The sequence below is a fragment of the Thermococcus aggregans genome (genome assembly GCF_024022995.1).
In the GTDB taxonomy this organism is placed as follows: Archaea; Methanobacteriota_B; Thermococci; order Thermococcales; family Thermococcaceae; genus Thermococcus_A; species Thermococcus_A aggregans.
The window spans coordinates 53471-109489 of the sequence record NZ_CP099582.1 but is presented as its reverse complement, the minus strand read 5'-3'; the positions used below and the strand labels follow the sequence as shown (position 1 = coordinate 109489).

Sequence of the window (56019 nt, the reverse complement as noted above, 5' to 3'; positions counted from 1 at the left end):
CACGGGTTCACCGGCTCTATTGGAGAATCCGTGCCAAAACCTATTGTGATTCCCTCTTCAAGCATGCTCTTGAAGGGATAAACCCACTTTGCCCTCCTTTTTCCAACCCTCTTCACTGCCCACCAATCGCTTATTACAAACCTTGGCTGAACCGAAGCAACAACTCCAAGCCTTTTCATCCTTTTTATTTGGTCTTCCCTTAGAATTGATGCATGTTCTATGCGGTTTCTTTCAGCACTAAACTCTTCGTAAATGTCTAGGATCATGTCAGTGGTTTTATCGCCTATTGCGTGGACTGCCATCTGAAGACCTAGTTGGTGTGCCTCCCGAACTATCTCTCTCAACTCTTCTTTGCTTATGTTGGGGTGCCCGGTAGTAGGAGAGTCTTCATATGGTTCGGAAAGCCATGCTGTCCGAGCCCCAAGGCTCCCATCGGCGAGAACTTTTATCCCCATGACCTTTACTTTCTTACTCCCAACTCCTCTGGTAAGGCTGAGATCTTTTAGCCCTTCGAGAAGGGAGGGATCTAGGTATACGAACACTCTAATAGGCAGCTTGCCTTCCTTGTCCAGCTCTAAAAGTGCTCTGAGGCTTTTCTTGTTTACGCTCACGAATCCCACACTTGTAACTCCCTGTGAAAGGACGAACTTTGCTCCTTCTTCGATAAAGTGCTTGTAATCTTCAACCGTTAGGGCTTCGTTTATGGCCTCTCTTACCTTTTCCAGGGCATTTTCTTTTACTATCCCTGTTTCGGGGTCTGCATCTTCTCCTTCTTCTAAGCCTACAATTTCTATAGCCTTCGTGTTCAAAAGGGCTACGTGGAAACAAGTCCTATACAAGAGCACCGGTTTATCGTTAACAACCTCGTCTAAATCTTTTTTTGTGGGATACCTTCCAAGCTCCTCCTGATCCCATCCAAAGCCCAGAATCCAGCTTGTATTCGTTTTGCCGACGTACTCCTTAAGCTTTTCCTTTAGCTCTTTTATGCTTTTTGTTCCCTTTAGATTGAGCATTTTCAAAGACTGCCCGAGAGAACTTAGGTGAAGATGGGAATCTATGAATCCCGGCATAACGATTTTTCCCTTTAAGTCTACAACTTCTCCTCCAAGTTCCTCTGCGATTTTGCGAGCCTTTTCACTATCTCCAGTGTAAATAACTTTTTCATTGCCTACCACTATTGCTTCTGCGGTTTTCAACGGTTTAAAAGATAGGTATATTTTCCCATTCACAAAAGCCCTGATCAATTTGCCTCCCTTTCTATGGTCTGTCGTTTAGCTTTTATAATTTTCTTTCCAGCAAAAAGTCCTTAAGTGGAGAGGTGTAAGATGTGATAGCCGATGAAGAACGGTTTCGGAACTGAGGGGTGATGTCACCAGCTATCGCTGAGGCTCATATTTATAAATTCGTCCGGCAATCATAACCCCGGTGAGGACGAATGTTCGGAAAACTTAAGGAGAAATTAAGCTCATTTGTTGATAAAGTTGTCCAAACTGAAATAAGTGAAAAAGACGTCGAGAATGCACTCTGGGATCTTGAGCTAGAGCTTTTGGAGGCAGATGTGGCATTAGAGGTTGTGGAGGAACTTAAAGAAAAAATAAAACAGAAGCTCGTTGGGCAAAAGGTTAAAATAGGTACGAACAAAAGGGAGATTGTCGAAAAGGCCGTTAGAGATGCCGTTCTCGAAGTTTTAACGCCTGAAAAACGCATAGATCTCCTTGAGATGATAAAATCAAAAAAAGAAAAGCCGTTTGTGATAGTTTTTGTAGGGTTCAATGGAAGCGGAAAGACAACAACAATAGCGAAACTTGCCAACTGGCTTAAGAAAAATGGTTTAAGCGTTGTTATAGCTGCGAGTGATACCTTTAGAGCGGGGGCAATAGAGCAGATTGAGGAGCATGCTAAGAGGGTTGGTGTTAAGGTCATCAAACATGGCTACAAATCAGACCCGGCTGCAGTGGCTTACGATGCCATAGAGCATGCAAAAGCAAGAGGCATTGACGTGGTTTTGGTTGACACTGCTGGAAGAAACGAACTGAACAGAAACCTCATGGACGAAATGAAGAAAATAGTCAGGGTTACAAAGCCAGATTTGGTCATATTCGTAGGGGATGCACTTGCTGGGAATGCGATAATAGAACAGGCGAGGCAGTTCAATGAAGCTGTCAAAATCGATGGCGTTATCTTAACGAAACTCGATGCAGATGCAAGGGGCGGTGCGGCATTGAGCATAGCACATGCCATTGGCGCTCCGATACTTTTTGTTGGGGTTGGCCAGGGGTATGAGGATTTAATGCCGTTTGATGAAAAGTGGATGCTGGAGAAGATTTTTGGTGAATGAAGATGATTTCGTTCTTTAAAACATTCCTTTATGTGTTTGGAACTTTATTCGCAGTAATGAACCCTATTGGTGCCGTCCCAGTGTTTCTCTCTATTGTCCAGCAATGCAAATCTCGTGAAGGAATTATAAGCTTGGCAAAGAGAACATCAGTGGCTGTCCTCATTACCTTGACAACTTTTGCACTCGTAGGAGAGTGGATATTCAAGTTCTTTGGTTCCACAATAGATGCTTTTGCAATCGCAGGAGGGATTTTGCTCTTCAGGATGGCTATGGAAATGCTAAGCGGTAACCTATCAACCGTGAAGATAAGCCACGAAGAGGAAGAAGAGGCCGTAACTTTGAGTGAGATTGCCATAATCCCCTTAGCAATCCCTCTAATCTCCGGTCTCGGTTCTATAACGGCGGTAATGATACCTATGGCGAAAAACGTCGATTATTCGGGAAAAGCGGCCGTAATTCTTGCAATTTTTGTGGCAAGTTTTTCAGTTTACCTAGTGCTTAGGTCTGCAGAAAAGGTGCAGCAAAGGTTGGGTAGAGTGGGAATAAGGCTTATCACACGAATGATGGGTCTTATATTGGCTTCAATGGCTGTTCAGCTTGTTATCAATGGGGTTAAAGGAGCTTTCGGACTTTAATCGCAACCTTTTTAAATTTTTTAGGTAACCCTAATTGTGGGTGAGAAATTGATAGTAGCTGAGAATTTGACGATTTATTACAACAACTACAAGGCGGTTGAAGACGTTACCTTTAAGCTAGATAGCGGAGAGACCCTCCTTTTGCTGGGGCCTAATGGTGCGGGAAAGACAACTCTTCTCAAAACTATTGCGGGACTTCATAAATCTTACAAGGGCAAGCTTCTTGTTTTTGGAAAGCCTCCTACTGAGGTTAGAGATTTAATTTCCTATGTTCCTCAAAGTTATTCATTAAATGAACGCGTGCCTTTGAAAGCAATTGAAGTAGTCGCAATGGGGGCTCTCTATAAAAGGGGTCTTATTCACTTTAATATTCCAAAGCCAATATTGAAGGAAGCCGAAGAAGCTTTGGAATTCGTGGGTCTTGGAGATTTAAAAAACAAAAGGTTTGTAGAGCTCAGCGGTGGACAGAAGCAGAGAGTGTTGCTGGCGAGAGCTCTCGTTTCAAAACCTCGGCTTCTTCTTTTGGATGAGCCTTTGTCTGCTTTGGATCCAAGTGCTAGAGTGGAGGTTGTTTCAGTTCTTGCAAAAATAAAGCGTGAGATGGGGTTAACGATGATAATAACAACTCACGACCCGAATCCATTAACGGAAATCGGAGACAAGATAATGCTCATTAATAAGAGACTTGTAGCCTTTGGAACTCCTGAGGAAGTTTTAAGAGATGAGATAATTACCCAAGTTTACGGGCCTTTATCCAAAGCGATTAAGGTTGGAGAAAGGATGTACTGCTTTACGGGAGACGTTCACGTCCATAGGAGGGATAGAACTTGATCCCAGAGTACCTTCTTAGAGCCCTTTTGAGTGGGATTATGGTTAGTGTCCTGCTGGGTATGTTAAGTCCTCTCATAACTATGAAGGGCCTAGCCTTTCTTACCCACGCCACTTTTCACTCTCTGCTCTTTGGAGCTATCTTGGGGATGATACTTGGGCTGATTTTTGGGAACTTATCCTTGATTACGTGGATGGCTTTGATAGTTACTATCTTTGTCGTTATCTTGATAGCCCTCCTTGAAAATAGGGGATTCAGCAGTGATACTGCCATAGGGGTCATAGCGAGCTTTATAGCGGGCTCCACAGTGTTGGCATTTGGAGTCCTGTACAAGGTTATGGCGAGTAGACCTTACTTTGCTCTCTCTCAGAGCATAGTATCTTATTTAACCGGAGAGCTTTTTCTAATAACTCTTAACGACCTGATGTTTTTGGTTTTAGGGGGAGCTTTAATATTCTTCCTTATGCTTGCATTTTACCGCGACTTCCTTTACGTCATCTTTGACGCAGAGGGTCTTGAGAGCTATTCGGGCAATGCAAAGTTTTATCTTGCCCTCCTTTACGTCATTGTCGGAGCCAGCGGTGCTTTGATAGTTAGAACCGTTGGGCTGATAACCCTGCAAGTTGTGGCCGTTTTGCCCGGAACAATAGCCATGATGCTCAGCAACGACTTGAGAAAAATTCTTGGGATAAGCTTGGGCTTAACTCTCTCGGTGCAGGTACTTTCGATAGTGCTGGCTTATCTAACAGCCATCCCGCCAAGTGGAATAACCACTATAATGCTGGGAGCTGTCTATGGCATCTTAGTCTTAAGGAGGTAGTGACATGAAGCTGGGAGGAATAGATGAGGCCGGCAGAGGGCCTGTTATAGGGCCTCTTGTAATTGCAGCAGTTGTTGTCGATGAATCCCGCGTAGCAGAGCTCGAAGTCTTAGGCGTTAGGGATTCAAAAAAATTAACTCCAAAAAGAAGGGAAGAACTTTTTGAGGATATCATAGAGATAGTTGACGATTATGTCATCCTTCAGCTTTCCCCAGAGGAGATAGACAGCAGGGAAGGGACTATGAATGAATTCGAAATTGAAAACTTTGTCAAAGCGTTAAACTCCCTTAGAGTCAAACCTGATGTGCTCTACATAGATGCCGCGGATGTCAAGGAGAAACGCTTTGGGGATATAATAGGGGAAAAGCTTTCCTTCTCTCCAAAGATAATCGCCGAACATAAGGCAGACTCAAAGTATATTCCAGTAGCCGCTGCGTCAATACTTGCCAAGGTTACCCGCGATAGGGCGATAAAAGAGCTTAAGGAAGTTTACGGCGAAATAGGTTCGGGATATCCAAGTGATCCTATCACGAGAAAGTTTTTGGAAGAGTACTACAAAGTCCACGGAGAGTTTCCCCCAATAGTTAGAAGAAGCTGGAAAACCCTCAAAAAGATAGAAGAAAAGTTGAAGGTTACGAAAAAACAGAAAAGTCAGCCCACTATTTTGGACTTCTTAAAGAAGCCTTAATTCTCTTGGCAGTTTCTTTTATCCATCCTAAGATACCCTTTATCCATTCCCAGTACATTTTAATAGACCTTTCGAAGTATTCCCATTTTATTATGTCGTATGCCATTACTCCAAGAGTTACCGCGCCCGGAGGAACTAACGGAGTCGCGTAAAAGCTGAATTGGGTTTTTCCACCTAGGATCCACTGGAGGGCGTAAAAAGCTATTGTGCTCCAGAATATTCCAAACGGCACTAGGAGCTTTCTTCTTTTCAGTGCAGCGTAAGGGATCGCGAATATAAACACAACCATCGAGAGCATCAAAATTGGATCTGTGGCTGCAAAGATGTCGGGATTGTAGTGGAATGGGAAAGGCTTGAGACTTATGAACCATTCCCAGAAAGGCGAGTTCGCAGGATGGTCTCCTTTGTAGCTGAGATGCCATCCGAAGCTTCCGATAAACTCAGAGAGCCATGGGAAAAACCCTATTGCCTTTATTATCATAATCTGCGGGAGCAAAAATCCAATTGATGGTAAAAGGAATGCCGAGAGCAGTAGCTCTTTTATTCTCATCTTATCCTTCAGGCTTTTTATAAGCAGAACAGGATAGGGGAATGCACCGTTTAGTTTTGTAGCCGCTGCGAGGCCAATAGAAAGGCCGCTTGAGTAGTATTTCTCTGAAATCAGAAGATACATAAAAACCGCCGTAAAGAACGCCACATGTATATCGAGCATTGCAGCGAGTGAAGTGGCATATAAGAGGGGATCAAAAGCCGAGAAAATCAACGCTATAAACGCCGCAAGATAGCTCTTTGAGATTTTATAGGCAGCCAAGAACACAAGAACGTTTATTATGGCGTGCTCTATCAATCCAGGCAGGCGCCAGAAGATGGGTTTGTCCTCTATCAGCATTCCCAGCATTATTATGTCTTTCCCCAAAAATGGATGTTCCGTGTTTAGGTAGTTTTGAATGTTCTCTTTGTCGGGATAGCGGAACCCTTTTACAATCTCAACGCCCTCTATGCTTTTGACTTCCTCTATAAACTTCTCGATGTTTTCCCTTGGAATTTCATAGTAAACTCCGTCAAAATTGGAATAGGGTTTGTAGTAGGTGTAGTTGTATTTTCTCGCTATCCTTTCGATTTTAAACTTGGCTTCATCAAAATCTAACGGCCGAGTTTTGCTTAAAGGAATAAACTCGAGCTTTATGCCCAGTTTTGAGAGAATCGCCGGCGTTTGCGGGTTGACGTCTCTTGTATAGGGCTTTGTGAACTCAAGCCCAAAAGCAGAAACCTTTACATACCCTTTAATCGTGGTTCCGCTTGAAATTATGTTTACCCCCTCCGAGTTTGTTGTATCGTTTACGTAGTGAAGCTCAACTCCGAGCCTGTGGAGAACGTTCCTCGCCGCTGGAACGTACCATACTTCATCTCCAATGTAGTCATAGAGCTCTGCACTCGAAGCCTTCTCATACGAATACCAAAAGGTTCCGATTATTATCGCAGCTACTGCAACAAAGTAGAGCTTTTTTCTAAGGTTCATGCCATCCCCCACTAAATTTCCCCTGACATCTTTAAATTATTTCCCATAAATCTTTAAAAACTGAATGAAAATGGAACAACGGTGAGAGGATGGAGGAGTTTATTGAGCAAACTGTTGAGATGATAAGGCGAGGTTTGGATGAGAGAAAGATAAGGGCGAGACTCCCGAAGGAAAATGCGGATGAAATAATTGAGATAGCCAGAGCTAGGATTAGGGCAAAGGACAAGTTCTCGAGAACTGACCTATGGATGGACTTAGAAGGACTTAGGTATGCCACGCATGAGATTGTTGCCGAGTACAGGGCGAAGAGGGTTAAACCAAAGAGCATAGCAGATGTAAGCTGTGGAGTTGGAATTCAGCTCATATTCTTCGCAAAATATGCGGAAAAAGCTTATGCTATAGATATTGATGAGAGAAAGCTGTTCTATGCCATGAAAAATGCGGAGAAATATGGAGTTAAGGACAAGATAACCTTTATCCACGGAGACAGCTTGAGCAAAGAAGTTGTTGAGCAGGTTGATGCTGATGTAATATTCTCCGATCCGGCAAGGCCTCCAGAAATGCCTGAAAGAAGGCTCGAAGATCTCCTACCGAGCCCGCTTGAAGTTTATGAAGCTTACAAGCATAGGACAGATTCCTTTATCTTTGATCTTCCTCCCCAGATAAGGAGAGAAAGAGTCCCATGGAAAGGGGAGTTTGAGTACATAGATCTCTATGGAGTACTGAACAGGCTAACCTTTTACTTTGAGCCATTGGCCAAAGCAGAGCGTTCTGCAGTTATGCTCCCCAAGGGAGTTAGGCTTGAAAGCAACCCGAGTCTTGAGAACATAGTTGAATGGAGTGAAGATGTAAGGGAGTATCTATATGAAATCCCGCAGAGCGTGGACTATGCAGACCTAATAAACGAGCTCTTCCATGCTGTGAAAGGCAACTTATGGATGCTCCTCCGAGAAAAGCGTAGGACTATTGCAACGAGTGATGAGGAAGTTAAGAGTGAGTACTTCAAGAGGCGCTACATTGTGAGGAAGGTGCTTAGTTTCCACCCAGTTAAGATAAACGACTTCCTAAAGAAGGAAGGATACGGCAGGGTTACTCTAAAAATTTCAATCCCGGACAAAGATTACTGGAAGTTTAGGAAGAGAATTGAACAAGGTCTGAGCGGAGAAAAAAGAGCCTATCTCTTCAAGTTTAAAGACAAAGCAATAATAGCGGAACCTCTTGATTAGTCGTCCTGAATCTCAACTATTTTTATCCTTTGAATTCTTTTTGAGCCAATGCGGAGGGCTTTAAAATAGTTTATGTGTTCATCGGGTAGAAACCTGTCTAATTTGGTTGATTTAAGTCTCTTTTTCTTGGAAGCCTTACCTTTATTTTCGTCCTTTAATTTGATTGACCCATTTATGAATTCATCCAGTTTTTTATCCATCGGCCCACCCAAAATATTAAGGTTGCATTGGATATATAAGATTTTTTGGAAACTTCTTTTGTGTGGTTACCTTTTTCTCTGGTGCTTGCATACTGTTGCGGACTTTAAAAACCAAAAAAATCGTTTTGAACAACATCTCAAAAGAAACAGGTGAAATGGGGTGAGGATGCAACAATTGCGATAACAGTTTTATGGAAATCCTTATTAATTAGCTAGACCATTACGATTTACAGTACAAAGAGGGGGCACCACAATGTGCGGTATAATAGGATACATTGGAGACAAAAAAGCCGCTAAAATCCTTGTAGAAGGTCTTAAAAGATTAGAATACAGAGGGTATGATTCAGTTGGGATTGTAACGGAAGAAGGCGAGCTTTTCATAAAAAAAGGCGCCGGAAAGATTGATGAACTTAAAGAGAAGCTCAAACTTTACGAAATGCCCGGCAACAGAGGTATCGGTCATACGAGGTGGGCGACCCATGGAATTCCTAACGATATCAATGCTCATCCTCATACCGACTGCACGGGAAAAATAGCGGTTGTTCATAATGGAATAATTGAGAATTACCTCGAGCTTAGAAGTGAGCTTGAGAAAAAGGGGCATAAATTCAAGAGCGACACAGATACAGAGGTAATAGCCCATCTACTTGAAGAGTTTTTGAAGGACTCGCCAACTTTTGAGGATGCCCTTCGCAAGGCGTTGCTGAAGCTTAGGGGGTCATTTGCCCTTGGAATAATGTATACCGAAGATAAGGAGCATCTGTACTTTGTCAGAAACGAGAGCCCCCTAGTTCTTGGAGTTGGAGAAGGAGAGATGTTTGCTGCTTCAGATATTCCAGCTTTCTTGCCCTACACAAATAAGGTCGTGTTTTTGGATGACGGAGAATATGCGATGGTTAGTAAAAACTCATTTACAGTGAAAGACCTTAAGACCGGAGCTGAAAAGAAAAAAGAAGTCCAAGAGATTAATTGGACTCTCGAAATGGCCGAAAAACAAGGTTATCCCCACTTTATGCTTAAAGAGATCCACGAACAGCCGAAGGCGGTAAAGGAAGCAATTTATGGTAATTTGAAAACAATAGAGCAGGTAGCAAGAGAAATAGCAAAGTACGAAAAGATATTTGTTGTGGCTATGGGGACTTCATACTATGCTGGAATCGTTGCGAAATACCTCTTGCAGAGACTGGCAAACAAAACTGTGCTTGTTGAGGAGGCGAGTGAGTTTAGGTATGAGTTTGAGGACATAGTCGATAAGGACTCTCTCGTGATTGCCATAACACAAAGCGGAGAGACAGCTGACACGCTAGCGGCAATAAAATTAGCTAAAAGAAAGGGTGCAAAAGTTCTCAGCGTTGTCAACGTTGTTGGAAGCATGGCCACTAGGCTGAGTAATCTCGTAATTTACACCCACGCCGGCCCAGAGATAGGTGTAGCGGCAACCAAGACGTACACAACTCAGCTCACAGTTCTAACAATGCTTGCAATAGCGTTGGCTAAAATACTCCACACTGCTGATGAAGACTACCTTAAGAAGCTCGAAAGAGAACTTTTGGAACTTCCGAAATATATTGAGGCAGTTCTTGGATATGAGAATAAGATAAAATCCCTCGCCGAAGAGCTGGTAGATAAGAGAGACTTCTTCTACATAGGCAGGGGAATCAACGTGGCAACAGCTCTGGAGGGAGCTTTGAAACTTAAGGAAATAAGCTACATTCATGCAGAGGGCCTTTCAGCTGGGGAACTTAAGCATGGTCCTCTAGCGCTTATTGAGGAAGGAGTTCCTGTTGTTGCCATTGCTCCCAGTGGAAAGACATTTGACAAGATGATATCCAACATACAAGAGGTTAATGCAAGAAAAGGCCTTGTAATAAGCTTGGGCGATAACAAAGAGCTTGAAAAAGTCAGCAAAATCTTTTTGAAGATGCCGAAAATAGATGAACTTTTGAGTCCTATCGTGTATATAGTACCGCTTCAATTACTTGCTTATCACTTGGCTGTGTTGAGGGGTAACGACCCTGATAAACCTAGAAATCTTGCAAAGTCAGTTACCGTTGAATGAGGTGATTGGATATGGTTGGAACAAAGGTTAAAGAAAAAACTAAAGGCGAAAAATCTTCCTCTTTAGATTTTTCGAAGATCAAGCTTTACGTTTTTCCCGTGCTTGTGGTGATTATTGCCTTTATCGGCTACAAGATTAGAGCTGTAACGGGAGAGACAAAATACTTCATAGATCCCGATACGTTCTATCATTTTGAGATATACAAGCTTGCAATAAAGGAATGGCTTCCCAAGTATTATCCCTTAGCTGATGCCCCGTTTGGTGCTCTCATTGGGGAGCCTCTAGGTTTATACATAATTCCAGCATTGCTTTACAAGTTCCTCTCTCTGTTTGGGCTGGAAATGATACAGGTATTCAAGATGTGGCCACCGCTTGTTGGGTTTTTCAGCATAATCGGGGTCTACTTCCTAGGGAAAAAACTCCATTCAGAATGGGCAGGACTTTGGGCAGCTTTAGCAATGATGTTCTCAATAGCACACTGGACAAGAACCTTTTCAGGAAACGCCAGAGGTGATGGGCCGTTTTTGATGTTCTTTATCTATGCCGTTCTGTTCATGCTGTATTACCTCGAATCCACAGATGTCAAAAGGAAATCTGTATTCGGAGCCCTCTTCGTAGCCTCCGGAGTTACGATGCTTTCGGTATGGAATGGTTCCCCATTTGGTCTCATGGTGCTCTTGGGGTTTGCGAGCGTGTATGTAATTGTGGCGTTTGTCTTTGGGAAGATTGATGAGGTAAAGAGGTTTGTTAAGGAATTTTACCCTGCGTATTTGGCGATACTGCTCCTCGGCTATGCATTGACTCCGAGCGGAATCGTGAAGGTTGGGGGACATATAAAGTTCGCCTTTGAGGCTTTCCTCGGCTTGATGCTACTCACGGCAATAATGCTTTATGGCGGCAAATATCTCAACTACTCTGACAAAACCCACAGATTCGCGGTTGTTGCAGTTGTAGTGCTCTTAGGCTTTACTGGGGCTTACCTTTATGTGGGTCCAAAGCTATTCTCACTCATGAGCGGTGCCTATCAATCAACTCAGGTTTACGAGACTGTTCAGGAGCTTGCAAAGACGAAATGGGACGATGTTCAAAGGTACTATTCAATAAAAGGAACCGACGGAACACTATTCCTCCTCTCCCTTATTGGAATTGCAATAGTTGTATTTAGGTTTTTAAGGGCTTTAACGCAGAACAATGTGGACGAGAAGAGCTTGTTCATTTTGGTCTTCTACGGACTCTCAATATACCTTATGTGGACAGCAGTAAGGTTCCTATTCCTCGCTTCAGGAGCGGTTTTGCTAACTTTTGGAATTCTTATTGGAGAGCTGTTTAAGATAGTGGAAAACATGCAGGAGAAGGCATCGACAAAAGCCCTCTATGCTCTATTGTTAATCATCTTGTTTGTCCCAATTCCTGTAGTGGGAGCAAACACTACCTACAATTCAGCGAAAGTTAGCGGAGAGGCAGTAAGTCCAAGCTGGGAAGAAACCCTCAAGTGGCTTAGGGAGAACACGAACGAATACGATACCGCTACTTCTTGGTGGGATTACGGCTATTGGATTGAAAGCTCTCTCCTTGGAAATAGGAGGGCAAGTGCGGATGGAGGTCACGCGAGGGATAGAGACTACATAATAGCACGCTTTTTGGCAAACGATGGTACAAAGAGTGAAGTTGATTTCGAAAGCTGGCAGCTCAACTATTTTATTGCATGGATTCAAGACTGGGCTAAGTTTAACGCTATAAGCTATCTTGGTGGAGTAATAACAAGGGAGGAAAGAGACAACAGGGGCATGATACTACCATTTACGCAAAAAATCGGAGAAAACGCTTTCTACAGCCCCTACGGGCTTCAACTCCATATAGTGGAGCAAGAAGGCCAGAAAAAGGCAGTAATAACAGTGGGCAACCAGCAAGGAGAACCCGTACAGACGGTAATTATACAAACCGGGGAAGTTATTGAAGGAAAAGGAGACTTTCCGTATGTGGTTTATGTATTCCCGAACTATGCGATGGCTGTTTATTATAAAGTGGCAACAAGCAACTTCCTAAAGCTCGCATTTGGTGTTCCCGTAAGCATTGAAGCAGACTTTACACAAAAGCTACTCTCCAACTTTAGGCTCGTAAAGAACACTGGAGATTTGGCAACTTATGAATTCGTCCCATTTGGGGTTTATAAAATCGAGATTTATGAAAACAACACCTGGAAATCAGTTTCAAAGCTTACTCCCGGAGAGTACAGGGCCAAGCTTTACATATCTGCATTTGGAAGAGACGTTAAAAACGCTACTATAAAGCTCAGGGCTTACGATGGGAATAACCTCGTAAGTGAACAAATCATAGCCCAAAACGTTAACATCAACTATCTAAACGAGACCCCAATAGAGGTTACACTCAAAGTACCAAACGCCACAAAATACCAGCTCGTTCTTATCCAGAAAGGTCCCGTTGGAGCTCTTACAGAAGCTCCCAAGGTAAACGGTAAGATTGTTAGCCCAATAAGAGTGTTGAATGATGGACAAAGCGGAGAACTTGAATTGAAAGCTGGGTTCAGAAAGGACTACTCTAAGCTAGACCTTTACCTTAGGGCCACAGTTATATACCTGGTAAGGACTCAGGGGGAGAGTAGGGATGACCCCAAGGCTGCGTTTGAACCCCATATGGATATAATCCACTATGAAAAAATTGCAAGTGGGCTAAGCACCTCCAATAGGGAAGTTTACTTCAAAGGACAGGCAAGTCTTCCAAAAGTTGTGCAGCCTTATATAGAGAAACTCAAGAGCGAATACGGAGATAAAGTAGAGATAAGGGGAATAAGAGTCGAGCCAGTGTTTATAGCAGATAAGGAATACATAATATATGAGGGGTGACTTCCCCACTTTTCTTCTTTTTGCTTTTCTTAAGAAGGAAAGATTTAAAAAGCAAGTATCCTTCCCTAACTTGATGACTCGATGAACGATGAAGTTTGGAGGGATGTAAAATGGCGAAGCCAAGTTACGTAAAGTTTGAGGTTCCAAAGGAGCTTGCGGAAAAAGCACTCGAGGCAGTTGAGATTGCAAGAGATACCGGAAAAATTAGGAAAGGTACAAACGAGACAACAAAAGCCGTTGAGAGAGGACAAGCAAAGCTTGTAATAATTGCAGAGGATGTTGACCCAGAAGAGATCGTTGCCCACTTACCAGCTCTCTGTGAGGAGAAGGAAATACCATACATCTATGTTCCAAGCAAGAAGGAACTTGGAGCTGCTGCTGGTATTGAAGTCGCAGCCGCAAGCGTTGCTATAATCGAGCCTGGAAAGGCTCGCGAACTCGTTGAAGAAATTGCAATGAAAGTAAGGGAGCTCGCTAAGTGAGCTCCCCTTTCCTTACTATCATTTGAAATAAGCGAGCTTTCATTATTATAATTTGGTTAGAGGTGTGAGAGATGTCAGATGAGGGATATCCCGCAGAGGTCATTGAGATTGTAGGAAGAACTGGAGTTACCGGTGAGGTTACTCAAGTAAAGGTTCGCGTTCTTGAAGGAATGGACAAGGGTAGAGTTATTAGAAGAAACGTCAAGGGTCCAGTCAGGGTTGGTGACATAGTCATCCTTAGAGAGACAGAAAGAGAAGCAAGAGAAATTAAGGCAAGAAGGTGATGTAAATGGCAAGATGGAACGTATGTTCATACTGTGGAAAGGAATTCGAGCCGGGAACTGGAAAGATGTATGTCAGAAACGATGGAAGAGTATACTTCTTCTGCTCCAGGAAGTGCGAAAGGTACTTCTTCATGGGTAGGAACCCGAGAAAACTCAAATGGACAAAGGCTTTTGAAGAGGCAAGGCTCCAGAGAGCCAAGAAGTGACTCTTTTTATTTTTTATAAAAACTCATTTTAAAAAGCAATTTCTGGTTATGACTGGTTATGGAATGTAAATAAAAAAGAGAAGAAGAGGCATTTCATTCTGCAAAGGTTATTATCTTAAGATCTATAGGTCTTCTAACAACATTGCTTTTTCTTGCGCCTATTAAGTATTTGACTCCCTTCTCGCTTACTATATCGATAAGTCTCTGGGTTATAATCCCGTTAAACACTATTGCGTGCACGTTTTCTTTGTCGTTTAGGGAGGTAAGCAAGTCTCTTACTGGTATTTCTGCAATCACGTTTTTGTTCTCATCCAAGAGAATTGCTGTGGAGTCCTTTTTCACTTTCTCAATCCATCCCTTGAATTCTTCTAGTTCGGGAGCTTTGGGCGGTTGTATTGGCTTTACAAACTTTTCTTCCCTCGCTGGGGGCTTTACTTCAACTTTTGTCTCTCTTACGGTTTCTTTTTGAGGTTCAACGGCCTTTTCTGTTTGTCTTGGTTCTGCGGGTTGTTGCTGGCTGGCTCTTTGTTGTTCTCTCTCCTTAACAATTTCGTAAAAGCTCTTTCCTTTGGCAAAGAGCTCATTTATAACTTGCTCTGCTGGAACTTTGCTTCTTAGTGCCTTTATGATTTCTTTCTTCGTTAATTCTTCAACTTCTTTTCCTTCTGGGGCTCTAGCCACGTAATCAATATCTGCCACCTGGAGAAGTTCCTTTAATATTAGCTCTCCTCCCCTATCTCCATCTGTGAAAGCTGTAACGATTCTCTCTTTGCTGAGTTTTATTATTGTCTCTGGCACGGATGTTCCCTCAACGGCTATGGCGTTCTTGATTCCATGCTTTAAGAGATTAAGCACGTCCGCTCTGCCCTCAACCACAATTATTGAATCTGAGAATGGCACATGCGGACCAGCTGGAAGCTTCTCTGGACCATATTCAATGAGCTCCTTGGCTCTTACTTCCTTCTTGACCTCCTCAGTAATTTCCTGTGTTTCTGGAATTTCCTCTTCCATAAGGGTTTCAAGTATTTCCTTTGCTCTCTCTATGATGTATTTCCTCTTCGTTGCCCTGACGTCCTCGATTCTTATTACTCTAATTCTGGCTTCTGAAGGTCCTATTCTATCTATTGTTTCTAAGGCAGCTGCTAATATTGCAGTCTCAACTCTGTCTAAGCTGGACGGAATTGTTATTGTTCCGTAACTTTTTCCAGCCCTTGTGTGAACTTCAACTTTGATTCTTCCTATTCTCCCAGTTTTTTGAAGTTCTCTTAAATCCAAATCATCTCCAAGCAAACCTTCAGTCTGTCCAAAAATAGCACCTACAACATCAGGCCTTTCCACAATACCGTTGGCCTCGAATTCTGCGTGAATTACATATTTTGTTGTTCCAAAATCATCCTTTGCAGCCATGCTATCACCTTCTACTCCTTTCTTTTTTAACATTCTTTGCTTCTCAAGCAAAATTTGATGGATTGTGGCCTTTTTTCTTTTCAATCCTTACCCCTCCTTTCGGGGGTCAGAAACGGAGATCCCTAACACGAAGGTAAAGGGAGTACAGATCCTCAATGCCCTTAATGTCCTTTTTTGCTATCTTCTTGAGCTCTCTTCGCGTCTCTGTATCTACTCTGCACTTATACCCTTCCAAATATTGGACTAGCTTTCTTGCAAGTTCTTCACCTTTTCTGTCGAAATCTGTTAATATCATGACATCATGATAGTGAGAGGCTATTAGGGCAATCTCCGCCAATGGTAAGCGGGAGAGCTTGATTATCTCCGTTCTGACCCCCAATTTCCGTAAAGCTACCTCGTCTCGCATTCCTTCCACGAGGATAACACCTTCAAACTCTCGCAACCTATTTATAATTTGCTCAAATCTTTTATAATTTTCGGCGTACATGTTGCCGTCATGATGGTGAGAGTTCGACAGCATTATAAAGTTTTGGGAAGTGAAGACTAGGTAAAGCGTGCACTTTGTTTAAACACACTAAGCTATAATAAAGTTATACATAAATTCATGTTACGTGTTCTGTTGTGTATTCTTAACTACTCTAATAGTAACAAAATTGCATATTTATGCAGTCAAAATAAAATTACAATTAGAAAAAGTGCAACTAAACCCAATAAGAAAAAATTTATATAGATTGTTGGCTATTTTACAAATATAAGAGGTGATTAAAATGGTGAAAGAAAGAATGGTAGAACTTTTGCAGGAACATTTTGAACTGAATTTATATGAGGCTAGGGCATACGTTGCACTAGTTGGCTTCGGAGTTCTTACACCAGCAGAGCTTGCAAGCGTTTCAGAAGTGCCAGCTCCAAGAACCTACGACGTTTTGAGGAGTTTGGAAAAGAAAGGTTTTGCACTAAGCCAGCCAGGAAAAGCTAACAAGTACAGACCAGTACATCCTAAAAACGTTCTTGAGAAGTTTATTGAGGACTGGCAAGAGAGAGTCAAAGAAGAACTTGAAGCCAAGAAAAAAGCTAAGGAAGAGCTCCTAGAACTAATGACCCCACTAATAGAAACTGAAGTTCCTAAATATGGTGTCGAGAGAGTATGGGTAGTCAGGGGTATCAGGAACTCGACTCTCAAGACTCAAGAGATGTTTGAAGAAGTTGAAAAAGAAATACTGCTGGCGGACAATGGTTACATTGCGGCAAACCTTGACGAGGAGATAACAAAGGCCATCGATAGGGGAGTTAAAGCAAAAATAATAGTGTCCAAACAGATGCTTCCAAGGATTGAGACATCAAAACTAATGGACTACTACAAAGAAGGAAAGCTCGAACTTAAGGTGCTTGACAAGATAGAACTCCCCATGCTAATATGTGACGAGGAAGTGTTCTTTGCTTTGGAAGATTTGGCAGCAAGGTACTTCAATTACGAAACCCAAGTATGGATAAAAGACTTCAGAGTAGTTGAGCTCTTTAAAGGAAAATTCAATGAATATTGGGAAAAAGCAGAGAAAGTTTAGATATACTTGAACTCTTCCTCCTCTTTGCTTTTCTCTTTCAACTTCCAAAAGATTTTTCCGTCTCTCTCGAAGCTTTCAACCTTTCCCTGTTCCCGAAGTCTGAGTAAGAATCTTCTGGTCTCAGCTAAACTCATGCCAGTCTCTTTTGCGATTTCTTCAGTTGTCATTTCTTTTGTCAAAACATTTAAAATTTTCAGGTGCTTCATCTTATCTCCTCCATCTTCTTATATTTCTCCAACAATTCTACTATCATTTTCATAACTTCTAAGTGCTTTTTTAATTCATCTATGTCGTCGGGAAGGTTATTTGCCAATACCTTCAGCTTTTCCAGTAAACTTTCTTCAATACTCTTTAATTCTGTACTTTCTTCTTTTTTTCTGTGCTCGCAAATTGGACAAAAAACCCTTCCGTTTAGTTCAAAGAGAGGGGATCCGCATTTTGGACAATGTTTATCAAGCATTTTTGCCCCAGATAAGAGAAGTGGGGTTATTATTTCCCTAATTTCTCTGTCGCTTAGTGCCATTTTACTCACCCATGAGTGCTGTGTAAACCTCAATTAAAGCTTTTTTTCCAAGTTTTGATCTTTTTATCCTGTCTGAAATCTCCGCTATATCGCATGCTATTATTTTGAAGTTTTTCTTGATCTCCTCTATAAGCCCCAACAACTCTTCTAGGCTAAGTTCGCCATGTTGGAATCTGGCGATTTTGTACTCTGGCTTTAAAACGTCCATGTCAACTGTTAGGTAAATTTCTTCTCCAAGATATCTCCGCATGGTAGCGATTATTTCCTCTATCGGAGATGTTTTTAGGCTTTTATACGCTTTCCACTTTCCTCTTGATCTCTTGCTCCTCGGAAGTGCGGGAAAAATTTTAACCCTTCTTGTCCATAAACTAGTCCCTTCAGTTGTTGGTATCATCAACACAGGTCCAACTACTGCTGCACGGTTTACTGCTTTCTCCTCCAGAGCATAAGCGAGCCAAGAACCATGGTCAAGGTAATCATGCATTAAATCAGTATGGGCGTCAATGCTTATTATAGAGGGAGGCTTTATCCTTTTGATTATTCCATATGTTGCCAGATGTTCCCCGATAATATAGCATTTGTCTAGTGGCACTCTATCTGCGAGCAGCTCCACGTTATTTGATTCAACTATCATAAAATCATCTATTAGTTTGTTCCTTTTTAGTAACTCTATAGTATACATAACTCCCTCTTTATTGGGTTTCTCTCCGAAAGGAATAAATGTAACCATTTCTTCTCCCCAAGGCTATTTTCGAGTCGTCCCTTTTAAATTTATAGCTAATTGCCATCTAGTCGTAGAAGAGTTAAAGTTAAAAGCACCCAATTTGATGTTAACTTGAATATCACCGAGGAGGTAAGTCAAGATGATCTTGCAGGTGGCGCTTGATTTAACTGATATTGAGCAGGCGATTTCCATAGCAGAGAAAGCTGCTCGTGGTGGAGCTCATTGGCTTGAAGTAGGGACTCCTTTAATAAAGAAAGAAGGTATGAGGGCAGTAGAACTCATGAAGAGAAGATTCCCAGACAGGAAAATTGTGGCAGATTTAAAAACTATGGACACAGGTGCTCTTGAAGTTGAAATGGCAGCAAGGCATGGTGCTGATGTAGTCTCAATCCTTGGAGTTGCTGATGACAAAACAATAAAAGATGCCGTAGCAGTTGCGAGAAAGTACGGAATAAAAGTAATGGTCGATTTAATTGGCGTTAAAGACAAAGTGAAGAGGGCCAAAGAACTTGAAAAAATGGGTGTGCACTACATCTTAGTCCACACAGGTATAGATGAGCAAGCTCAAGGGAAGAACCCCTTGGAGGATTTAGAAAAAGTTGTAAAAGCTGTAAAAGTCCCAGTTGCTGTAGCGGGAGGCTTAAATTTAGAGACAATCCCAAAGGTTATTGAAGCGGGGGCTACCATTGTAATCGTTGGTAGTGCAATAACAAAGGCAAAGGATCCTGAAGAAGTTACCAGAAAAATACTTGATCTGTTCTGGGGTGAATACATGGTCACAATAAGGAAAGCAATTAGGGATATTACCGAACACATAAACATGGTCGCTGACTCTTTAAAGCTTGAGCAAGTCAGGGGAATGATAGACTCAATGATAAGTGCAAACAAGATATTCATCTACGGTGCTGGAAGGAGCGGTTTGGTTGGAAAAGCCTTTGCAATGCGCCTAATGCACCTTGACTTTAACGTCTACGTCGTTGGTGAGACAATTACTCCCGCTTTTGAGGAGGGTGACCTCTTAATTGCAATCAGTGGAAGCGGTGAAACAAGAACGATAGTAGATGCTGCTGAAATCGCAAAGAAGCAGGGTGGAAAAGTTGTTGCTATAACCTCCTATAAGGACTCAACCCTCGGAAAACTTGCCGACGTTGTGGTAGAAATTCCGGGAAGAACAAAAGCCGACATTCCAACGGATTACATAGCAAGGCAAATGCTCACTGAATACAAGTGGATTGCTCCAATGGGTACACTCTTTGAAGACTCAACAATGCTGTTTTTGGATGGCGTCATAGCACTGCTAATGGCAACGTTCCAAAAGACCGAGAAGGATATGAGGAAAAAGCATGCAACCTTAGAGTGATTTACATGTCCTCTTTTCCTTACATTTTTATTGGAATTGGGAACAACGGGGGCAAGGTAGTTCAAAACATTGGTATAGAAGGAGCTTCAAAGGTGGTAATAAACCCAACTTATTATTTGCTTGGAAAGTCTTCTTTTCGTCAGAATCTCAAGGATTTATTCTATAACATTCCGGAAGATACCATTTTGTGGTTTATACTTGAAAATAAGCCCGTAAATATTGAAATAATGCAGGTTATTCTCGAATACCTGCCGGAAAAACCTCTTAAATTAGCGTATATTCTCACCCCTCAAAAGGAGCTTGTTCACGAAGAAAAACCCCTGTGGGCAGAGAACTTTGATACAATCTTTTATGACTCGCTGTGGGAGTTTTTAGATGAATACACTTCTTCTTCCCTTGACTCGGCATTCCAAATGGCCGCTAGGAGCATAGGGTTAATGTTTACAAGACTCCACTACTACTTGGAAAACCAAATGCTGGTTAACGTTGATTACGCTGATTTCTTCACTATGATAAAAGGAAGCAACATAGGTATACTCCGCCTTTTGAGGAAAATTGATTTCGACTGGCACTGGGGAATATGGGACAAAGGCTTGGTAAACATCTTAGTAGGTGAAAAAGTTCCTCTGAGCTATGCCCACAAAATACTCGAAACGTTTCAAAAGCTCTTGAAAGAAAAGGATATAATATGGGGAATAAAAATGGAGGAGGGGTTAGAGAATAATGTGGAAATCCTTTCGTTGTTAATCAAGAGGTGGTAAAATGGAAGCCATCTTTTTTGACATAGATGAAACACTTTTAAGTGAAATGCCGCTTGTGATGCTTTTTCTTCCACAGGTTTATGAGATGCTTTCAAAAAAGTTGGGAATTTCCAGAGGAGACGCTCGATTAAAATTCCTTAGAGAGCTTTCTGAGAGAAGGAACACTTACGAATGGCATGACTGGAACTTCTTTTTTGAGAGCTTTGGACTGAATTTTAAATATGAGGAACTCTTGAGGGCATATCCCCACAAGATTCGTGTTTTCCCTGACGTGAAGCCGACTCTGGAATGGTTAAAAGAGGAAGGGTACAAGCTCGGTGTAATAACCAGCGGTCCAGAATACCAGAAGTTAAAGCTGAGAATAACGAAGCTTGATAAGTACTTTGATGTGGTTGTAACTAGAGACGACGTAAAGACCGTAAAGCCCGATCCTAAAATATTTTTATATGCCTGTGAGAAACTAAATGTTGATCCACAGGACGCCATGATGATTGGGGATAATCTTTATCAAGATGTTTATGGGGCAAAAAATGTTGGAATGCTTGCAGTATGGATAAATAGGGATGAATCGGAAGATTATAACTTTGCAGATTTTGAAATTAGGGGCCTTTATCAGTTAAGAAAAATCCTGGGGGGTTTAAGATGAGGGAGGTATTCAATAAAGAGGGGATCTTCATCAAATATGAAGAAAAAACTGTAGAGCTTGAAAGCGGTGATAAGTTGACCCACAGGCAAGAAATTCCAACCGAGCTATGGTGGCTTCTCAAGGAGACAATAAAAGGTAAGAAAGTTAGGATAATAGCATACGAAATCGAGGAATGAAGTATGATAGCACATCTAATAAACACCGATCTCTATGGAAGGAACGTCATTAGGCTTTATCTTGAATACCGCAAACGCAACTTTGACTTTCTAAAAAATGCTACCTCTTTGTTTTTGGAAAACATTGACAGAGTTTTAATTGTTTCCTGCTTTCCAATTCCTCCCATGCAGATACCTGAAACAGATGGCCCTCCTGGGGCCTTGGCACTTTACAGAACCGTTGAAAAATTAGGAGGAAAAGCTGAGATATTAACGTGTAAAAAGATTCAAGAAGCTCTTAAAGACTTCAAAATTGACTTTGCTCACGCCTCTTTGGTAGAAAACTATTCCCTTTTGGTAAGCGTCGAAACACCTGGCAGAGCCAAGGACGGGAAGTATTACTCCATGAGCGCCCTAGAAATAGAAGTACCTCCATTTGATGAGCTGTTTTTGAAAGCTAGAGAACTTGGAATTCCCACAATTGGAATTGGGGACGGTGGGAATGAAATAGGTATGGGAAATATATGGGACTTGGTTTGTAAGCACATAAAATTTGGCGAAAAGATAGGTAGCGTTGTTGAGGTTGATGCTTTAATCCTCTCTGCAGTGTCTAACTGGGGTGCTTATGGACTAATTGCTCAGGTATCTGTTGAACTTGGGGAGAACATGATAAAGGATTGGATTGAGGAAGAAGAGAAAGTTTTGAAAGCCCTGGTTTCTTCGGGAGTTATAGATGGAATTACCAAGAGACCAGAGCTTAGCGTTGATGGCATCCCTCTTGAAGTCCATAAAAGCTTTTTAACCATGCTTAATTCAATCGTTGAAAATAAAATCGGGTGAAGTGGCATGAACATCGAGGAATACATACAAGACAAAGAGAGTATAAACCTGATTAAAAAGGCTGAAGAGCTGGCTAAAAACTTCTTTGAACGGGAAGGAACACATGGATTTTCCCACGTAAAAAGAGTTTTCAACCTCTGTTTACATATTGGAAAGGCAGAAGGAGCAGATTTGGAAGTTTTGGCTTTGGCAGCGTTGCTTCATGATATTGCTAGACCTCTAGAAGATAAGGGGATTGTTGAGGATCATGCAAAGGAGAGCGCAAAGATTGCTCGCAGGTTTTTGATGTCGCTCAAGTATCCCAAAGTCGACGAAGTAGTTCATGCAATCGAAGCTCACCGCTTCTCAAGGCCACCAGAACCCCAGACGCTCGAGGCGAAGATCCTCAGTGATGCAGATAAGCTTGATGCAATAGGGGCAATAGGTGTCGCGAGAGTTTTCATGTATTCGGGAGAGCACGGAAGAGATATAGACGCTTCTATAAAGCACTTTGAAGAGAAAATATTAAAGCTCAAGGATTTAATGTACACAAAAACTGCGAAGGAATTAGCTGAAGGAAGGCACAAATTTGTTGAAGAGTTTATCGAGAGACTCCTCAAGGAGATTGAAGGAACGCTCTAAGGAGCCGATATTTGCCTTAATTTTCTTACGATTTTGGCTCTTTTGTAAGGGGATAAGGTTTTTAAATAATATCTGCAAAAGAGTGTTAGCTCATGTTCATTTTTTGCAAATAACTAGGAGGTGGGCTAATGAAAGCGCCAATCTGTGAGGTATGTCTAAAAACGGAGGATATTTTGTGCCCGGCAGATGAAAAGAAGCTCCAAGAGGGAGTGATTTCTGAGCTTGATGTTAAAATATCAAGAATGCTCTATAAACTCTTGGGTGACGCTGACATTGAGTTTAAGAAAGCCGTTGAGGCAGGAGACCTAGTTGTGATAATGGTCGGGGAGGGAAACGTTCCCCTCGTTATCGGGAAGGGAGGCAAAAACATTAAGCTCCTCATGAGAGAACTCGGAAAGAGAGTTAGAGTTATTGAAGGCAGAGAAATCAAAAGTACCGAGGATCTCAAGAAACTCGCAACGGATCTTCTATACCCTGCGGGGGTCTTTGGAGTTAACATTGTATACTCCCCACAGGGGCAGTATTACAAAGTGCTCGTGATGAGAAGAGACAAGCAGAAGCTTCCCGAGAGACAAGAGATTCTGGAAGACATCCTTTCAAAGATAGCTGGTACTGATGTCAAGATATCTTTCATCTGACTTCTAATTTTATTGGAGGTTTAGGTATGTATAGAACCCATTATTCGAGCCAAATAACTGAAGAGTTAAATGGGAAAAAAGTGAAAGTTGCAGGATGGGTTCATGAAGTCAAAGATCTCGGTGGAATAAAGTTCGTTTGGCTGAGGGATAGGGAAGGTATAGTGCAGATTACAGCTCCAAAAAAGAAAGTAAGTGAAGAAATTTTCCGCATTATTCCAACGCTCAACAACGAAGACGTAATCGCAGTTGAAGGTGTCGTTAACTTTACACCAAAGGCCAAGCTTGGGTTCGAAATTATTCCAGAAAAAATTGAAATCCTAGCAAAAGCTGAATCTCCTCTTCCATTAGACCCTACAGGGAAGGTTAAGGCTGAGCTTGACACAAGGCTCGACAATAGGTTTATGGATTTAAGAAGACCCGAGGTCTTGGCAATATTCAAAATACGCTCAAATGTTTTTAGGGCAGTAAGGGATTTCTTTTACCAAGAAGGTTTTATCGAAATCCACACACCCAAGATAATAGCCACAGCAACTGAAGGAGGCACAGAGCTTTTCCCAATAAAGTATTTTGAAAGAGATGCCTTTTTGGCGCAATCTCCACAGCTTTACAAGCAAATTATGATGGCCTCTGGACTGGACAGAGTGTTTGAAATAGCCCCAATCTTTAGAGCGGAGGAACATAACACAACAAGACACTTAAATGAAGCTTGGAGCATTGATGCTGAAATGGCCTTTATAGAGAGCGAGGAAGAAGTTATGCAGCTCCTTGAGAGGCTCGTTGCTTATACGATTAACTACATTAGAGAGCACAACGAAAAGGAACTCGAGATTTTAAACTTCGAGCTTGAGGAACCAAAACTGCCTTTTAGGAGGATAACATACACTCAAGCCCTTGAGATACTCAAAGATCTTGGAAAGGAAATCCCATGGGGAGAAGACATCGATACTGAAGGAGAAAAGCTCCTTGGTCAGTACGTAAAAGAGACCTACGATGAAGATCTGTACTTTATCTACCAGTACCCAAGTGAGGCAAAACCATTCTACATAATGAAATACGATGACAAGCCTGAAATCTCGAGGGCATTTGACTTGGAGTATAGGGGAGTAGAGATAACCTCCGGAGGACAGAGGGAGCACCGTTATGAGAAACTAAAGGCGCAAATTGCAGAAAAGGGCTTGAATGTAGAGAGCTTTGAGTTCTATCTTAAGGCATTCCGCTATGGCATGCCGCCTCATGGAGGCTTTGGTCTCGGGGCAGAGAGACTGCTCAAGCAGATGCTCAACTTGAACAATATCAGGGAAGTTATCCTATTCCCAAGGGATAGGAGACGGTTAGAACCATAAGAGCTTTATACCATTTTATCTTTTTATGGTTTTAGAAAACAAATTTGTTGGAGGAGGAAACGATGAGAAAAGTTGCGGTCCTCATTATTGGATTATTAATTCTGTCTGTTGTGCCACTTGTTAAATCAGCAGTACCCTCAACTGCCCAAGTAACTCTAATAGAGCTTGGTCTTGGGGATTCAGTTATTTTTGGGAACTACGAAATCAAGTTTGCGGATGTTAATCCTTCTTGGACTAAGGTAAACGTTCACATCTATGAAAAAGGTGAAAGTGAACCAAGTGCCACTCCCGTGCTTGGAGTTGGAGACAGTTATCCATTTCCTACTGAAGACAATCCAATGTTTTATGTCAAAGTTGCTTGGATAAAATCGGATGAAAAAACGATGTACCTCAGACTTGAATCCCCATTGAAAAAACTGGAGAGCGTAACCCTAAGTGAAGGACAAACTTACCAATTGCCTTCTTGGTTGCCAGAAATCAAGATAAAGGTAGTGGAAGCGTATGACGACAGTGCCAAATTCCAGATAACCCTTCCTTATGAAACAATTACCCAGACTATTACGGAAGGCAAGGGCTACGGCATCCCATACAAGCTTACCGAGATTTCAGGAAAAACAATCTCGTACTATCCTTATGTCTACCTAAACCTCAAGAGTTCTACAAAAAATGATGAGGTTAGCTTTGATATATGGATTCCAGAATATGCGGCAACTTCACTTCAAGTAAAGAGAGCGCAAGTTAGTGAAGAGCAATCTCAGCAAGTCGGCGCTGAGCCTACAGAACTTATCTATAACGATATCCTTTATGTTGGGGAAATACTAACATTCAGCATCAATCAAACTACTTACAAGCTAAGGCTTAACTCTGTTGGATATTACTCGAGTTTCAGCGTCTTTGACAAGGACAACAAGCCAATAAAGACGTTTACCGTAAAAGAGGGCTCGGGGTATCAGTTATCTCAGGTACCTATCAGAGTAGAAATTCCCCCGAACAGTGTCGATTTAAGTTACAATCGTACGAAGGTTAGATTGTATGCCCCACAAGGTTCCGAAGTTCAGCCAATCATTAGGGAAGCAGACATAAAAGTTGAACTAAGCGTCAGCTCGACTGAGCTTCTCCTCGGTGGAGACGAGCTTATAGTCTTTGTCAACGTTGAAAACCAAGGGAAGGGTAAGGCATTTGATGTTAATGTTGCCGCTCCCATACCAGATGGCTTTGAGTTGAGAAGTGGCATTGGAACTTGGAACCTAAAAATGCTTGATGCTTTTACAAAAATGCCCGTTCTAGTTTACACGCTGAAACCAACCCAAGTAGGAAGCTATAAGCTCGATACAGTGAACGTCCAGTATTACAACGAAGCTGGAGAAAAGAAAATTATAAAATCAAATACAATCAATCAGATCATCGTTTATGGTCTACCAAAGCTTTCTTTAGTTGGAGAAGCTTTCAATGGAACCTGGAGCACATATGTCCATACTCAGGAGAAGACCGTGAAGCTTAAGTTCACAGTCTCTGCTGAAGGCAAAGACGCTGAATATGAATTCATAAAAAATGCTACAATTAAACTGCTCCTTCCAGATAGCCTTGACGGTGAGACAGAACTATTTGTAGGGGATGTGAAGGCAGGAGAAACCAAAACATTAGAAAGCGAGTATGCGATTCTAAAGCCAGATAATGCCATAATAAGTGCAATGCTGGTTTACCAAGACCCACTTGGCAACTGGCATGAAGAGAATTTTGGAAACCTTGTGATTGTTAACTCCCTCCCGCCAGCAGTGGAAATTAAGGAAGTCAAAGTCTACCCATCCCCAGAGGAGCTCCCAGAATATGTAAATTCGACTCTGGCAAAAGTGGACAACAAAACAAGGGAACTGCTTGCAGAGAAGCTCAAGGATATAAGCTCCTATTACCTACCTCCGGAAAAAGGCATTAACTGGTGGCCAATTTTAACTGTCTTATTCCTCATAGCTTCAGCAGTCCTAGCTTACAGCTATATGGATCTCAAATCAAAGTACGAAAAAGTCCTTAAAGAGCTTGGAAAGAGGAAGAGAAGACCTGGAGGACTGCCTAAGAAAGAGGAATCATTGAAGCTCGAAGAAAAAGCTACTGAGGAATCACGACCTTAACCTCTTTTTCTTAAACCTTTAACTTTTATATACCTTTTTTGTTTGTTATTTGTGGGATGAAGGATGTTCAAGTATAAGCAGGTCATGGTAGTTAGGACTGATCTAAAGCTCAGTAAAGGAAAACTGGCAGTTCAGGTAGCCCATGGAGCAGTTACAGCGGCTTTCAAAGCTTACAAAGAGAAACCAGAATGGTTTAAGGCATGGTTTAATGAGGGACAGAAGAAAGTTGTAGTGAAAGTGGAATGCGAAGAAAAACTTTTTGAGCTAAAGGCTCAGGCAGAAAAGCTAGGTCTTCCAACAGCATTGATAAGAGACGCGGGTTTAACGGAAATTCCACCTGGAACAATAACGTGTCTTGCAATTGGTCCCGCACCGGAAGAGATTGTTGATAAGGTTACTGGAAATTTAAAGCTCCTGTGAGTGGTAAAAATGGACTATAAGGAATTTTTTGCTCAGTTCAAGTATTTGAGCTCACTCCCAGGGATAGGTGGGAGGATTAAAACTTACCCAGAGGACTTTATAGTGAAGGAAAAAATTCCGAAGAGCGTCTTTAAAGGGGACAGCTGCTTAATATATCTCCTCAAGAAACGAAACTGGGAAACAATGGCGGCTATAAAAGAGATAGCAAAGAGAGTCGGCATAGATTACAAATCCATTGGATTTGCAGGCACTAAAGATAGGCATGCAGTTACTTACCAGTATATCAGCATCTGCACGGAAAATCTGGAAGAAATAAAAAGCCGGCTTGATTCATTGAATATCCAAGACATATCATTGAAGTTCGTGGGATATGGGAGAAGACTAAAACTTGGTATGCTTCTTGGAAATTACTTTCGGATAGTTGTGAGGGACGTTGATCCCGAGACTGCTCTGCAGCGTACTAAAGAAATCTTGGCCGAATTGAAACTCAAGGGAGGTTTTCCAAATTATTTTGGCTACCAGCGTTTTGGAGAAAAAAGGGTCATTAACCACGAGGTAGGAAAGCTCCTCTTGAAGGGGAAGTTCGAAGAAGCGGCGTTTAAGTTTTTGGGAGAGTACACTGGTGAAATGATGGGAGATGAAGCGAGGAAAAACTTTTTGGAAAGTGGGGACGTGGAAAAAGCTCTAGAAGAGTTCCCCAACTTTTTAAGATACGAGAGAGCTATGCTATACAAATACAAGGAAACAAGGAGCTGGAAAAAAGCCTTTGCAGTCCTTCCAAGGCCGATAGTGAGGATATTCATACACTCCTATCAGTCTTATCTTTTCAACAAAGTGCTCTCAAGGAGAATTGAAGAAGGCCTGCCTCTCAATGAAGCCCTTCCGGGGGATATTGTATGTCAAGTAAAGAATGGGCTTCCCATAAGAAGCAAGACATTCAAAGTTACTGAAAGAACTCTTAGGTTTGTGAACGAAAAGATTAAAGCTGGTGAAGCTATGGTTACGGGCCCAATTTTCGGATTTGCATCACGGCTTGCCGACGGGGAAATGGGCAGAATTGAGAGGGAAGTGCTGGAAGAAGAAGGGATAACGCTTGAAGATTTTAAAATGAAGCACCTAAAAATCCTGGCAGAGCCTGGTGGGAGGAGAGAACTGCTAATAAAGCCCAAGAAGTTCAAATACAGGGCATTTGATGAGGGGCTTATCTTCCGATTTTTCTTGCCCAAGGGCGTTTATGCCACAAGCCTTTTGAGGGAAATCATGAAAGACCATTAGGGTGAGAAAGATGAAGATTAAGGCGATATCTGTAGATATCGACGGCACGATAACGTATCCCGATAGAAAACTTCATGAAAAAGCCCTTGAAGCAATTAGGAAAGCAGAAGAAGTTGGACTTCCCGTTATGCTGGTTACCGGAAACAGCGCATGCTTTGCTTACACTGCGAGCATCTTAATAGGGACGAGTGGGCCGTTTATAGCTGAAGATGGAGGTGTTATAGGGGATAAGCAGAACAACAGAATTTTCCTTGGAGATATGGGAGATTCTATGATCTTGTGGAGCGAACTTAAAAAACGCTATCCCCAAGCAGAGATGAGCGACACAATGAAATTCGGCGAGAGAAGAGCAGGACTTGTGCTAAAAAGAACCGTGCCCGTTGAGGCCGTTAGGGAGATTATAAGAGAACTCGGTTTAAATCTTGTTGCGGTTGATAGCGGATACGCAATACACGTAAAGCAGCCTCACGTAAACAAGGGAGAAGGATTGAAGAAGGCGTGCGAAATTTTGGGCATAACCCCAAAGGAAGTCGCTCACATTGGAGATGGCGAAAACGATCTTGACGCTTTTGAAGTCGTGGGATACAAGATTGCGGTAGCTCAAGCTCCAGAGATTCTTAAAAAGAAAGCGGATTATGTGACGAGCAAGCCTTATGGTGAAGGTGCTGCGGAGGGAATTATGCACCTTTTAGAAAAATTTGGGTATATCTAATCGAAATACTGCCTTGCAAGCAGCTCTCTAAACTCCTCCGCCGTTTTTCTCACGTTGTCTGCAAATATGATGGCCCTTGAAACGTTGACGACAACGTCCTTCCCTTTCAATTCTCTGAGAATTTCTGGATTTCCTCCTTGAGCCCCAATGCCGGGAATTAGCCATGAAAGGTCTCCGCTCCTTTTGGAGATTTCGCTTACGTATTCTTCTCTTGTTGCCCCCACCACTATGCCTACCTTGCTCGGGTATCTCTTTTCCAGCTCTCTTGCGAGCTCAAGAACCTTTGGATAGACGTGAAGTTCAACGTCTCCAATGGATTTGTTGCTCGTTAGAAGCAGAATAAACGCATGTCCTTTCTCTAAAAACGGGATTATTGAGTCCCTCCCCATGTAGGGATTAACGGTCACCGAGTCCACTCCAAGCCTATCGAAATACGCCTCAGCATAAGCCCTTGCGGTGTTCCCTATGTCACCTCTTTTGGCATCGAGTATTATCGGCAAATCCGTTTCGTTTTTTATGAGTTCTATCGTCTCTTCGAGCTCCTTGTATCCTTTCCAGCCGAGCTTCTCGTAGAACGCGATGTTTATTTTATACCCGCAAACCAAGTCAGCCGTTTCTTTTACAATGTGCTCATTGAATTCCAGCACGCTGTCGAATCCCTTTATTCTTTCAACGTCGCTGTCAAGACCGACTACCAATATTGAAGCGTTCTTATCCCTCGCTTTCCTGTATTTTTTGATAAACATCGGAACCCACCTCGGTGAGCTATTCCGACTATATCCTCAAACCTCTCAATTCCCTTTTGCCTGAGGAAGCGTTCAATGCCCTCTAAAATTTCGAGCGGAGACTGGGGATTTATCATGAGGGCAGTGCCTATTCCAATAAGCGATGCACCTGCCATCGCATACTCTAAAGCATCTTTCCAGTTCATAACTCCCCCAATTCCTATAATAGGGACATCTAAAGCTTCGGCCACTTTAAAGACCCTTGCGAGTGTAATGGGCTTTATAGCTGGACCACTCAAGCCGCCGGTTTTGAGTTTGAGAACGGGCAATCCGGTTTCGATGTTTATTCGCATAGCCTCTATCGTGTTCCCAATGCTCAGACCATCGGCTCCCGCCTCTACAGCTTTCTTTGCTATTCCCACTATACCGGTAACATCCGGTGCAAGTTTGGCAATTATTGGCTTGTCTGTTGATTCCCTTACGGCTTTTATCGCTTCTTGGGTGAGCTTCTCATCTTTGGCCCACATCTTCTTTCCTTTTACATTGGGGCACGAAAGATCGAGCTCGATTGCCTTTATTTCTTTTATTTTGTCCATCTCTTCTCCCAGAACCTTCCATTCCTCTACGCTGAATCCCGCGATGCTTCCAATCTTGATTGTCTTGATCTCTTTAAGCCTTGGGGCAATACTGTTAATAAATTCCCCAATGCCGGGATTTTGGAGGCCTATGGAGTTTATTATCCCTCCGTGTGTATCAACGAGCCTCGGAGGAGCATTCCCTTCTCTGGGATTTAACGTGACGGTTTTCAGGGTTATTGCGCCCACCTTTGAGAGATCTAAATACTGCAGAAGCTCAAAACCGAATCCCGCCGGTCCAGAGGCGAGGATTAGCGGATTCTCAAACTTTATTCCAAACCTCTCGACGCTTAAATCCACTCCCATAGTACCTCCTCCTTCCTAAAGAGTGGGCCGTCTTTACAAACCGTTTTAATGCCCTCCTTTGTCTTTACGGCGCAGCTTTTGCAAGCTCCTATTCCACACCCCATTATGGCCTCAAGGGAGACGTATGAACCTGAGGGAAGGTTTTTCAACATTGGAACTGGACCGCACGCTAGAATCCCGAACTCTTCTGAATAGACTTCCATTAGCACATCTACAACGGTCTTTCCACTTTCTTCCTCTATTACAAGGTTTTGCTGATCCTCATCTTCGAAAAGCTCCCTTATATATTTCTCCCTAAACCCGTAGAGCTTTTTGTAAACGAGCCTTGGATAAAGCTCTGAAAAGAAGTTCAAAGGTGCTATTCCGCTTCCCCCTCCAATAAGGATGTATTTTTTATCTTTGCTGATTTTTTCAATGTAGGGCACTCCATAGGGTCCCCTTACATAGAACACTCCTCCTATGGGGCTGGAGAATATTTTTCCAGTTAGCCTCCCAACGCGCTTTATAAAAAGGGTGAGCTCTCTGTTTTTGTAGGAATAGATGGAGAATGGTTTTGCGAGAATTGGCTCGTCAGAGGCTTTTAGCATTACGAACTGTCCTGCATCGGGTTTCTCCAGCTCTTCTTGAAGCTTAAACTTAAAGAAACCGTAATCCCTTGCTATTTTCTTTTCTACAAGCTCCGCTTCAATCAACTTAATCCCCCCGGTATAGTATTTTGCCCTCTTTGAGAGTCATCTCAACTACTCCAGGGAGTCTTTTCCCGAGGAAAGGAGTGTTCTTGCCCTTTGAGAACAGGCTTTTCTCCGTAACCCTCCACTCTTTGTCCGGGTCTAGGATAACTATATCCGCCTTGTATCCCGGTTTTATGTCCCCTTTTAATGGAAGGTTAAGCAGCTTTGCCGGATTGCAGGTGACCTTTTCCAGAAGAACCTCAAAAGGAATCTCGTGCCTCTTCGATATCAAAATCAAAGAGGAAAGCAGGGTCTCAATGCCGCTTATCCCAAAGGGGGCTTTTTCAATGTCCACGCTCTTTTCCTCAAGGGAGTATGGCGCATGGTCGCTGGCTATTACCTCTATCGTGCCATCGAGGAGCCCTTTTATGAGCTCTTCCTGGTCTTCTTCCCTCGGCAGGGGAGGGTTGACTTTTTTAAATGGAGAGCGGTCTTTCAGGTCTTCGTCCTTAAAAATGAGATGGTGATGGGTAACTTCAGCCGACACCGGAATTCCTCTCTTCTTCCCTTCCCTAACTATCTCCACGGAGGCCTTTGTTGAGAGGTGCTGGATGTGGATGTGAGCGGCAGTGTACCTTGCCACCTCCACATCCCTTGCAACGGCTATTGATTCAGCCACATCTGGAATCCCGCTTATGCCGTAAAGCCTTGAGAAGTTCCCTTCCCTCATGCTTCCTCCGGATAGCTCTTCTATCTCCGCGTGGTCTAAAATCGGCTTGTTTACACTTTTTGCCAGCTTTGCGGCCTCCAAAAATATTTTGAAGCTTTGAGGTGTTGTTCCATCGTCACTAAATCCCACAACGTACTCTGCAAGCTTTTTGAAATTCGTGAGCTCTTTCCCCTTTCTGCCCTTTGTAATGGCTCCAGCTATGAGAACGTCAACGAGCCCTATCTCCTCTGCCCTCTTTTTCACGTACTTTATCGTCTCGAGGTTATCCAACGCTGGATTCGTGTTTGGCATGAGGACGACGGTTGTGACGCCCCCATGAGCGGCAGCCTTTGAACCGGTTTCTATTGTCTCCCTATGCTCGTATCCCGGTTCCCTGAAATGAGCGTGCATATCTATTAAACCTGGAATAACAAGCTTATCCTCTGCATCGATATCGACGCTTCCCTTCGGCTTTTCCCGCCCGACGCTCTTGATTAGCCCGTCCTTGATTACTATGTAGCCATTCCCCTTGAAGCTCTTTGAGAGTATTTCCCCTTTAATGATCATTTTGACCATCACAGCAGGTGTTTTAGCACGATGTCCTCTTCCATCGTCCTCTCACAGTAGTGGCACCTTAGCTTGAGCGGCTTCTTTGAGATCACCTTGAACCTCGGCTTTACTTCTTCGTAGTGAGTTATGCAGTTTGGATTCGCGCATTCTATGATTCCAACTATTTCCTCGGGTATCTCGACCTTTCTTTTCTCTTTGACTTCCCAGTTCTCTATTATGTTTACCGTAGCCGTTGGAGCGATAAGGGCTATCTTGTTGACTTCTTCCTCATCAAGCAGCTTCCCTTCGACTTTTATGATGTCCTTTCTTCCAAGCTTTCCGCTTCTTACGTTTATGGCTACAAGTATCGTGCTGTCTTCAGGCAAATTGAGGATTTCAAGGACTTTCAAGCCTCTGCCAGCTGGTATGTGGTCTATTACCGTTCCTTTGTTAATTGCTGAGACCTTTAGTTCCTTCATTCTACCACCTCCAAGAGGATGCCAAGAAGCGCCATTCTGACCGGGATTCCGCTCCATACCTGCCTAAAGTACGCAGAATACTTTGTGTTATCAACTTCATACGCTATTTCATCAACCCTCGGCAAGGGATGCATGACTTTTAGCGTATCTTTTGCATTCTCTAGGATTTTTAAATCCACCCTGTACGAGCCCTTGATTTTGTTGTACTCTGCGGGATCCGGGAACCTCTCCTTTTGGATTCTTGTCACGTAAAGCACGTCTATCTCGGGAATTACCTCTTCCAGCTTGCTCGTTTCCACGACTTCGACTTTGCTTGAGACTTCCTCAACTATGTGCCTTGGCATCTCCAAGCCTTTGGGAGCCACAAAGTAAAGCTTCACGTTGTAGTAAGAGAGTGCCTTCGCAAGGCTGTGCACGGTTCTTCCGTACTTGAGGTCTCCAAGAAGGGCAATGTTGAGACCGTCTATTCTCCCGAATTCTTTTTTGATCGTGTAGAGGTCAAGCAAAGTCTGCGTGGGATGCTGGTTTGCCCCGTCCCCAGCGTTTATTACGGGAACCCTGGCAACTTCAGCGGCCAATCTTGCCGCGCCTTCCCTTGGGTGCCTTATCACTATCACATCGGCGTAGTTTTCCACCGTTCTTATCGTGTCCATGAGGCTCTCTCCCTTTTTGATGCTCGTGCTCGATGCCTCGGCAAACCCTATGACTGACCCGCCTAGTCTGTGCATTGCGCTTTCAAAGCTCAATCTCGTTCTTGTTGACGGCTCAAAGAAAAGGGTTGCCAGAACTTTTCCTTTTGCGTATTCAAGGGTTCCTTTTTCTTTAAGTTCCGCTTCAAGCTTTTCTGCAACCCTCAAAACATAGTCGATATCTTCTTTTCCAAAATCGTTTATGCTAATCACGTCTTGGAACCGCATAAAGCCCGACCAAAGTAACTCGGCAAAGGTTTATAAATTTTTTGTTAACATATTCGAGCATGGATGGGGGGATTTACATGGAAATGTCAAAGAAAAAAGCTAAACTCATCGAGATGATATTCAAAGAGAAAGCCATAGAGTTCGGCCACTTCATTCTAAGCTCCGGGAAAGAGAGTAACTACTACATAAACATTAAAAAGCTGATAACCAAGCCCGAAGCTTTGAAGCTAATTGCCTCCCTTATGAGCTCAAAGGCTAAGGAGCTAGGCATTGAGTACGATAAAATAGCCGGGCCGGAGTTGGGCGCAGTGCCTATAGCCGTTTCTCTGGCTTTGGAGACGGGCAAGCCTATCCTGATCGTGCGTAAAAAGAAAAAAAGCTACGGTACTGGAAGGCAGATTGAAGGGGTTGTGGAAGCAGGAGATAGGGTTCTTTTAGTGGAAGACGTCACAACGACTGGAAATAGCGTTTTAAGGGCCGCAAAAGCTTTGGAGGAAGAGGACGCAAAGGTCGTTGCCATCATGGTGGTCGTTGACAGGGAAGAAGGTGCAAAAGAGGCACTCTCAAGGGAAGGCTATACATTAATTTCCCTTGTGACCGTTGGAGAACTGTTTGAATATAAGGAAAGGCAGAGAATCAGAAGTAATCCTCAATAGTTTTTGCTTTTACCATTATTGTAGCCTTGTTCTCTCCAAAGGATATTTCAACAAGCCCCTCGGATTCTAAATTTTTCAAGGTGCGCAAAAGTTGTGGCATAGGGGTTTCAAGTTCTTCACTCAATTTCTGCAGAGAAGTAGCTTTTTTCTTAGTTGCTAGGAGTTTGTATATGACATCTTTTCTAGCAACCATCACGAAAACACCATTATTATTACCCCCTTCATCACTAATAAGGGTTACCCCTCACTCAGTTGGCATTGTGACAATATGATGGCAAAAAATTTCCAAATTGGGGCGGCATCTTTTTATACACCTTCAAAAAACATTGAAACATGAAAGTGAAGATAGAAAGACTAAGCGAGGAAGGATTTGGCGAGGCGAGAGTTGATAAAAAAACAATATTGGTTCCTTTTACTTCTCCAGGTGACGTAGTTGAAATAAGGAAGTGGCATAGGGAAAAGAAAAAGCTCGTCGCCCATGACTATGAGATACTTGAGTTTTCTCCCAATAGAGCAGACCCTGTTTGTCAGTATTTTGGACAGTGTGGAGGGTGCTTGCTCCAGCATATCCCTTATGAAGAGCAGATAAAGTTTAAAGAAGAGAAGCTTGCCCGTCTCCTCAACACTGAAGTAGACGTAGTCCCATCTCCAAAAATTTATGGACATCGAAACAGAATTGACGTTGCGACGACCACGAAGGGAATAGGGTTTAGGAGAAGAGGAACTTGGTGGGATGTAATTGACATTGAAGATTGTGAAGTGTTTGGAAAAAACAGCAGGAAAGCGTTGAATGCCTTGAGGGAGTTTATAGAGGATTTTGGTATTCAGCTTTGGGATTTAAAGAAAAGTGAGGGATTTTTAAGATATATCGTGCTTAGGGAAGGAAAATTCACAGGGGAACTTATGGTGAATCTGGTTACTTCAGAGGGGGAACTTCCAGAGGAAGTTGCTCAGTATTTTAGTTTTGCTGACTCCATTTATTGGAGCATCAACAATACAAAAAGCGATGTCTCTTATGGTGAGCCAAAAAAGTTCTGGGGGGAGGAATTCATTAGAGAGACCCTTGACAACGTGACTTACTTAATTCACCCCAACTCATTTTTCCAAACAAACTCTTATCAGGCGGTTAACCTCGTAAAGAAAGTGGCAGAACTTGTTGAAGGTGAAAAGGTACTTGATCTCTATTCGGGAGTGGGTACTTTTGGAATATACTTAGCCAAGAAAGGATTTAAGGTGGAGGGCATTGAGATAAACCCATTTGCAGTCGAGATGGCTAAGAAAAACGTGGAAATAAACAACGTTGATGCCGAGTTTAGAGTCGGCGCTGATAAAGACGTTGAAAGCTTAAGGTCATATGACACGGTCATAGTCGATCCGCCGAGAGCCGGCCTACATCCAAAGCTAATAAGGAAGATATTGAACGATTTGCCCGAGAATTTAGTTTACGTCTCTTGCAATCCTAAAACCTTCGCTGAAAATATTGAAATGCTTAAAAAAGAGTACTCAATAGAAAGCATACTCGGGCTTGATATGTTTCCCCATACTCCTCATGTTGAAATTGTTGCAAAATTAAGTTTGAAAGATGAACTCTAAGGTTTAACAAAGTTAATATACCTGTTTGACAAAATGACTACGGGGGGAAGTTTATGCTAGATGAGAGGGACAAGATAATAATTGAAATGTTAACAAAAGACGCTAGGACGCCTTTCACGGAAATAGCTAAGGTTTTGGGCATAAGCGAGACGGCTGTAAGAAAGAGGGTTAGGGCTTTAGAAGAAAAGGGCATTATACAGCAGTATACGATCAGGGTACATCCTCAAAAACTCGGGTACAATCTGATAAGCATAACTGGAGTCGATACTAAGCCGGAAAAGCTGTTTGAAGTGGCTAATAAACTAAAGGAGTTTGATTTCGTTAAGGAGCTTTACCTTTCAAGTGGCGATCACATGATAATGGCAGAAATATGGGCAAAGGACGGAGAGGATCTCGCGGATATAATGTCAAACAAAATAGGAAAAATTGACGGTGTTACGAAGGTCTGTCCCGCTATAATTCTGGAGCGCTTAAAGTAAAGCTTTTAAACCCTTTTCTCATTATTTGTTGTTGAGCGGTGGTAGTCTAGCCTGGTCTAGGACACCGGCCTCCCAAGCCGGTGACCCGGGTTCAAATCCCGGCCACCGCACCAACTTTTATTCGATTATATTGATGGAGTCTATGTCCTCATCTCCGAACACATAAAATCGCAACTCAACAGTTTCTCCATCTGGTTTATGGAGCTCCCATAGTTCGTAAAGCCTATCTTCTGTTTCTTTTCGCTTTACAAAACTCCCGCCATCCTTGTAGAATTTTTTGAGGTTTTCATAGATGAAGTTGTTTATTCTCTCTTTGTCCCCTATTAGCACTATCAAATCCTTCAGCTTCCCTTTTGATATCGTTTCTTTAACGAGTACATATACCATAAAATCCACCTTTGGACTTTACCCTATTTATTTATCATCCTTAACAAATATAAATAATTTCCCTTAGAATCTTTGGTGAATGGGATTATAGATTTTCTACAAGTTTGTCAATTGGTTTACCTTTTATATGCCCATTTCAGTAAAGGCGGTGTTAGTATAGTGGTTACGAACACCATGAAGATTGCGATAGTCAATGCCTCAGAACCTATGATTCCACTTGACAGCGCTATTGTTAACATGGCAAGCTCCACTCCAAGTCTTGGGATCATGCCAATACCAATTCTCAAGGATGCTTTGAAATCAAAGCCTGCCAAGTATGCTCCAAGTCCACATCCAGCTATTTTGCTTACTACTGCCATAATGGTATAGAGAACTGCGAAGAGACTTGCGTAACGTATGTAACTTAGTTCGATTCTCATACCGACTTCAACAAAAAAGATGGGTATAAACAGGGAATAACCCAAGATACTTACATGATCTTCAACCTGCTTTTTGTAGCTTGTTTGTCCTATGGTGAGACCTACCATGTACGCCCCTAAGATGGAAGCAAGGTTTAGGTGCTCAGCCATATATGCAAACAGTATCAAAAATACAATCGCAAATGCCGTTGTTGATTCGGGCAAATCTATGTGCGAGATTCTCTTAAAAGCTTTCTCTGCAAATACAGGGCCGAGGTATAGGAATATGGCCAGAAAACCACTAACCTCTACGAGGATTTCCACAATGGTTCTGTAATCTATGCTACCCTCGCGGAGTAGGGAGATGATCACTGTAAGAACAAGGATTCCAAGAACATCATCAACAACGGCAGCTGCCAGAATAGTAGTGCCTTCCCTTGTCCTAAGCCTTCTAAGCTCCATTAGAACCCTTACAGTTATGCTGACGCTCGTGGGGGTCATTATTGCACCGTAGAGCAGAGCCTCGTGAAACTCCACAAACGGATATGCTACCAGAAATCCCAATATGAATGAGAAAAGAACTCCAATACCGGCGACAAGGATACTCGGTCTCCCAACCCTTCTAAACTCTTGAAGGTCGCTTTCAATACCTGCAAGAAATAGGAGTAAAAGAACCCCAAGGTTTGAGAACTCTCTAATTGTTTCGTTGCTCTCTGCAAAAACTCCTATAATCAGTCCTCCAAGAATCTGACCGAGAACAACAGGCTGGCCAATTTTTTCAAATACCCATCCAAGGAGCTTTGCCATCGCCAGCATTAAAGCCAACATAATAAGCGTTTCCATATTAATCCCTCGAGAACACCCACTTCAGGAGTGGGGGGGTTATAAACGTCGTCAGCATGACCATTGTTACAGGAATTGAGAATAATTTATTGTCAAAGACGCCTTCAGTAAGGGCGACGTTGGCCATAATTAGCGCAACTTCCATTCTGGGAATCATTCCAACGCCGACTCTAAGGGCCTCTTTAGGTTTAAATTTAGCTATCAATGCCCCTGCTCCACAGCCTAAGATTTTCCCTATTATTGCTATTATGGAATATAGAACTGCAAACGCCCCTGCATGTAAAAGAACTTTAATGTCGGTCTTTATTCCAATTCCCACGAGGAAGACGGGAACGAAAAGGGAGTAGGAAAGGGTTATCATCTTGTCACTAATTCTCTTTGCCTCATCTGTTTGTGCTATCAGCACTCCTGCTAAATAAGCTCCGGTTATTCCTGCTATCCTAAACTGCTCAGCTATATATGCAAAAATAAGGGTTAAAGCAAGGGCAAATGCTGTTAAAGTTTCCGGTAAGTCGATTCTTTCAGAGAGGAGCAGGACTTCTTTAACAATTGGTTTTCCAACAAGCCAGCTGACTATAAAGAACACCGCTATTTCCCCAATTAAAATTCCTAGGTCCTCTATGTACACATGCCCCTTTCTGTGCATGGCAATTAGAGTCGTGAGAACTATAATTCCAAGGACATCATCAACGACGGCACTGGCTAAAATTGCCGTCCCTTCCTTTGTCCGGAGTCTTTTCATTTCCATTAGGATGCTTGCGGTTAATCCAACGCTTGTAGCTGTCAAAATTCCCCCCAGAAACAAGGCTTCAGTTCTTCCATACCCAAACCATTCGGATATGTAATAGCCCATTGCGAAAGGGACCACAACCCCACCAAGGGCGATAAGAAAAGCAGGCACTCCAACGCTCTTAAATTCTTCAACATCAGTTTCAAGACCGGCAAGAAATAGAAGCAAAACCACGCCCATCTCACTTATTAAATGGACTCCTTCAGAATAGCTTACTATGTTTAAAACAGAGGATCCAATGAGCATTCCCCCAATAAGCTGACCAAGGGCTCCCGGCATTTTGACTTTTGTAGCTAGATATCCAAATAATTTAGCAACTATTAGGATCACTGCGAGTTCAAGGAACACGTCCATGTTTTTCATCTCCCGCTGATTAAAGCGCAACAATTCTGATAAGCCGAATTATGTCCTTAACTTCCAGCAAGCCGTGAACCTTTTTTTCATCGTCAATAACGGGCAGGTGGTGTTTTCCGGTCTCCGTCATAAGCTTAATAGCTTGCCCAATGTTGTCATCCACGTGGATGGTTATCGGCTTTGTTACCATTATGTCCTCTACCCTAGAAGCACGGGTTAAAGTGTATTTTTTCAGCAAACCTAAACCGACAACTGAATACCTTCTCGGCGTTGCAAAAAAGTGTAGGAGGTCTTTCATCGTTATGAATCCAAGGAGTTTCCCATCTTTATCAACGACTACTGCAGAAGTTTCTTCGCTTGTGAATTTGCCGATTAGAACTGTTAGGGGATCTTCGGGGCGAACAGTTAAAAATTCTCTGTCCATGACTAATTTAACAGGCACCTTGGAGATGTACCTGATGTTGTGGCTCAGCTCCTCTTTTCGTTGAAGCATTATATGGCGTTTTTTACCTATGATTATGGATATCTTTTTACTTTTCGCGCTTCTGGGTTTGCTTGGGGAAGGGTTGTTCACGTTTACCCCCTATAATTTTTGTTTGTTTTCTACTTAAAATTTTCTCTTTAGATAAAATTAGAAGAAATAGCTTTGGTTGACCTTCTGTCGATAAGGGTCGAGATATACAGTACAATTTCTGATTAAGTTTTGTTCTAGCTTTTGTTTTAGATGGTCTTCAGAAAGAAATGCCAAGTTATCTTTACTACGTCAACGGAAGAGATTTAAAACTTTATGTCAAGTTAGTAGTTATGTTACTAAGAGATAAACTTGTAATACCTAAGGAACACGTTATTTTGGGTGCCGGCGTTAAGGATGCCGAAGTTTTGAAGCAAGTCGAAGAAATAATTGGAAAAAAGATTGTTTAGGGGGTAAGCGAAAATGATGAAGCAAGTAATAGAGGCATATGAGTTGTTGGACAGTGCATATGTTACCGGAGAAAAAGTCGCGGAAATACTCAGGGAAAGGGGTTTAGAGAACATTGAAGTTCACAGAATAGAGGGAGAAAAAGGCTCCACTGACTTTATCAAGATCGTCGTGCCAGGAAAGAACGGAAAACTCTCCGGCGGAAACGCCCCGACACTTGGAGTAATTGGGAGATTGGGAGGAATTGGAGCAAGACCCGAGATGATTGGCTTGGTTTCAGATGCTGATGGTGCAATAACTGCAATAGCAGTTGCCCTAAAGCTCGCTGACATGAGGAGGAACGGAGATATCTTAGACGGTGACGTGATAATTGCTACACACATCTGTCCAAATGCTCCCACTCAGCCTCATGATCCTGTTCCATTTATGGGTTCCCCAGTAGACATGGCCACAATGAACAAATATGAAGTCGATCCAAGAATGGATGCCATTCTTTCTGTGGATACCACGAAAGGAAACAGAATAATAAATGTTAGGGGCTTTGCTATAACCCCAACCGTAAAGGAAGGCTGGATATTAAGGGTAAGCGACGATCTGCTGGACATAATGCAGTATGTGACTGGAAAAATGCCTGCGGTAGTGCCAATTACAATGCAGGACATAACTCCCTATGGAAATGGAGTTTATCACATAAACAGCATTTTACAGCCAGCCACCGCTACAGACGCTCCTGTAGTTGGAGTTGCTATAACTGCCGAGGTTCCAGTTCCAGGATGTGCAACTGGGGCTAGCCACGTAGTGGACATCGAGCAAGCAGCAAGGTTCTGTATTGAGGTCGCTAAAGGCTTTGGTAGGGGTAAGGTGAAGTTCTACGATGAGGAGGAATTCAAACGCTTGGTTGAGCTCTATGGCTCGATGAAACACCTCCAGACTCTTGGGAGGAAGTAAAATGAAAGTCGGCTTTATAACGATAGGGCAATCGCCTAGAGTTGACGTTGTTCCAGAAATAAAGCCATATCTTGGAGATGCTGAGATCATCGAGTGCGGGGCTTTGGATGGCTTAACGCTTGAGGAAATCAAGGAATTGGCCCCAAAAGAGGGTGATTATGTTCTAGTGAGCAGGCTTAGGGATGGTACGCAGGTTAGACTCAGCAGAGAAAAAATCGTCAAAAGACTTCAGGAATGCATAAAGAAACTAGAGGAGGAAGTTGACGTCATTGGATTTCTTTGCACGGGGGAGTTCCCGGAGTTAACATCGAGAAAACTGCTTGTTGAACCTTCTTTACTTCTTTTAAAAACAGTAAGCGCTCTAGGAGTTTCAAATCTTGGAGTCATAGTTCCGGACCCTGATCAAGTAGAAATGACACGAAGAAAGTGGGAGGGAATTGCTGAAAATCTCAAAGTTCAGAGTGTTTCTCCTTACATTGGAAAGAAAGAGGACTTCATAAAAGCTGCTCAAGAGTTGAAAGAATGTGATCTTATTGTAATGGACTGCATTGGGTACACGTTATCTTCTAAGAAAATTGTGAAAGAAATCACGAAGAAGCCTGTCGTTTTACCCAGAACATTAATGGCTAGGGTTATTGGGGAGCTTTTGGAGGGGTAATGGCATATTTGTTTAGAGGTGGTGCTCTATGGAAGAAACGAGACTAAAAGAGATACTGAAGCAGGAAGCCATAGCGTTTATAGACAGCAACAAAGAAAAGTTCGTAGAAATAGCTCAGTATATATGGGAGCACCCCGAGCTAGCGTTTGAAGAATTCAAATCATCAAAAATACTTGCAGATACACTGGAGGAGTTCGATTTTGAAGTTAAAAGAGGTGTAGCAGACCTACCTACAGCCTTTGTAGCCACATGGGGATCAGGGAAACCAGTACTGGGTCTCTTAGCCGAATACGATGCCTTACCAGGTTTAGCTCCAGACGGATCAGGTAACCCTGGTCATGGATGTGGGCATAACTTACTTGGAACTGCAAGTGTTGCTGCAGGGATAGCTGTTAGAGAAGTATTAGAAAAGCACAATATAACTGGAACGGTAAAAGTCTTTGGGTGTCCTGCTGAGGAAGTCGTTTTGGGAAAAATAATAATGGCCGCTAAGGGAGTCTTCAATGGACTTGATGGGGTTATTCAGTGGCATCCTTACTGGGAGAATGCGATTCGCTATGATAGTTCAACTGCAGCGGAGCTAAAAGTTTACAGATTCTATGGCAAATCCGCTCACGCAGGGGGCACTCCCTGGGAAGGAAAAAGCGCATTAGACGCTGCAATTTTATTCCTAAATTCGATAGAATTTCTACGGGAGCACATATGGGAAAAGGATAGGATTCACTACATAATTACCAAAGGAGGTGATGCTCCAAATATAGTGCCAGATTTTGCCGAAGTTGTACTCGGTGTTAGATCGTATGATATGAAGCACTTTGTAGAGCTTTCGAGAAAGGTCGATGAATGTGCAATAGCTGCTACAATCGGTACTGGGACAAAAGTCGAGATATTCAGCAAGGGGGCTTGTTATCCGATATTGCCCAATAAAGTGTTGTCCTCGGTAGTTTATGAAAACCTACAGCTAGTAGGCCCTCCAAAGTTCCCAAAAGATGCCTTAAAAACAGAAAAGCTCCATACAGGTATTGGGAAATTTGAAGGGTGGGAACTAGGAGGGGAATGGAGGGGAATGACCGCATCGACGGATGTAGGGGATGTTAGCTGGATAGTTCCAACTTCTGGCCAACTAACGACAGCGTGTGCCCCAATGGGAACGCCTACTCACAGTTTGGAGTTTACAAAGTATTCTGGGAGTTCAATAGGATACGAAGGTATGATTACAGCAGCTAAGGTAATGGCTTTGTCGTTAATAGATATTTTCCTGACCCCAGCGATTTTAGAGAAAGCATGGGAAGAGTTTAAAGCAAGAAAACAAAGCTTGGGCTGGGAGTATAAACCATTCTTGCCCTCAAAAGTTGAATACAAGCTAGAAGTTAGCACTAAACGAGAAGAATTCGAAATTGAGGAATACTTAAAGACTTTTAAGGAATAAAAAGCAAAAATCCACAAAATCATCCAATGAGCATTTTTAATTTTTTCAACGTAACTTCCGGGCTTTCGCCGAATATTAAGATCATTGGCTCTTTGCCCCGGTCCCCGAGGTGATAAATCACGTCAGGCCTGTCGTTTAGTCTTTCAATCGCGGTTTTTATTCCCCATGGAATGGTGCCGCCTTCTTTGGCTTTTATTTCTTCTGGTTCTTCCCTTCTATCGTAGAAGGACACTTTAAGTCCCAAGCTGGAGGCTTTCTTGATGAGCTCCTCACTGTATTTCAAGTTTAATGCACTCCTGACTTCGGGAAAGAACTCCATGAACGTTAAAATCGCTCTTGCCAGGTGATCTGAAGCTCCGAATTCTATTCCTCCTACGGGCTTTACGGTGTTTCCAAACTTCACTATCCGTCCTTTGACCCCAGCAACGTCATCCTTGTCTTTTGCATAAAGCTTGGGCAACGCGTAAACGAAGTTCATACCAACCTCAGGGACGTATTTGGGAAGGTTTTCAAGGGTTAGGAGTTCTTTAACGGCCTTGCTTAGGGATTCGTAAACTCTCCACTTTTCGGCTGGAATCTCTATCCAGGCGTTCTGGTTAACAGGGCAGTGGCCGTGCCCTATTTTCGCTCCGTAGTAGATTCCCATCGTTATGAACTTCTTTGCTATTCTAACGGCCTCTTCGAGCTTCTTCCCCTTTGCCAAATTTGCCGTTATTGCCGCAGAGAAAGAGCATCCTGTGCCATGGGTGCAGCCTTGGACAAATGGTGCCCTATATTCTTTGAATTCTCCGTTAAAATAAAGCACATCCACAGCTTCACTTAATCCCAAGTGGCCTCCTTTTACTATTGCCCCTTCAGCTCCCAGCTCTTCCACGATGATCTTTGCGGCTTTCTTTGCATCCTCAAGGCTCTCAATCTTTATCCCGCTCAGCTTCTCAGCCTCTGGCCTGTTGGGAGTTACCACCTTTGCGAGGGGGATTATCTTCTCAATCAAAGCGTCCATAGCATCTTCCCTAAGCAACGGCGCCCCGCTTTTGGCTATCATGACAGGGTCAACCACAAGGGGAAAGTCATATTTTTTTACGGTCTTTGCAACGGCTTTGATAATCTCGGCATTGCTCAGCATGCCTGTCTTTGCAGCATCCACTCCAATATCTTCCACAACGGCCTCTATTTGCTTTGCAACTACTTCCGGTGTAACATCGTAGATAGCCCTAACCTCTTGGGTGTTTTGGGCTGTTACAGAAGTTATTGCGACTAAGCCGTGAACACCGAAGGCGGAGAAAGTCTTTAGGTCTGCCTCTATCCCGGCTCCGCCTCCACTATCACTTCCAGCAATTGTCAAAGCTTTTCTAATCATTCTATCACCCCCTATCCGAGAACCTCCTCTATAATTTTTCTCATTTCTTCCGTGGCTCTTTTCACATCTTCTGCCCCCATTATTGCAGAAATAACTGCAATCCCATCTACACCGGTTTTGAGAACTTCCCTGATGTTTTCGTGAGTTATGCCACCTATCGCCACAACGGGAATTTTTACCAACTCCACTATTTTCCTAAGACCCTCTAGACCAATAACTTTTGCGTCCTTTTTTGTTGATGTTGGAAAAACGGAACCTGCTCCCAGATAGTCTGCTCCTTCCTCCTCTGCTTTTAGGGCTTCTTCTAAACTGTAAACAGATGCTCCGATTATAAGATTCGGTGCTATCTCTTTAGCAAGGGAAATAGGCATATCTTCTGGGCCTAATTGAACTCCATCTGCATCTGTTGCCAGAACTACATCTAACCGGTCATCTACAAAGTATAGGGCATCGTATTCTCTTGTCAGCTTCCTAATTTCCTTGCCAATTTCTATCATTTCTCTTGTTGGGGCATTTTTTATTCTCAGCTGAATTGAAGTTGCACCGCCTTCTAAGGCTTCCCTGACACTTTCTACTTCTGGTTTTAGCCTTCTATCAGTGATAACATACAGCTTCAGCTTTTTCCTAAGGTTCAACTTCCCTCACCTTGGCTCTCTCTTTTATGACCTCTCCATCAATTCTGTAAAGCCAGTCGTAGAGTTTCACATGAAAGCTTCCCGGATAAGGGGACTCTTCAAAGGCCTTTTCTGCGGCAATCTCAAAAGTTGTTAACCCGGCTACAGAAGCCTTTAGGGGTTCTTCAACTGCTAAAAACGCCCCTATTATTGCGGTGGTCATGCATCCCGTCCCCGTTACCCTCCCAAGCATTGGGGTTCCATTTTCTATGGCATAAGTTCTCCTCCCATCACTTACGTAATCAATAGCTCCGGTAACTGCCGCTATAACTCCAAACTCTTTAGCTACTGCTTTTGCAAGGTCTTTTGCGGCTTCCTTATCATACGTCAGAGAATCTACCCCTCTGGTTTTCCCCTGCTCGCCAAGAAGGGCTGCCATCTCCCCAAAGTTGCCCCTAACTACGCTTATATCTCCAACTTCCAGTAGCATTAGGGAGGTCTTTGTTCTTAGCTTTGTTGCTCCAGCACCAACTGGATCTAAAATTACGGGCTTTTTGAGGTTCTTAGCAATTTCAACTGCCTTGAGCATGGAATATATCTTATGCTCATCGAGGGTCCCGATGTTTATTACAAGGGCATCTGCCAGAGCTATCATATCCTCAAGCTCCTCTATTGCGTGAGCTATAACAGGGGAAGCTCCTATAGCCAGAAGAGCGTTTGCCGTGGTGTTCATGACAACGTAGTTGGTTATATTGTGCACTAAGGGCTTCTTTTCTCTAAGCTTTTCTAAAGCTCTACCAATCCATTCCACCTTCATACGGGCCACCTCTCCATCTTATAGGCCATGTCCCAAAACATGTATTCATATTTACTTGCTCTTTCGAAAACGCTCTCTAGCTTATGAAATTCGATTTCACTGGCTTTATCCAGCAACCCTTTCAGATCCTCCACAAGTTCGACATATTCCTTGGAGAGATACACCTTAGCCCAGTTTACGTAGAGAGAATTTTCGTTGGTTTCCAATAACCTTTCATGATACCTGGCTATCTCCATATAACTCCAGAAGCAAGGCATGATGGCAGCTAGGCCTTCGTAAGGAGTTCCTAAAAATGCCATGAGATTCATGAAGTTCATGTATGCATAATTGGTTGGGCTGGGTTCCTCTCTAACTGCATCTTCGATTGTGAGTCCTAATTCTTCTAAGAGCCTTTCATAGTTGGCAAGTTCAGTGCTGGCTTCCTCCTGAGCCAGCTTTAGGACTTTTCTCATGAGATCAAAGTCGCTTTTAGAGGCAATTATTGTTAAAGTTCTCGTTAGTCCCACAAGATAGTTGTAGTCTTGAAGCACATAAAATTTGAACTTTTCAATTGGCAGCGTGCCTTGGTATAATTCGACTACAAAAGGATGATTTAGTATTTTCTGCCAGATGTAATCTGCCCTTTGTCTTAGAGCATCGCTAACCTTCATTTTCTTTACCTCCCGAAAAGGTAGTAGAGAAGGCTTACAAGTATGAACGTTGGAATACTAGAGCCAAGTTTAAAGCCAAGCTCGCTTAACATTGGAATATGGATTCCAAAAAGCCCCTCTATGGCTAGGCCCATATAGAATGCAAAGCCTATTCCCCAGATCGCTATTGCTTTTAGATTATATCCGGCAAATGGGCCGTTTTCATCAAGCAGCTCCTCTGGGACGTAGGTTTTTCTTACAAGGAAGTAGTCGGTTATCATTATTGCTGCTAAGGACACGAAGGCTCCTCCTATGAGCAGCAGAAAGCTTTCATACTGCTCCATTGGGAATACTAAAGCTAATAGAGTCCCAAGGAAGCCAACTAAAAGCACTTGCTTCTTTGCGTCTGCTCCTGGCGAGATGTTCTTGTAAGTTATTGCCGCTGAGTATACGTCAAGGAAGGTTGTGGTTACTGTGGAGAAGATTATTATCAGCATTGCAGGAATTCCTACGCCGTAAGCAGCTATGATTTCAATGGGGTCTCCTTTTCCAATCGCCATATTTGTTAGTGCTCCAACGAAGTAGAACAGACTTGAGGATATGAAATAGCCCAGATAAGTCCCCCATAATGCTGAACTTTTGTCCTTGGCAAACCTTGAATAATCTGCTATCAGAGGTGCCCATGAGAGGGGCATTGCTATTACTAAATCCAACGCTAGCATAACGCCTATTTCTCCTGTTCCGGGCTTGGAGAGTAGCTCACTCAAGGGGAATCTTTTAAGCGTAACATAAGTAAGCCACAGGCTTAGTGCAAGTAAGAGCAGAGCCGCTGTTTTCTCAACTTTTTCCCAGTTCTTTGGCCCTATATACGTCCACCCTGTAACGATAAAGCCCAAGAGGATTACCCAAAGAGCATAGCTTTCAAATCCAAAGGCTTTTGATACTCCGTTCATTGCGTTCGCACCTACTATGAGCATAATGGCTGTCCAGCCTATGAGCTGGAGGTAGTTTAGGATTGAAGGCAAGATTGAACCCTTAATTCCTAGTGGGGCTCTTGAGAGCACCATGGTTGGCAGTCCAGTTTCCTCACCTTCGAGGGCTATTAAGCCCATTACCGCGTTTCCCAAGATATGCCCGATGATTATTATAAAAATGGCCATGCCCAATGAGAGAGCTGGAGTTAGCAGTGCTCCAGCCCAGAACTCTGCGATGCTTATTCCAGCTCCAAACCATATTGCAAAGAGTGTTAGGAATGTAAAAGTTCTTTTGCTCTTTTCCACAGGCGTTATCTCGTATCCCTCCATCTTCTCACCTCTGTATTCTGCATTCCCATAGAATTTTATAACTTTTTTGTCAAAATTTAAAACTTGGTTATACAAGAAAAAATAAAAAGCGTGAGAAAGCTTTCAGGTGCGCATAACATAGAAGTACCTGTCCAGCGAGGAGTGAACTCTCTGATAGTATTTTTCTAGGACTTCGAAGCCAATCCTCTCTGCTACCTTCTCTGCATTGAACTGAGCTGGAAAGGCTATGCTTAAATAACCATCAAGCACTTCATAAATGCTTGATAGGGCTTTTTCATACAGCTCTTCTCTTTTCCTCCCGCCTAAGGTTGCAGAACTTCCATAGGGTGGATCCGTCGCAACTGCTTCAAAGGTCTTATTTGGAAAGAGTTCTTTAAGTTTTGTCGCGTCTCCTTGCTTTAAAACGTAGTCCTTAACTCCATAGTACTCTAAATTCCGTTTAGCCCCTTCGACCATGTCTTTCCTTAAATCCACCCCATAGGCCCTTAATCCCATGAGGCCCGCTTCAATGAGTATCCCACCGGTGCCCATAAAGGGGTCGAGTATCTCTCTTCTTGCCCTAGATAAATTTACCATCGCCCTCGCAACTCTAGGAGGCAATGCTATGGGCTTGTAAAATGGTCTTTGATCCGCTTTTCGCTCGTTGAAAGGCTTTGCCTTGAAAAATCTTTCCCTAACCCCGACCCAGAGCTTTTTTCCACAGTAAACTCTAATCAGTGTATCGGGAGAGCTTAAGTTTACTTTGAACCCTCTTTTTGATATTAACGCTCCCAGCTTTCTTTCAACATCCTCTACCCTATGAGAGCAGTTTGCCATGGTTTCCCTGTCGACTTTGAATGTTCCTTGAATGTACTTCTCCCATTCAGTATTTTCTGCTTTTGAGTAAAGCTCCTCCAAGCTTTCAGCGGAAAACAAAAGCCTGCCGTATTCATGTGCTAAGCCGAGCCTATTAAGAAATGGAAAAGCACGTTCGTCGCCTTTGACTGCAAGGAAGAGGTAGTCTCGCTCAATGATTTTAAACTCTGGACTAGCCATCTCCAATAGTGCCCTGACTTCTCCTTGGGCCATTTCCGGGAGGTTTCCGAGTATTTCAACGTAGAGCATGTGAATGCTTTCTCTACACATCTTTTAAGATTTTGGAATGGAGAGTTAAAGCAACTGCCAGACCAAGTGGTATTAGTGAGGAAAGGAAGTTAATTTTAAAACTCATTTCGCTAAGATAACCTCCTATTAAAGGTCCAACAACCCATCCAATGCTCATCATTGTGTTTAATATCCCCATAGCCTGCGCTTTCATTCTGTCCTCTACATTAAGTGCCACATAAGAAGATGACGCACTAATAAATGCCGACCATTTTATTCCCGAAAGAATGGATATGGCAATCATTAGGTAAATGCTTGTAATTGCTCCGTAACCGTAGAACACTATCATGTAGCCTATGAGAGACAAAAGAAAGATTGTTTTTGCGCCTTTTTTATCAATGGCTTTGCCTATAAATGGTGCGCTTAGAGCAGCCGCCATAGAATCGACACCGAATAGTATTCCAACCCACTGGTTTCCAAATTTCTCTTCAAAGTATACCGAAAGCACTGAGTAAACTTGGCCCGAGGCTATCATCGCAAGCAAAACAGATAAGTAGAAGATTCCGAGCTTCCCTCTTAAAAGGCTCTTGAATGCGCTTCTCTCAAGAATTGTTCTTTCACTCTCTCTGCCTTCTTGAGTGATTATCGGTTTTTCGGCGCGTGGAGCTGGGTGGGGAGTTTCCTCAATAAGCAATGCAATTCCAGCTGAAACTATAGAAATTAAGGAAGATATCACAAAAGCACTTTTGATGCCGAGAGTTTTGACTATTCCACTTCCCAAGAAGTTGCCCAGCATATAGCCGGTGTTTTCAACGAAGTTGAAGAACCCGTAACTTGACCCGATTCTCTCCATAACTGAAAGCTCTGCAATAAATGCGGTATGAGCAGGAGAAAATGAGGAACTTAGAATTCCTTGAAGAATTCTTATTCCAAGGAGCATGGAGGGGGTTGTGGCAAATATCACAAGGAAGTACATAAAACCTGAAGAAAATATTCCGAAAGCGATAAACGGCTTTCTCCTTCCGGTTTTATCTGAGAGATACCCAAAGGGATATTGAGCTATGCTTGATGTTAAATTGAAAGCAACATTGAGAAGGCCCACAAGAAAAAGCGACCCTCCAAGAAGCTTCATGTACACTCCAAGGTATGGAAAAGCTATTCCCCAGCTTATGTTAGCCAAAAACATTGAAATTGCTAAGAGGATAATGTTCTTCCTTCTTTTTTTCCTCATGGATGTTTTTGCAGTTCGCTCTCTAATGACTTGAAGTAGAGAGCGCTCTCGCTTCACGTCCTCACCTCCTTCCCCCTATAGAATCTTAACTTTTTAGGATATCTTTGATGAGGGCTTTTGCTATTTCCTTGTCTATTGCTCCCGCCCTGAGCTCTCTCAACACCCTCTGGATGCCAAAGCGCTTTAAGATTGGTGCTGTTTTAGTGGCGCTTTTCCACAAGGAGCAACCAAACCCTAGTGTGTATTTCCTGTCAAGTATTTTTATTGCTTCCCTCTTGTCCAGAGCTAAAAACGCAGGAAAGTTTAGCTTTATCAAGTCCTCTTCCTTGTAGATTGAAATACTCCCAAAGCTAAGCAGATCCCCCGAGGCCACTATTTTTATTCCATTTTTTCTTGCGTAGTTTTTGACGGCTTCCATTATCATTGAGTGGCACTTACCGCATATGGGAGCTCTCTTTTGTATTTGGGAGTTTATGACTTCCATATATTTGGGAACTTCAACAAAAACCGCCCCGTAGCTCTGAGCTCTTAGCAATACTACGTCCTCCATTTGTGGGAGCTTTACCATAACCGGGACAACATCAAAACCGGCCCAGCGTAGGATTAAAAGTGTTGCAGTACTGTCGCTCCCCATTGAAAAGGCTAAAGCTATTTTTTCTTTGATCCTGCTTCTATCAAATTCCTTTCCGTAGAGTCTGTAATGAAGCAGAGCTTTTAACCTTTCGTAGGCTTTTTCGCTAATCTCTCCTCTAACTCGCTCAAGGGCTTCGAGGCTCTGCTGTAGACGGTAGGACTTAACGAAGTCGTTTTTTACTACCTCTATCATCGTGGATGGGATTCGAGAGTAGGCTTTTAAAGGGTTTCTATGACGCTTGGTGGCTTAGACAAGGGAAAGATTAAATTTCAAAGAGCTCAATTGTTAATGGTGGTGGATATGTTCGCGGAAATCATTACAGTAGGTGACGAACTCTTAACGGGTAATACAGTTGACAGCAACTCTGCTTTTATAGCCCAAAAACTCACGGAAAGAGGCTATTGGGTGAAGCGAATAACTACCGTTGGAGATGACGTTGAGGATATAAAAAGCGTAATTAGGGAATCCCTTTCCAGAAAGCCAGAGGTTTTGATAATAGCCGGTGGACTTGGGCCAACTCACGACGACGTTACAATGCTCGGAGTTGCCAAGGCTCTCAACCTTGAGTTGGAATTAAGGGAAGATGCCCTCAAGAGAATTGAGGAATTTTACATAGAACTTTACAAGAAAGGCCTTATAGATGATCCAAAACTTAATGAGGCGCGAAAGAAGATGGCATACCTCCCAACGGGGGCTGAGATGCTAAACAACTCCGTTGGAGCAGCTCCGGGCGCCTTTTTGATCCATGAGCATACAAAAATCTTTGTTCTCCCTGGGATGCCAAGGGAAATGAAGGCAATGCTTGAAAACGAAGTTCTTCCTAGACTTGGAAAAAGAACTTTCCTCCAGAAAAAGCTTCTCGCAGAGATAACAGACGAGTCAAAGCTTGCTCCTATCTTAAATGAGGCGTTGAAGAAGTTCAACATAAAGATTCATTCCTCACCGAAAGGATTTGGAAAATATATTGGGATAATTCTCTTTGGAGAATCTGAGGAGGAAATTGAAAGGGCTAGGAAATTTATGGAAGAAAAAGGGATAAAATTCGAAGAAGTCTAAGGAATCTGGAAAATACGCAGTGTATTTGTTCCTGTTGTCTTTCCTATTGGCTTTCCTTCTGTTAAGAGGACTGTGTCATCTTCTTTGGCTAGTCCCAATCCTTTTATCAGCATTATTATGTCTTTCTCATCAAAGTTCTCTTCCATGCAGAACGAATAAACTCCGTAGGAAAATGCTAAGTTGTTGCAGACCTTCTCGTTACTTGAGAAAGCCAAGATCCATTGTTTTGGTTTGAAACGTGATATGAGCCTCGGGGTTAACCCGGTTCTTGTCGGGGTTAGGATGTATTTTATGTCTATAGCACAGAGAGAATCTATAACGCTCCGGGTTATTGCCTCTTTTATCGTGCTTCTTTTTGGCAATGAGTCGAGCCAAGCGCGCAATCTGGAGTATCCCATTGATTCCCTATATTCCTCAGTTGTCCTGGCTATCCTTGCCATCATTTCCACCGTTTCCACGGGATATTTTCCTATGGCAGTCTCTTCGGACAGCATCACGGCATCCGTGCCGTCCAATATTGCGTTTGCTACATCCGTTACTTCTGCTCTCTTTGGTATTCTTTCGGTAGTCATCGAGACGAGCATTTGAGTTGCAGTAATAACTGGCTTCGCAGCCAAGTTAGCCTTTTTTATAAGTTGTTTCTGCATTATTGGGAGCTTCTCAATTGGCATCTCCACTCCCAAGTCTCCCCTCGCTATCATTATTCCATCAGCGACGTTTAGAATTTCATCAAAGTTTCTCACTGCATCTGGGCGCTCTATTTTTGCGATCACAAAGAGGTCTCCGTTTTTCTTTTCAATGAAACTCTTTACTTTAAGCACATCATATACCGAACCCACAAACGACAATCCTATTGCGTCTATTCCATTTTCAATTGCAAATTCTATTATCTCAAAGTCCCTTGGAGTTATCGCTTCAATTGGAAGATTAGCCTTTGGAATGTTTATTCCTTTGTGCGAGAACAGCGTACCACCATGCACTACAACACATTCGACATCCTTTCCTCTAACTTCTTCAACCCTTAACATTATGTAACCATCGCTTAGGTATATCACATCTCCTTTTGACACCAGCTTGGGGAAGTCTTCAAACTCGACGGGAAGAGTTGTTTCATCTCCTTCAACGTCTCTCGTAGTAAGTACGACTTTACTCCCCTTTTGTAGTTTTACAGAATCTCCTTTTATCTTTCCAACTCTCATCTTTACTCCCGGCAGATCACCCAGAATCGCAACCCTCTTTTCCAACTTCTCGGCAGTTTTTCTCACCAATTCAATAGTCTTTGCATGCTCTTCAAGGGTTCCGTGGGAAAAGTTTATCCTCGCAACGCTCATTCCGGCTTTTATCATTTTTTCTATGGTATCCTTATCCCTTGAAGCGGGTCCAATTGTGGCGATTATTTTTGTTTTGTGAGCGGGAAGTTCCATTTCTCTCACCTCTTCTATCTTTATCCCGATTATTAATTAAGTTTTCTGGAATCCGAAAGATATTTTAAAATAGCTTTCTTTACCTCTTTCATGAGAAAAAAGTTGATAACAGCACTTCCTCCGGAGGAGATTCTTAGAATCAAGGACACTTCCAAGGCGCAGGTAAAGATAAAAATCCGGGAAGTGGAGGCCTATTTTGGGGTACCAAGATGGGAGGTCGTTATTGAAGGGACTGAAGAGGAAGTTGAGAAATTCATGAACGTTTTAATGAGATCCAGAGGAGGTGGTTAGTAAAGCTCTCCGATATTTTCTTTCTCTTTAAGTTCCTCTTCTTTTTTCTCGAGATGCCTTGAGTACCACGTTGTAAAAATGCGAATAAATATGTAGGCGAATATTATGCTCAATTATGCCACCAATGAGTGCTTTGTCAGTAATTTCTCTTGTGGGAATAGGCATTTTTATTGCCTCTTTTTCTTTCCAAATATTCTTCTACGAGCGTTTTTAAGCCGAATAGTATGAAAAATAACAAAAACAGGATCAAGACCAATTTTGTAGAGACTCCTGAAGTTACCTGCATTCACCCCACCAGCGCGTTTTTTAATCCAAACTCCTTCACAAGCTGGGCTGCCTTGAGCATTTCATCGTTCGTAAGCCTTCTATCAATTTCGGGGTACTCATGAGCCCTATACTCCGGCCGGTACTGAAACATCACGTTAACTCTCACGTCCTTGCCGAGGTTTTCGCTTATCCATTTCAAAATCGGCCTCGTGCAGCAGTCTAAATGGCCAGGCATTACAAGGTGTCTTATCAAAAACTCGGCTTTATAGTGCTTTTTAGCCAATAAGAAGTTTCTGGTAACTGTTTCCCAGTAGTTGGGAGATTTTGAGTACTTAAGCGCATCCTCATTGTTGCCCCATTTGAAGTCTCCGAGGTAAATATCGACAATTCCATCTAAAAGCTTCATGCTTTTCTCGCTCATATACATGTTCGAGTTCCACACTACTGGAATCGGGACTTTGACATATTTTAGAGTTTCAAGAATAAAAGGAAGGTTTGGAGTGGGCTCACCTCCAACGAAATTGACGTTTTTGGCGCCTTCAGCATACGCTACCGCTATTTTGGTTGCCATTTCTTCAGGGGAGTGCCTCACACCTACCCGATATTGACTTATGTCCCAATTCTGGCAGAAAACACAGCGAAAGTTGCACCCTGAAAAGAAGACTGTGTAAGAAGGTACAAGCTCTGGCTCTTCTCCTATGTGAAGGAAGTCGCTTGCAACCAGAGTTTCTTTAACCCTGCAGTATCCCGCTTCCTTAAACCGGTTTGCATGGCATTTAAACTCACATAACTCGCAGCTTTCAAGGATTTTGTGAGCTATTAGTGATTTTAGATCAAGGAGGCTCTTTTTGGGACTCTCCTTTAGGTCATTCTCTCTCAACTTTTCCATGCCCTCTTCGTGTATTTCCCACAAATTCTCAAGACTTGCATCCTCTTCAAAATCCACCTCTGCCTGCTTTGCATAGAAGAAGTTTGGTTTTTCTTTCCCGCTCAGAATTGAGAAATAATGTGGCAGAGCTTTTTTTGCCCTTCTAATCTCTTCAATTTCGAATCTTCTAAACCACATAGCCATCAAGTAAGAATAGCACAGGAGATATTAAAAGTTTAAACCTCTTTAGGGTTGACACTTCTGGCAATATTGTACGCATTTTGAACGATAAATTTTCAATACTGCTGGGCTCTTTTCAAAGATTCCTCGAAGAATTTTGCTAAATAAAAAAGTTTATTTCGGTGATAGTTGTTAAACAAAGATGTTTTCTTATATTATGCCAATTAAATTATTTTATGAACCCAAAATCTTTATTAAAATTCAGACATTAATGAACTTTGGTGGTCTTCTATGAAAGGTTGGTGGGGACGGATACTTAGAGTTGATTTAACGAACAACAAAGTTTGGGTACAAGAATATCCTGAAGAAGTTGCAAAGAACTTTATTGGTGGGAGAGGTTTAGCTGCATGGATTCTTTGGAATGAAGCCAAAAACGTTGATCCTCTTGGCCCAGAAAACAAACTAGTTTTTGCAAGCGGTCCATTTAACGGTCTCCCAACACCAAGCGGTGGAAAAATGGTTATCGCTGCTAAGAGCCCAATAACCGGTGGTT

The 56019-nt window shown here is 42.7% G+C and carries 61 protein-coding genes, 1 tRNA gene and 1 pseudogene (2 of these 63 only partly in view); 34 read left to right on the top strand and 29 right to left on the bottom strand.

Translation table 11 applies throughout. From position 1 onward, the window contains the following. Positions 1-1229 carry the 5' portion of an amidohydrolase gene (locus NF865_RS00645; protein ID WP_301281857.1) on the bottom strand. Its footprint begins 277 nt before the window's first position, so the window shows 1229 of its 1506 coding nt (coding positions 1-1229); the start codon lies at positions 1227-1229; its stop codon lies off the left edge, out of view. A 206-nt stretch (positions 1230-1435) separates the two neighbouring features. On the opposite strand from NF865_RS00645, the gene ftsY reads away from it, so the two are divergent. From ftsY to rnhB, 5 genes are read left to right on the top strand one after another with little or no spacing between them, the layout of a single operon-like run. Further along, the gene (gene ftsY, locus NF865_RS00640) at positions 1436-2338 is read left to right on the top strand and encodes a signal recognition particle-docking protein FtsY (protein ID WP_253304729.1); all 903 of its coding nucleotides are present in this window, start codon (positions 1436-1438) and stop codon (positions 2336-2338) included. 2 nt (positions 2339-2340) lie between these two features. Continuing rightward, positions 2341-2973, top strand: coding sequence for a MarC family protein (locus NF865_RS00635; RefSeq protein ID WP_253304728.1), 633 nt, complete (start codon positions 2341-2343; stop codon positions 2971-2973). Positions 2974-3009: 36 nt separating this feature from the next. Next, a complete protein-coding gene (locus NF865_RS00630) occupies positions 3010-3804 on the top strand; it encodes a metal ABC transporter ATP-binding protein (protein WP_253304727.1) in 795 nt (264 codons plus the stop codon). Next, positions 3801-4622: a metal ABC transporter permease gene (locus NF865_RS00625; protein ID WP_253304726.1), complete on the top strand. Its 822-nt coding sequence runs from the start codon at positions 3801-3803 to the stop codon at positions 4620-4622. The genes NF865_RS00630 and NF865_RS00625 overlap by 4 nt, the downstream gene beginning before the upstream one ends. A gap of 4 nt (positions 4623-4626) precedes the next feature. Continuing rightward, complete coding sequence (rnhB, locus tag NF865_RS00620) at positions 4627-5310, top strand: ribonuclease HII (RefSeq protein WP_253304725.1); 684 nt, start codon at positions 4627-4629, stop codon at positions 5308-5310. Here the strand turns inward: rnhB and NF865_RS00615 are convergent. Next, positions 5282-6829: a dolichyl-phosphate-mannose--protein mannosyltransferase gene (locus NF865_RS00615; protein WP_253304724.1), complete on the bottom strand. Its 1548-nt coding sequence runs from the start codon at positions 6827-6829 to the stop codon at positions 5282-5284. The two genes, rnhB and NF865_RS00615, sit on opposite strands and share 29 nt — an antisense overlap. An 89-nt stretch (positions 6830-6918) precedes the next feature. Between NF865_RS00615 and NF865_RS00610 the strand changes: the two genes are divergently transcribed. Next, the gene (locus tag NF865_RS00610) at positions 6919-8055 is read left to right on the top strand and encodes a trimethylguanosine synthase (protein ID WP_253304723.1); all 1137 of its coding nucleotides are present in this window, start codon (positions 6919-6921) and stop codon (positions 8053-8055) included. Here NF865_RS00610 and NF865_RS00605 read toward each other — a convergent pair. Continuing rightward, entirely contained in the window at positions 8052-8255 is a 204-nt protein-coding gene (locus NF865_RS00605; RefSeq protein ID WP_253304722.1) for a PCNA-inhibitor, read from the bottom strand. The genes NF865_RS00610 and NF865_RS00605 overlap by 4 nt on opposite strands. Positions 8256-8508: 253 nt before the next feature. Here NF865_RS00605 and glmS point away from each other — a divergent pair, with 253 nt between their 5' ends. The 5 genes from glmS (at position 8509) to NF865_RS00580 (ending at position 14150) form a co-directional block, all read left to right on the top strand. Further along, on the top strand, positions 8509-10314 hold the full coding sequence (gene glmS, locus NF865_RS00600) for a glutamine--fructose-6-phosphate transaminase (isomerizing) (protein ID WP_253304721.1): 1806 nt from the start codon (positions 8509-8511) through the stop codon (positions 10312-10314). A gap of 11 nt (positions 10315-10325) precedes the next feature. Continuing rightward, positions 10326-13178 (top strand): peptide transporter, encoded by a 2853-nt coding sequence (locus tag NF865_RS00595; RefSeq protein ID WP_253304720.1) that lies wholly within the window; start codon positions 10326-10328, stop codon positions 13176-13178. A 110-nt stretch (positions 13179-13288) separates the two neighbouring features. After that, positions 13289-13660: a 50S ribosomal protein L7Ae gene (gene rpl7ae, locus NF865_RS00590; RefSeq protein ID WP_253304719.1), complete on the top strand. Its 372-nt coding sequence runs from the start codon at positions 13289-13291 to the stop codon at positions 13658-13660. Positions 13661-13731: 71 nt separating this feature from the next. Next, positions 13732-13944: a 30S ribosomal protein S28e gene (locus tag NF865_RS00585; RefSeq protein ID WP_253304718.1), complete on the top strand. Its 213-nt coding sequence runs from the start codon at positions 13732-13734 to the stop codon at positions 13942-13944. A gap of 5 nt (positions 13945-13949) precedes the next feature. Beyond that, entirely contained in the window at positions 13950-14150 is a 201-nt protein-coding gene (locus NF865_RS00580) for a 50S ribosomal protein L24e (RefSeq protein WP_004067239.1), read from the top strand. Between the two features lie 93 nt (positions 14151-14243). On the opposite strand, the gene dnaG is transcribed toward NF865_RS00580, so the two are convergent. Both dnaG and NF865_RS00570 read right to left on the bottom strand, forming a co-directional pair. Next, entirely contained in the window at positions 14244-15641 is a 1398-nt protein-coding gene (gene dnaG / locus NF865_RS00575; RefSeq protein WP_253304717.1) for a DNA primase DnaG, read from the bottom strand. Between the two features lie 3 nt (positions 15642-15644). Beyond that, positions 15645-16044, bottom strand: a pseudogene (locus tag NF865_RS00570) (toprim domain-containing protein). 280 nt (positions 16045-16324) lie between these two features. On the opposite strand from NF865_RS00570, the gene trmBL2 reads away from it, so the two are divergent. Next, positions 16325-17119, top strand: coding sequence for an HTH-type transcriptional regulator TrmBL2 (trmBL2, locus tag NF865_RS00565; RefSeq protein WP_253304716.1), 795 nt, complete (start codon positions 16325-16327; stop codon positions 17117-17119). On the opposite strand, the gene NF865_RS00560 is transcribed toward trmBL2, so the two are convergent. Genes NF865_RS00560 through NF865_RS00550 form a run of 3 tightly spaced genes read right to left on the bottom strand, consistent with a single transcriptional unit; the run spans position 17116 to position 18372 of the window. Continuing rightward, positions 17116-17325, bottom strand: a complete 210-nt coding sequence (locus NF865_RS00560) for a winged helix-turn-helix transcriptional regulator (RefSeq protein ID WP_253304715.1) — start codon at positions 17323-17325, stop codon at positions 17116-17118. The genes trmBL2 and NF865_RS00560 overlap by 4 nt on opposite strands. Continuing rightward, entirely contained in the window at positions 17322-17642 is a 321-nt protein-coding gene (locus tag NF865_RS00555) for an Sjogren's syndrome/scleroderma autoantigen 1 family protein (protein WP_253305689.1), read from the bottom strand. The genes NF865_RS00560 and NF865_RS00555 overlap by 4 nt, the downstream gene beginning before the upstream one ends. A 1-nt stretch (position 17643) precedes the next feature. Continuing rightward, on the bottom strand, positions 17644-18372 hold the full coding sequence (locus NF865_RS00550; RefSeq protein WP_253304714.1) for an arginase family protein: 729 nt from the start codon (positions 18370-18372) through the stop codon (positions 17644-17646). Positions 18373-18505: 133 nt separating this feature from the next. Here NF865_RS00550 and hxlAB point away from each other — a divergent pair, with 133 nt between their 5' ends. From hxlAB to NF865_RS00490, 12 genes are all read left to right on the top strand, one after another. Continuing rightward, entirely contained in the window at positions 18506-19726 is a 1221-nt protein-coding gene (gene hxlAB / locus NF865_RS00545) for a bifunctional 3-hexulose-6-phosphate synthase/6-phospho-3-hexuloisomerase (RefSeq protein WP_253304713.1), read from the top strand. Positions 19727-19731: 5 nt separating this feature from the next. Further along, a complete protein-coding gene (locus NF865_RS00540; RefSeq protein ID WP_253304712.1) occupies positions 19732-20487 on the top strand; it encodes an FtsZ/tubulin family protein in 756 nt (251 codons plus the stop codon). Between the two features lies 1 nt (position 20488). After that, complete coding sequence (locus tag NF865_RS00535; protein ID WP_253304711.1) at positions 20489-21133, top strand: TIGR02253 family HAD-type hydrolase; 645 nt, start codon at positions 20489-20491, stop codon at positions 21131-21133. Further along, complete coding sequence (locus NF865_RS00530) at positions 21130-21309, top strand: hypothetical protein (protein WP_253304710.1); 180 nt, start codon at positions 21130-21132, stop codon at positions 21307-21309. The genes NF865_RS00535 and NF865_RS00530 overlap by 4 nt, the downstream gene beginning before the upstream one ends. Positions 21310-21312: 3 nt before the next feature. After that, positions 21313-22128, top strand: a complete 816-nt coding sequence (locus tag NF865_RS00525) for a DUF4392 domain-containing protein (RefSeq protein ID WP_253304709.1) — start codon at positions 21313-21315, stop codon at positions 22126-22128. Positions 22129-22134: 6 nt separating this feature from the next. After that, the gene (locus NF865_RS00520) at positions 22135-22749 is read left to right on the top strand and encodes an HD domain-containing protein (RefSeq protein ID WP_253304708.1); all 615 of its coding nucleotides are present in this window, start codon (positions 22135-22137) and stop codon (positions 22747-22749) included. Positions 22750-22877: 128 nt separating this feature from the next. Then, complete coding sequence (locus NF865_RS00515) at positions 22878-23387, top strand: KH domain-containing protein (protein ID WP_253304707.1); 510 nt, start codon at positions 22878-22880, stop codon at positions 23385-23387. A gap of 26 nt (positions 23388-23413) precedes the next feature. Further along, a complete protein-coding gene (gene aspS, locus NF865_RS00510) occupies positions 23414-24730 on the top strand; it encodes an aspartate--tRNA(Asn) ligase (protein WP_253304706.1) in 1317 nt (438 codons plus the stop codon). A gap of 62 nt (positions 24731-24792) precedes the next feature. After that, positions 24793-26856 (top strand): COG1361 family protein, encoded by a 2064-nt coding sequence (locus NF865_RS00505; protein ID WP_253304705.1) that lies wholly within the window; start codon positions 24793-24795, stop codon positions 26854-26856. A gap of 63 nt (positions 26857-26919) precedes the next feature. Further along, complete coding sequence (pth2, locus tag NF865_RS00500; protein WP_253304704.1) at positions 26920-27276, top strand: peptidyl-tRNA hydrolase Pth2; 357 nt, start codon at positions 26920-26922, stop codon at positions 27274-27276. Positions 27277-27285: 9 nt separating this feature from the next. Continuing rightward, entirely contained in the window at positions 27286-28551 is a 1266-nt protein-coding gene (truD, locus tag NF865_RS00495) for a tRNA pseudouridine(13) synthase TruD (RefSeq protein WP_253304703.1), read from the top strand. Positions 28552-28561: 10 nt separating this feature from the next. Continuing rightward, positions 28562-29263 (top strand): phosphoglycolate phosphatase, encoded by a 702-nt coding sequence (locus tag NF865_RS00490; RefSeq protein WP_253304702.1) that lies wholly within the window; start codon positions 28562-28564, stop codon positions 29261-29263. On the opposite strand, the gene pyrF is transcribed toward NF865_RS00490, so the two are convergent. Genes pyrF through pyrB form a run of 6 tightly spaced genes read right to left on the bottom strand, consistent with a single transcriptional unit; the run spans position 29260 to position 34254 of the window. Next, positions 29260-30009 carry an orotidine-5'-phosphate decarboxylase gene (pyrF, locus tag NF865_RS00485; protein WP_253304701.1) on the bottom strand — a complete coding sequence of 250 codons (750 nt, stop codon included), beginning with the start codon at positions 30007-30009 and terminating at the stop codon, positions 29260-29262. The two genes, NF865_RS00490 and pyrF, sit on opposite strands and share 4 nt — an antisense overlap. Beyond that, the gene (locus tag NF865_RS00480; RefSeq protein WP_253304700.1) at positions 29955-30929 is read right to left on the bottom strand and encodes a dihydroorotate dehydrogenase; all 975 of its coding nucleotides are present in this window, start codon (positions 30927-30929) and stop codon (positions 29955-29957) included. The genes pyrF and NF865_RS00480 overlap by 55 nt, the downstream gene beginning before the upstream one ends. Further along, entirely contained in the window at positions 30914-31621 is a 708-nt protein-coding gene (locus NF865_RS00475) for an iron-sulfur cluster-binding protein (RefSeq protein WP_253304699.1), read from the bottom strand. The genes NF865_RS00480 and NF865_RS00475 overlap by 16 nt, the downstream gene beginning before the upstream one ends. A 1-nt stretch (position 31622) precedes the next feature. Continuing rightward, complete coding sequence (locus NF865_RS00470; RefSeq protein ID WP_253304698.1) at positions 31623-32876, bottom strand: dihydroorotase; 1254 nt, start codon at positions 32874-32876, stop codon at positions 31623-31625. An 8-nt stretch (positions 32877-32884) separates the two neighbouring features. Continuing rightward, positions 32885-33337: an aspartate carbamoyltransferase regulatory subunit gene (gene pyrI / locus NF865_RS00465; RefSeq protein ID WP_253304697.1), complete on the bottom strand. Its 453-nt coding sequence runs from the start codon at positions 33335-33337 to the stop codon at positions 32885-32887. Further along, a complete protein-coding gene (pyrB, locus tag NF865_RS00460; RefSeq protein WP_253304696.1) occupies positions 33334-34254 on the bottom strand; it encodes an aspartate carbamoyltransferase in 921 nt (306 codons plus the stop codon). Before pyrB ends, pyrI begins: the two co-directional genes overlap by 4 nt. 83 nt (positions 34255-34337) lie before the next feature. Between pyrB and pyrE the strand changes: the two genes are divergently transcribed. Next, positions 34338-34910, top strand: coding sequence for an orotate phosphoribosyltransferase (gene pyrE / locus NF865_RS00455; protein ID WP_253305688.1), 573 nt, complete (start codon positions 34338-34340; stop codon positions 34908-34910). Here the strand turns inward: pyrE and NF865_RS00450 are convergent. Continuing rightward, positions 34891-35103, bottom strand: coding sequence for an ArsR family transcriptional regulator (locus tag NF865_RS00450; protein WP_253304695.1), 213 nt, complete (start codon positions 35101-35103; stop codon positions 34891-34893). The genes pyrE and NF865_RS00450 overlap by 20 nt on opposite strands. Positions 35104-35243: 140 nt before the next feature. Between NF865_RS00450 and rlmD the strand changes: the two genes are divergently transcribed. The 3 genes from rlmD to NF865_RS00435 all read left to right on the top strand — a co-directional run bounded on the left by rlmD (position 35244) and on the right by NF865_RS00435 (position 37095). Continuing rightward, complete coding sequence (gene rlmD, locus NF865_RS00445; protein ID WP_253304694.1) at positions 35244-36503, top strand: 23S rRNA (uracil(1939)-C(5))-methyltransferase RlmD; 1260 nt, start codon at positions 35244-35246, stop codon at positions 36501-36503. A gap of 53 nt (positions 36504-36556) precedes the next feature. Then, the gene (gene lrpA, locus NF865_RS00440) at positions 36557-36982 is read left to right on the top strand and encodes an HTH-type transcriptional regulator LrpA (RefSeq protein WP_253304693.1); all 426 of its coding nucleotides are present in this window, start codon (positions 36557-36559) and stop codon (positions 36980-36982) included. Positions 36983-37017: 35 nt separating this feature from the next. Further along, positions 37018-37095: transfer RNA gene (locus NF865_RS00435), tRNA-Gly, on the top strand. A gap of 4 nt (positions 37096-37099) precedes the next feature. On the opposite strand, the gene NF865_RS00430 is transcribed toward NF865_RS00435, so the two are convergent. The 4 genes from NF865_RS00430 to NF865_RS00415 all read right to left on the bottom strand — a co-directional run bounded on the left by NF865_RS00430 (position 37100) and on the right by NF865_RS00415 (position 40328). Then, entirely contained in the window at positions 37100-37369 is a 270-nt protein-coding gene (locus tag NF865_RS00430) for a hypothetical protein (RefSeq protein ID WP_253304692.1), read from the bottom strand. A gap of 116 nt (positions 37370-37485) precedes the next feature. Next, positions 37486-38610, bottom strand: a complete 1125-nt coding sequence (locus NF865_RS00425; RefSeq protein ID WP_253304691.1) for a cation:proton antiporter — start codon at positions 38608-38610, stop codon at positions 37486-37488. Position 38611: 1 nt separating this feature from the next. Further along, on the bottom strand, positions 38612-39754 hold the full coding sequence (locus tag NF865_RS00420) for a cation:proton antiporter (protein ID WP_253304690.1): 1143 nt from the start codon (positions 39752-39754) through the stop codon (positions 38612-38614). A gap of 19 nt (positions 39755-39773) precedes the next feature. Continuing rightward, positions 39774-40328: a CBS domain-containing protein gene (locus NF865_RS00415; RefSeq protein ID WP_436317661.1), complete on the bottom strand. Its 555-nt coding sequence runs from the start codon at positions 40326-40328 to the stop codon at positions 39774-39776. Between the two features lie 360 nt (positions 40329-40688). Between NF865_RS00415 and NF865_RS00410 the strand changes: the two genes are divergently transcribed. Genes NF865_RS00410 through NF865_RS00400 form a run of 3 tightly spaced genes read left to right on the top strand, consistent with a single transcriptional unit; the run spans position 40689 to position 43708 of the window. Beyond that, positions 40689-41621, top strand: coding sequence for a DUF1177 domain-containing protein (locus tag NF865_RS00410; RefSeq protein WP_253304689.1), 933 nt, complete (start codon positions 40689-40691; stop codon positions 41619-41621). A gap of 1 nt (position 41622) precedes the next feature. After that, the gene (locus tag NF865_RS00405) at positions 41623-42279 is read left to right on the top strand and encodes an AroM family protein (RefSeq protein ID WP_253304688.1); all 657 of its coding nucleotides are present in this window, start codon (positions 41623-41625) and stop codon (positions 42277-42279) included. Between the two features lie 28 nt (positions 42280-42307). Continuing rightward, the gene (locus NF865_RS00400) at positions 42308-43708 is read left to right on the top strand and encodes an amidohydrolase (protein WP_253304687.1); all 1401 of its coding nucleotides are present in this window, start codon (positions 42308-42310) and stop codon (positions 43706-43708) included. 19 nt (positions 43709-43727) lie between these two features. On the opposite strand, the gene NF865_RS00395 is transcribed toward NF865_RS00400, so the two are convergent. From NF865_RS00395 to NF865_RS00360, 8 genes are all read right to left on the bottom strand, one after another. Further along, positions 43728-45068, bottom strand: a complete 1341-nt coding sequence (locus NF865_RS00395) for a bifunctional hydroxymethylpyrimidine kinase/phosphomethylpyrimidine kinase (protein WP_253304686.1) — start codon at positions 45066-45068, stop codon at positions 43728-43730. An 11-nt stretch (positions 45069-45079) separates the two neighbouring features. Then, the gene (gene thiE / locus NF865_RS00390) at positions 45080-45703 is read right to left on the bottom strand and encodes a thiamine phosphate synthase (protein ID WP_253304685.1); all 624 of its coding nucleotides are present in this window, start codon (positions 45701-45703) and stop codon (positions 45080-45082) included. Continuing rightward, positions 45693-46499, bottom strand: coding sequence for a hydroxyethylthiazole kinase (gene thiM / locus NF865_RS00385; protein WP_436317660.1), 807 nt, complete (start codon positions 46497-46499; stop codon positions 45693-45695). Before thiM ends, thiE begins: the two co-directional genes overlap by 11 nt. Then, positions 46496-47149, bottom strand: coding sequence for a thiaminase II (tenA, locus tag NF865_RS00380; RefSeq protein ID WP_253304684.1), 654 nt, complete (start codon positions 47147-47149; stop codon positions 46496-46498). The genes thiM and tenA overlap by 4 nt, the downstream gene beginning before the upstream one ends. Positions 47150-47154: 5 nt before the next feature. Then, positions 47155-48432, bottom strand: coding sequence for a putative hydroxymethylpyrimidine transporter CytX (gene cytX, locus NF865_RS00375; RefSeq protein ID WP_253304683.1), 1278 nt, complete (start codon positions 48430-48432; stop codon positions 47155-47157). A 102-nt stretch (positions 48433-48534) separates the two neighbouring features. Then, the gene (locus NF865_RS00370) at positions 48535-49536 is read right to left on the bottom strand and encodes a TIGR01177 family methyltransferase (protein WP_253304682.1); all 1002 of its coding nucleotides are present in this window, start codon (positions 49534-49536) and stop codon (positions 48535-48537) included. A gap of 13 nt (positions 49537-49549) precedes the next feature. Then, positions 49550-50803 carry an MFS transporter gene (locus NF865_RS00365; RefSeq protein WP_253304681.1) on the bottom strand — a complete coding sequence of 418 codons (1254 nt, stop codon included), beginning with the start codon at positions 50801-50803 and terminating at the stop codon, positions 49550-49552. 28 nt (positions 50804-50831) lie between these two features. Beyond that, positions 50832-51572 carry an ATPase gene (locus tag NF865_RS00360; protein WP_253304680.1) on the bottom strand — a complete coding sequence of 247 codons (741 nt, stop codon included), beginning with the start codon at positions 51570-51572 and terminating at the stop codon, positions 50832-50834. A 108-nt stretch (positions 51573-51680) separates the two neighbouring features. Here NF865_RS00360 and NF865_RS00355 point away from each other — a divergent pair, with 108 nt between their 5' ends. Then, positions 51681-52436: a molybdopterin-binding protein gene (locus NF865_RS00355; RefSeq protein ID WP_253305685.1), complete on the top strand. Its 756-nt coding sequence runs from the start codon at positions 51681-51683 to the stop codon at positions 52434-52436. Here the strand turns inward: NF865_RS00355 and pyk are convergent. Then, positions 52433-53860 carry a pyruvate kinase gene (gene pyk / locus NF865_RS00350; RefSeq protein WP_253304679.1) on the bottom strand — a complete coding sequence of 476 codons (1428 nt, stop codon included), beginning with the start codon at positions 53858-53860 and terminating at the stop codon, positions 52433-52435. The two genes, NF865_RS00355 and pyk, sit on opposite strands and share 4 nt — an antisense overlap. A 90-nt stretch (positions 53861-53950) precedes the next feature. On the opposite strand from pyk, the gene NF865_RS00345 reads away from it, so the two are divergent. Further along, positions 53951-54151 carry a TIGR04140 family protein gene (locus NF865_RS00345; RefSeq protein ID WP_253304678.1) on the top strand — a complete coding sequence of 67 codons (201 nt, stop codon included), beginning with the start codon at positions 53951-53953 and terminating at the stop codon, positions 54149-54151. A 286-nt stretch (positions 54152-54437) separates the two neighbouring features. Here NF865_RS00345 and NF865_RS00340 read toward each other — a convergent pair whose 3' ends face one another. Next, positions 54438-55490: a radical SAM protein gene (locus tag NF865_RS00340; protein ID WP_253304677.1), complete on the bottom strand. Its 1053-nt coding sequence runs from the start codon at positions 55488-55490 to the stop codon at positions 54438-54440. A gap of 267 nt (positions 55491-55757) precedes the next feature. Between NF865_RS00340 and for the strand changes: the two genes are divergently transcribed. Then, on the top strand, positions 55758-56019 hold the beginning of the coding sequence (gene for, locus NF865_RS00335) for a tungsten-containing formaldehyde ferredoxin oxidoreductase (RefSeq protein ID WP_253304676.1). The gene runs 1604 nt beyond the window's last position; the window shows 262 of its 1866 coding nt (coding positions 1-262); it begins with the start codon at positions 55758-55760; its stop codon lies off the right edge, out of view.

Excerpts from the sequence above, each read along its gene's own strand:
- lrpA (WP_253304693.1), top strand. The coding sequence starts at position 36,557 with ATGCTAGATGAGAGGGACAAGATAATAATTGAAATGTTAACAAAAGAC.
- NF865_RS00490 (WP_253304702.1), top strand. The coding sequence starts at position 28,562 with ATGAAGATTAAGGCGATATCTGTAGATATCGACGGCACGATAACGTAT.
- NF865_RS00400 (WP_253304687.1), top strand. The coding sequence starts at position 42,308 with ATGGAAGAAACGAGACTAAAAGAGATACTGAAGCAGGAAGCCATAGCG.
- ftsY (WP_253304729.1), top strand. The coding sequence starts at position 1,436 with ATGTTCGGAAAACTTAAGGAGAAATTAAGCTCATTTGTTGATAAAGTT.
- NF865_RS00370 (WP_253304682.1), bottom strand. The coding sequence starts at position 49,536 with ATGCTCTACGTTGAAATACTCGGAAACCTCCCGGAAATGGCCCAAGGA.
- cytX (WP_253304683.1), bottom strand. The coding sequence starts at position 48,432 with ATGGAGGGATACGAGATAACGCCTGTGGAAAAGAGCAAAAGAACTTTT.
- trmBL2 (WP_253304716.1), top strand. The coding sequence starts at position 16,325 with ATGGTGAAAGAAAGAATGGTAGAACTTTTGCAGGAACATTTTGAACTG.
- NF865_RS00480 (WP_253304700.1), bottom strand. The coding sequence starts at position 30,929 with ATGGGAGTGGATTTAAGCGTCGAGAGGTTTGGAATAAAGTTTGAGAAT.
- NF865_RS00635 (WP_253304728.1), top strand. The coding sequence starts at position 2,341 with ATGATTTCGTTCTTTAAAACATTCCTTTATGTGTTTGGAACTTTATTC.
- hxlAB (WP_253304713.1), top strand. The coding sequence starts at position 18,506 with ATGATCTTGCAGGTGGCGCTTGATTTAACTGATATTGAGCAGGCGATT.
- NF865_RS00550 (WP_253304714.1), bottom strand. The coding sequence starts at position 18,372 with ATGGTTACATTTATTCCTTTCGGAGAGAAACCCAATAAAGAGGGAGTT.
- pyrI (WP_253304697.1), bottom strand. The coding sequence starts at position 33,337 with ATGAAGGAACTAAAGGTCTCAGCAATTAACAAAGGAACGGTAATAGAC.
- NF865_RS00405 (WP_253304688.1), top strand. The coding sequence starts at position 41,623 with ATGAAAGTCGGCTTTATAACGATAGGGCAATCGCCTAGAGTTGACGTT.
- NF865_RS00430 (WP_253304692.1), bottom strand. The coding sequence starts at position 37,369 with ATGGTATATGTACTCGTTAAAGAAACGATATCAAAAGGGAAGCTGAAG.
- NF865_RS00530 (WP_253304710.1), top strand. The coding sequence starts at position 21,130 with ATGAGGGAGGTATTCAATAAAGAGGGGATCTTCATCAAATATGAAGAA.
- NF865_RS00345 (WP_253304678.1), top strand. The coding sequence starts at position 53,951 with ATGAGAAAAAAGTTGATAACAGCACTTCCTCCGGAGGAGATTCTTAGA.
- NF865_RS00610 (WP_253304723.1), top strand. The coding sequence starts at position 6,919 with ATGGAGGAGTTTATTGAGCAAACTGTTGAGATGATAAGGCGAGGTTTG.
- NF865_RS00450 (WP_253304695.1), bottom strand. The coding sequence starts at position 35,103 with ATGGTTGCTAGAAAAGATGTCATATACAAACTCCTAGCAACTAAGAAA.
- pth2 (WP_253304704.1), top strand. The coding sequence starts at position 26,920 with ATGTTCAAGTATAAGCAGGTCATGGTAGTTAGGACTGATCTAAAGCTC.
- NF865_RS00410 (WP_253304689.1), top strand. The coding sequence starts at position 40,689 with ATGATGAAGCAAGTAATAGAGGCATATGAGTTGTTGGACAGTGCATAT.
- aspS (WP_253304706.1), top strand. The coding sequence starts at position 23,414 with ATGTATAGAACCCATTATTCGAGCCAAATAACTGAAGAGTTAAATGGG.
- NF865_RS00605 (WP_253304722.1), bottom strand. The coding sequence starts at position 8,255 with ATGGATAAAAAACTGGATGAATTCATAAATGGGTCAATCAAATTAAAG.
- NF865_RS00540 (WP_253304712.1), top strand. The coding sequence starts at position 19,732 with ATGTCCTCTTTTCCTTACATTTTTATTGGAATTGGGAACAACGGGGGC.
- NF865_RS00395 (WP_253304686.1), bottom strand. The coding sequence starts at position 45,068 with ATGATTAGAAAAGCTTTGACAATTGCTGGAAGTGATAGTGGAGGCGGA.
- rlmD (WP_253304694.1), top strand. The coding sequence starts at position 35,244 with ATGAAAGTGAAGATAGAAAGACTAAGCGAGGAAGGATTTGGCGAGGCG.
- rnhB (WP_253304725.1), top strand. The coding sequence starts at position 4,627 with ATGAAGCTGGGAGGAATAGATGAGGCCGGCAGAGGGCCTGTTATAGGG.
- pyrB (WP_253304696.1), bottom strand. The coding sequence starts at position 34,254 with ATGCGGTTCCAAGACGTGATTAGCATAAACGATTTTGGAAAAGAAGAT.
- NF865_RS00470 (WP_253304698.1), bottom strand. The coding sequence starts at position 32,876 with ATGATCATTAAAGGGGAAATACTCTCAAAGAGCTTCAAGGGGAATGGC.
- pyrF (WP_253304701.1), bottom strand. The coding sequence starts at position 30,009 with ATGTTTATCAAAAAATACAGGAAAGCGAGGGATAAGAACGCTTCAATA.
- NF865_RS00615 (WP_253304724.1), bottom strand. The coding sequence starts at position 6,829 with ATGAACCTTAGAAAAAAGCTCTACTTTGTTGCAGTAGCTGCGATAATA.
- pyrE (WP_253305688.1), top strand. The coding sequence starts at position 34,338 with ATGTCAAAGAAAAAAGCTAAACTCATCGAGATGATATTCAAAGAGAAA.
- NF865_RS00585 (WP_253304718.1), top strand. The coding sequence starts at position 13,732 with ATGTCAGATGAGGGATATCCCGCAGAGGTCATTGAGATTGTAGGAAGA.
- NF865_RS00560 (WP_253304715.1), bottom strand. The coding sequence starts at position 17,325 with ATGAAGCACCTGAAAATTTTAAATGTTTTGACAAAAGAAATGACAACT.
- tenA (WP_253304684.1), bottom strand. The coding sequence starts at position 47,149 with ATGAAGGTTAGCGATGCTCTAAGACAAAGGGCAGATTACATCTGGCAG.
- glmS (WP_253304721.1), top strand. The coding sequence starts at position 8,509 with ATGTGCGGTATAATAGGATACATTGGAGACAAAAAAGCCGCTAAAATC.
- NF865_RS00360 (WP_253304680.1), bottom strand. The coding sequence starts at position 51,572 with ATGATAGAGGTAGTAAAAAACGACTTCGTTAAGTCCTACCGTCTACAG.
- thiM (WP_436317660.1), bottom strand. The coding sequence starts at position 46,499 with ATGAAGGTGGAATGGATTGGTAGAGCTTTAGAAAAGCTTAGAGAAAAG.
- NF865_RS00520 (WP_253304708.1), top strand. The coding sequence starts at position 22,135 with ATGAACATCGAGGAATACATACAAGACAAAGAGAGTATAAACCTGATT.
- rpl7ae (WP_253304719.1), top strand. The coding sequence starts at position 13,289 with ATGGCGAAGCCAAGTTACGTAAAGTTTGAGGTTCCAAAGGAGCTTGCG.
- NF865_RS00580 (WP_004067239.1), top strand. The coding sequence starts at position 13,950 with ATGGCAAGATGGAACGTATGTTCATACTGTGGAAAGGAATTCGAGCCG.
- NF865_RS00535 (WP_253304711.1), top strand. The coding sequence starts at position 20,489 with ATGGAAGCCATCTTTTTTGACATAGATGAAACACTTTTAAGTGAAATG.
- NF865_RS00340 (WP_253304677.1), bottom strand. The coding sequence starts at position 55,490 with ATGGCTATGTGGTTTAGAAGATTCGAAATTGAAGAGATTAGAAGGGCA.
- NF865_RS00425 (WP_253304691.1), bottom strand. The coding sequence starts at position 38,610 with ATGGAAACGCTTATTATGTTGGCTTTAATGCTGGCGATGGCAAAGCTC.
- NF865_RS00525 (WP_253304709.1), top strand. The coding sequence starts at position 21,313 with ATGATAGCACATCTAATAAACACCGATCTCTATGGAAGGAACGTCATT.
- NF865_RS00595 (WP_253304720.1), top strand. The coding sequence starts at position 10,326 with ATGGTTGGAACAAAGGTTAAAGAAAAAACTAAAGGCGAAAAATCTTCC.
- NF865_RS00515 (WP_253304707.1), top strand. The coding sequence starts at position 22,878 with ATGAAAGCGCCAATCTGTGAGGTATGTCTAAAAACGGAGGATATTTTG.
- NF865_RS00420 (WP_253304690.1), bottom strand. The coding sequence starts at position 39,754 with ATGGACGTGTTCCTTGAACTCGCAGTGATCCTAATAGTTGCTAAATTA.
- pyk (WP_253304679.1), bottom strand. The coding sequence starts at position 53,860 with ATGGAACTTCCCGCTCACAAAACAAAAATAATCGCCACAATTGGACCC.
- NF865_RS00505 (WP_253304705.1), top strand. The coding sequence starts at position 24,793 with ATGAGAAAAGTTGCGGTCCTCATTATTGGATTATTAATTCTGTCTGTT.
- truD (WP_253304703.1), top strand. The coding sequence starts at position 27,286 with ATGGACTATAAGGAATTTTTTGCTCAGTTCAAGTATTTGAGCTCACTC.
- NF865_RS00555 (WP_253305689.1), bottom strand. The coding sequence starts at position 17,642 with ATGGCACTAAGCGACAGAGAAATTAGGGAAATAATAACCCCACTTCTC.
- NF865_RS00355 (WP_253305685.1), top strand. The coding sequence starts at position 51,681 with ATGTTCGCGGAAATCATTACAGTAGGTGACGAACTCTTAACGGGTAAT.